The following is a 52003-nucleotide window of genomic DNA, read 5'->3' as shown; positions in this document are numbered from 1 at the left end:
AACTTCTTCTGTATTATCTAGTTTTGAGGGAATGATACCTCAAGTAAATAGTCTGGCAATAATGGCGAGAAGGTCACACCCGTTCCCATACCGAACACGGAAGTTAAGCTTCTCAGCGCCGATGGTAGTTGGGGCCTTGCCCCTGTGAGAGTAGGACGTTGCCAGGCAAAGTAAAGGACAACCTGATGTGGGTTGTCCTTTTTTATTGGATAGGCTGTGTTAAAAAACAATGTTGATTTTTGAACAATGTTGATTGGAGCGGAAGGTGCGAAGACTCCTGCGGGAATACGGGGCAGGGGAGACCCCGCAGGAGCGAAGTGACGAGGAGGCTCCCCGTACCGCCCGCGAACCGCTCGCACCTGGAGCGGAAATCAACAACCAAGTTTAACAGAACCATTGGATAAAAAAGAATGAGCCAGCAAAACAAAAGCCAGGCCTACAAAGTCTACTTTTTAAGTATAGATGGAAAACTTCAAAAAAGTACGAAGTATACGTAAAGAAATCACTTATAGACATACACCCAATTTCAAAAAGGGGCATAAAATAAGAAAGAACGCCTGGAAAAGACTATTCAAAAAATTGTATACAATTATTAATTAAGGGAAGAATAGGTGTATGGAGGTGGACAAATTGAGTTTAGCACATAAATATCATGAAGAGACATGCGTAATTTGCAATCAATTAAAACCGAAAGGCATACATCTATATACATCATTTATCTGCATGGATTGCGAAAAAGACTTAATTAATACAGAAACCAATGACCCAAAATATAAATACTTTTTAAAACAGCTAAAAAAGATTACCACACCGGAAATCTTTTCGTAAACAAGTCCTTTCAAGAGGACTTTATTTTTTTGGGGAAAATTCAACATTTAACTATGATAATTGCCCAGCGGCATCGCCTGTGCCCAAAAAACGGTTGCTATGTTTTCACTTTTTTCTAAGAAATTAGGAAAGGAATGTAGTTTTTTGTTAAAATAAATGAGACTCTTTGAAGGATGTAACGTAAATGGAAAATCAACAAAAAATGCCGCTTTATCAAGCATTAGTAGAACATATTAATAAAAAGCCCATTTCTTTTCACGTACCGGGGCACAAATATGGAATGATTGCAAAAGATTATTACAAGGAAATTCTCAAACTCGATGCAACAGAGTTATCCGGATTGGATGATTTGCACTCACCGGTGGGGGCCATTTTAAAGGCTGAGCAGCTCCTTCAGGATTTATATCAAACTAAGAACAGTTTTTTCCTTGTGAATGGTTCGACAGTAGGGAATTTGGCAATGATTATGGCAGCCTGCCATGAAAATGATTTTGTACTTGTTCAACGGAATTGTCATAAATCAATATTAAATGGGTTACGATTAGCGAAAGTACAACCGATTTTTTTAGAACCGGAGATAAATGATGAGTGGAAAGTTGCTGCTGGAGTTCCTATAGAAACAATAAGGGAAGCAATTGATTTATATCCCAGTGCCAGCGCGTTAATTTTAACCCATCCAAATTATTACGGAATGGCGTACGATTTAGAAAGTATAATAAACTATGCCCATATACATAATATTCCGGTACTAGTGGATGAGGCGCATGGACCTCATTTTATTATTGGCAGCCCTTTTCCGCCTTCAGCTGTCCAAGTTGGGGCAGACATCGTGGTTCAATCCGCACATAAAACACTTCCTGCGATGACGATGGGATCGTTTTTGCATATGAATAGCCATCGGGTTGATGTAAATAAGGTCAAGGACTACCTCCAACTTTTTCAATCAAGCAGTCCGTCTTATCCGATTATGGCTTCATTAGATGCTGCAAGGAACTTCTTAGCTGCCTATAAGGAAGAAGATGCATCTTATTTAATTAAAGAAATAAATAGATTTAAGGAACGGCTCTCTGCTATTCAGGGTATAAAAGTATTAAGCTATCCCAATCATTTAGGTGACCCGTTGAAAGTAACCATTCAATCAATTAGTCATCTAAGTGGGTTTGAGCTTCAAAGCAAATTGGAAGAGCAGGGGATTTTTACGGAACTGGCTGATTCCTATAATGTACTGATGATTCTCCCTTTACTGAAGGAAAATCAAATCTACCCTTTGGAGGAAACATTAGAAAGAATTCAACAAGTGTTAAAGGGGATTACAAACAATGAGGGAAAAGTAGAACCCCCGATATTTGAACAAAAAATATCTGGACTGGCTATTCCCTATGAAAAAATGGAAGATTTAGAGGAGAAAAAATTACCTCTCTTAGAAGCTGTTGGCCAAGTGTCTGCAGAAACAATTATTCCCTATCCTCCAGGTATTCCTCTACTGTTGAAGGGAGAACGGATTGGTAAGGAACAGATAAGCAATTTAAAAAAATTAGTCGAGCATGGAGCACGATTTCAGGGCGGCAGCCTTTTAGAAAATGGTCAAATTAAAGTGTATGACATCTTAAGATAGGTTTTGGAGGTTTTTTTCATGAAGAAGGGTATTTTTATTACATTTGAAGGGCCGGATGGTGCGGGAAAGACAACCATCATAAATATGGTTGCACAACAATTTGAGGATGCCATGCTGACAAGGGAACCAGGCGGAATTGATATAGCGGAACAAATTAGAAATGTCATATTAAATAAAGAAAATACAGCGATGGACCCGCGGACAGAAGCTTTGTTGTATGCAGCAGCACGAAGACAGCATCTGATTGAAAAGGTCAAGCCTGCGTTAGAGGAGGGAAAAGTTGTTTTTTGTGACCGGTTTGTTGATAGCTCTTTAGCCTATCAAGGGTATGCACGCGGGCTGGGGATTGATGAGGTACTGAATATTAACCAGTTTGCCATTGAGAATATGATGCCTGATTTAACGATTTACTTCGACATCGAACCGGAAGTAGGATTAAAACGAATTAATAAAAATAAAGGACGGGAAATCAATCGTTTGGATTTAGAAGACCTTGAATTCCATCAAAAGGTTAGGGATGGTTACTATATCATTTTGGAACGCTTCTCGGACAGGATGGTAAAAATAGATGCGTCAGAGACGCTGGAAGAGGTATTTGAAAAAACCATTCACATCATAAAGGATAAATTAGAAGAGATGAAGCCTAGAGGTTAAGGCTTTTTTTAAACTTAAACTTTGGGAATTATCCAGCTCCAGCGCCTAGCCCCTCGAGGGAAAAAATGAACTGCTTTTTTCCTAGGTTGCTTTCCTGCTCCTGCGGCAAAGCGAATTCGAGGAAGTACTGTTCACCTCGTCGCATGCCTGCAATGATGCAAATTCAATGGTGTAGGCATGCCGATGAAGTCAAAGAACGACTTCACCGTCCGGACCTAAAGCCTTGTCGGGGCTGAACACTAAGGAAAGCTTCTCAGAATAATCATCGCAGGAACAAGCTGTGCTTGTTCCGAAGGCGTTTCCGCTTTTCTATTATGTCATGACACTTAATACCTGTTATAATTATAGAAAAGAAAGTCGGAATCAATAGTTGAAAGGGTGAAAAAAATGAAACTAATTATTGCAGTTGTTCAAGACCAAGATAGTAATCGTTTATCAAAAGCTTTGGTAGAGAATAATTTCCGTGCGACTAAGCTTGCGAGTACAGGTGGATTTTTAAAATCAGGTAATACCACATTCATGATTGGTACAGAAGATATTCGTGTCGATCGAGCTCTTCAAATTATTAAGGACAACTGCAGGGCACGTGATCAGTTAGTAGCCCCGGTTTCGCCAATGGGAGGAAATGCTGACTCCTATGTTCCCTATCCTGTTGAGGTAGAAGTGGGAGGAGCAACTGTCTTCGTCCTTCCAATCGAGCAGTTCATCCATTTTTAAAAATAGGGCTATGTTAAAGGCCATGTAACGATATTAATTGGAGCGGAAGGCGCGAGACTCCTGAGGGAGTACGGAACTGGGGAGACCCCGCAGGCGCTGAAGCGCCTAGGAGGCTCCCCGGACCGCTCGCGGAAAGCGAAGTGCCTGGAGCGCAAATTAACATGCACATTTAACACAGCAAAAAGCAGAAGTGAGTGATTAAATTGGTAAAAACATGGGATCAGCTGGAAGAGGTACAGCCAACTGTCTTAAAAATGATTAAAAACAGTATACAGAAACACCGAGTTGCCCATGCATATTTACTAGAAGGCATTAGAGGGACAGGCAAAAGTGAGATAGCGCTTTTATATACAAAGGCTCTTTTTTGTGAATCCCTCATCGATGGGTATAAACCATGTGAGACCTGTAAGAATTGTAAACGGATTAATCATGGAAACCACCCTGATGTGCATATCGTGGAACCCGATGGACAGTCAATAAAAGTGGAGCAAATAAGAAACTTGCAAGTAGAGTTTTCAAAAAAAGGGGTTGAATCTCTTAAAAAAGTCTACCTGCTTATTCATGCTGATAAAATGAGCATCAGTGCCTCAAACGGCTTGTTAAAGTTTCTTGAAGAACCAAGTGCCCAAACGACCGCCTTCCTGTTAACCGAGCAGCCACAGAAAATCCTGCCTACCATTCTATCCAGGTGTCAGGTATTAACCTTTCAGCCTTTATCTCCACAGGCAATGGTGAAACAATTGATTGAAAATGGGATTGACCCAATGAAGGCACCACTCCTTGCCCAATTGACGAATAGTCTTGAAGAGGCAATAACACTTAATAGTGATGATTGGTTTGCACAAGCCCAAAAAATCGTGGTAAAATTATATGAAGTGTTGAAGAAAAATCCCCTGGAGGCAATGATTATGCTCCAAGGGGATTGGTTTCCTCACTTTAAAGAGAAAGAACAGATTAATCGTGGTTTAGATCTATTACTTCTTATTTTTAAAGATTTACTATATATTCAGCTAGACAAGCAGGAGCAAATTGTTTTTATCGAAGAGAGTGCACGGCTAAAACAATTTGCCCTGCAGGCATCTAGACGGCGCTTAACCGATCAAATGTCAGCTATTCTTGAAGCAAAGAAGAAGCTTGCGGCTAATATGAATCCTCAGCTAATGATGGAACAGCTTGTGTTAAAATTGCAGGAGGGATCTTCGTTTGTATGATGTTGTAGGAGTACGCTTTAAAAAAGCGGGGAAAATCTATTATTTTGATCCTGGAGAGCTAGAGGTTCAGAAGGATGACTTTGTGATCGTCGAAACAGTTCGAGGTGTCGAATATGGCAAAGCGGTTATTGCCAAAAAAACAGTAGAGGAGCACGATGTCGTTCTTCCGCTTAAAAAGGTAGTAAGAACTGCTGATCAAAAGGATCGAATGATTGTTGAGGAAAATAAACAGGCAGCACAGGAAGCATACGAAACATGTAATGAAAAAGTGAATGAACATCAGCTGGATATGAAGTTGGTGGATGTTGAATATACATTTGACCGCAATAAAATCATCTTTTATTTTACTGCCGATGGAAGAGTTGATTTCAGGGAGCTTGTAAAGGATTTAGCAGCAATTTTTCGCACAAGGATTGAACTCAGACAAATTGGTGTCCGGGATGAAGCGAAAATGCTCGGTGGAATTGGGCCTTGTGGAAGGATGCTATGCTGCTCTACCTTCCTAGGTGATTTTGATCCGGTATCGATTAAAATGGCAAAGGATCAAAACCTATCCTTAAATCCTACGAAAATATCCGGCCTTTGCGGCAGGCTAATGTGCTGTTTAAAATATGAAAATGATGAATATGAGTCAGCCAAGGAGCAGCTGCCGGATATCGGTGAAATGATTGTTACTCCCCATGGAGAAGGAAAAGTGGTAGGATTAAATATCTTAGAACGGGTCCTTCAGGTGGAGCTAAAGGGACACGAACGGGTTCTCGAGTATACTTTGGATGAAATCATTAAAGAAGGTGCCTTTTCGATACAATCCACAGATTAAGAGGTGTACGCCGTGGATAAAAAAGAGATATTTGATTCAGTAAGTAATATGGAAACACAAATTGGCCAGCTTTACCAACAGCTTGGAGAATTAAAGCAGCATCTGGCTGAGATAATAGAAGAAAATCATTATTTAAAGCTGGAAAATGAGCATCTAAGGCGCCGTTTAGATGTGACCACGGAAAAGGGAAAGAAGGAAGTTACCAATAAGAAAGGGACAGCTCCAACCCAAACGAACGATAAGTCCTTTGATATTGGTGAAGGATATGATAACCTTGCACGTCTTTACCAGGAAGGGTTTCATATTTGCAATCTCCATTTTGGAAGCTTACGTAAAGAAGGGGATTGCTTGTTTTGCCTATCTTTTCTTAATAAAAAATAAGAATCGGCCTTCCTGCCATAAGGAAGGCTATTTTTATAAGTTAGGTGATTTGAATGGTTAATTTAAAGGATGATGAACGACTTGATTATTTATTAGCAGAGGATTTACGAATTATTCAAAGTCCGTCTGTTTTTGCCTTTTCCCTCGATGCTGTTCTGCTGGCAAGGTTTGTCTATGTCCCAATTCAAAAGGGAAATCTAGTGGATTTGTGCAGCGGGAATGGTGTAATCCCTTTGTTTTTAAGCGCTAGAACAAAAGGAAAAATTACCGGGGTGGAAATTCAAGAACGGTTATATGATATGGCAATCAGAAGTATTGAATATAATGACCTTCAGGACCGGTTAAAAATGATTCACGGCGACATCAAGGACATGCCGAAACAATTGGGTCATGGGAACTTTGATGTGGTTACCTGCAATCCACCTTATTTTGTAACACCAAAGGCGGGTGAAATCAATTTAAATGAGCACCTGGCCATTGCTCGCCATGAAATCCATTGTACATTGGAGGATGCCATTCGTGTTTCAAGTCAGCTTGTCCGGCAAGGAGGGAAGGTGGCCTTTGTCCATCGCCCAGGCAGATTAATGGACATCATTACGTTAATGAGGCAATACCGGTTAGAGCCAAAAAGGATTCAATTTGTCTATCCGAAGATAGGAAAAGAGGCGAATACTTTATTAATCGAGGCAATTAAAGATGGAAGTCCCGATCTTAAAATTTTACCTCCGATTATTGTCTATAATGAAGAAAATGAATATACTCCCGAAATAAGAGGGATTTTATATGGAGACAAATGATCACTTCTTTTATGTTTTGACTTGCGGGGATGGAAGCTTCTATGGGGGATATACAAATAACCTCAACCGCCGGCTAAAGCTCCATAAGGAAGGGAAAGGAGCAAAATATACCCGGGGGAGAGGGCCATTATCCTTAACATTCTTTAAAACTTATGATAATCAGAGTGATGCCCTAAAAGCGGAGTATCAATTTAAACAGTTAACAAGGAAAAAAAAAATAGAGTTTTTACTTAGGGAAACAGGTGGTTATGATGTGGCAGCAGAAGAGCTTTGAAAACGAAGAACAAAAGGGGATTCTTTATCTTGTGCCAACCCCTATCGGAAATCTGGAAGATATGAGCGTTCGTGCTATTAGAATGTTAAAAGAAGCGGACTTGATTGCAGCTGAGGACACACGAAATACAAAAAAACTGTGCAATTACTTTGAAATTACCACTCCTGTGGTCAGCTATCATGAACATAATAAGGAAGCAAGCGGAGAAAAATTGATTTTAAAGATTAAGGAAGGCTTGAAAATTGCTCTTGTCAGCGATGCAGGAATGCCAACCATCTCCGATCCCGGCTATGAACTTGTTACGGCTGTTATCGCAGAAAAGTTAACGGTGGTTCCTTTACCCGGTGCAAATGCGGCACTCACTTCCTTGATCGCTTCCGGGCTAATAACCCAGCCCTTCTATTTTTATGGTTTTTTAAATCGTAATAAGAAAGATAAAAAGAAGGAATTAGAAGACTTAAAACGTCAAGAAGCAACGATGATTTTCTATGAATCCCCTCATCGTCTAAAAGAAACATTAGCCATAATGCTGGAAATCCTCGGTGATAGAAAAATATCCTTATGCAGAGAATTAACGAAAAAATATGAGGAATTTATCAGAGGCAGTATTCAAGAAGCAGTGGAGTGGGCTAATCAGGATGAGGTGCGCGGAGAATTCTGTTTGATTGTTGAAGGCGGTGAGCGGGTGGAGGAAGAAACAAGTACTTGGTGGGAGCATTTAACGATTGAGGAACATGTAAACCACTATATAACACTTAAAGATATTCCTTCCAAGGAGGCCATTAAACAAACAGCAAAGGACCGTGGCTTAAACAAACGTGACGTATATCAAATGTATCATATTGATTAATAAAAAGCTCCAGGACATCATGTCTGGAGCTTTTGTCAATTATTTTACTGCCTCAAATGAATCTTGGATTTCTTTTAATAATTGTTCGGCACCTTCACGGCTAAGAATTAATTTACCGCCGGCAAGAGCCAGGTTATCATCAGAAACTTCCCCTGTTACTTGGCAAGTCATGTTTGGCTTATATTTTTTTAGGATAATACGATCATCATCCACATAGATCTCAAGAGCATCCTTTTCTGCAATACCAAGTGTACGTCTTAATTCGATTGGAATAACTACGCGTCCTAATTCATCAACTTTACGAACAATACCTGTAGATTTCATGTGTTTCTATTCTCCTCTCAATTTGTTTTTCTCTATTTATTTCTTCGTCATTATTCGACAATTTTTTTACAACTTTATAATACCAGCCATTCCCAAATTCGTCAATTATTTTATTTGCGAAAAAAAAGGGAAATTTTACATTTTACAATAAAGGTTGGTTTAACAAGGTTTTACTGAATGTTTATTCAGTTTTTCAGTTTTAATAATATAATTGTGATGTAAATTAAATATGTTTTATTATATTCGACAATTCGACAAAATTCTACATAAACCTACTTTTTATCCCTCATATTCTTCGCAGAATATTCGACTTTTATGGCGGTCATTTGGGATAATAGAATTAGTAAATTTCCATAGGTTGTAGGTTTGTTGCACAATAGAAAGTTTTTCGGTATATTTTGATGATATAAGAGGGTAAAAAAGGGCAATAATGGATAAGTAGAGTTTAAGTTTTGCCTATTTAAGGAGGGGTAAAAGATGGAGGAAAAATTAAAAACGTTTTATATTACAACACCGATTTATTATCCAAGCGGAAATTTACATATTGGACATGCATATACGACTGTTGCAGGGGATGCAATGGCACGTTATAAGCGGATGCGCGGCTATGATGTAATGTACTTAACGGGAACAGATGAACATGGTCAAAAGATTCAGCGTAAAGCTGAAGAAAAGGGAATCACACCTCAAGCCTATGTTGATGAAATTGTCTCAGGAATCCAAGAATTATGGAAAAAACTCGATATCTCTTATGATGATTTTATCCGGACAACGCAAGAAAGGCATAAGCAAATTGTCGAAAAAATCTTTGCAAGGCTGCTGGAGCAGGGAGATATTTATTTAGATCAATATGAAGGCTGGTATTGTACACCTTGTGAATCGTTTTTTACGGACCGCCAGCTTGTGGATGGAAACTGCCCGGACTGTGGCAGACCTGTTGAAAAAGTAAAAGAAGAATCTTACTTTTTTAGAATGAGTAAATATGTTGACAGGCTTTTGCGATACTATGAAGAAAATCCTGATTTCATCCAGCCAGAGTCTCGAAAAAATGAAATGATTAACAACTTTATCAAACCGGGCTTGGAGGATTTAGCCGTTTCCCGAACAACGTTTGATTGGGGGATTAAAGTACCGGGAGATCCGAAGCATGTCATTTATGTTTGGATAGATGCGCTATCAAACTATATTACAGCACTTGGTTATGGAACAGAACATGACAGTAAATATTTAAATTACTGGCCGGCAGATGTACATCTTGTCGGAAAGGAAATTGTCCGCTTCCATACCATTTACTGGCCAATTATGTTAATGGCGCTAGATGTTCCACTTCCGAAAAAAGTTTTTGCCCACGGCTGGCTGTTAATGAAAGACGGGAAAATGTCAAAATCAAAAGGGAATGTGGTCGATCCTGTTACCTTAATTGACCGTTATGGCCTTGATGCACTTCGTTATTATTTGCTAAGAGAAGTTCCGTTTGGTGCCGACGGCGTTTTCACACCTGAGGGATTTGTCGAAAGAATTAATTTTGACCTGGCGAATGATCTGGGAAATCTGTTGAACCGTACGGTTGCGATGATTGAAAAATACTTTGCAGGTGTCATTCCTGGGTATGCCGGCTCGGTTGGTGAATTTGATGCAGCGTTGCTCCAGGTAAATCAGGAGACGGTAGCCAAATATGAAGAGGCAATGGAGAAAATGGAGTTTTCAGTAGCCTTAACATCACTTTGGCAATTAGTAAGCCGGACGAATAAATATATTGATGAGACACAGCCATGGGCACTTGCGAAAGATGAAAGTCATAAAGATGAGCTTGCGAGTGTAATGGTGCACTTAGCTGAGTCATTACGCAGAATTGCGATTCTTCTTCAACCATTTTTAACCCGGACACCGAATGGGATTTTTAGTCAATTAGGAATTACCGATGAGGGTCTTAAAGCATGGGAGAGCCTTGATAAGTTTGGATTAATTCCAAGTGGAACAAAGGTTCAAAAGGATGCTCCGCTTTTCCCGCGTCTTGAAATTGCTGATGAGGTGGAATTTATTAAAGCAAAAATGCAAGGTGGCACTGCACCTGCGGCAGAGGAAAAGAAGGAAGAAAAGCCGGAAGAACTTACGGAAATCGCAATCGATGATTTTATGAAAATTGACTTGCGTGTGGCTGAGGTCATTCAAGCTGAGCCGGTTAAAAAGGCTGATAAGCTTTTAAAATTGCAGCTTGACCTGGGATATGAAAAGCGCCAAGTGGTTTCTGGAATCGCTCAATACTATAAACCAGAGGAATTAGTAGGAAGAAAGGTTATTTGTATTACCAACCTTAAGCCTGTGAAACTTCGCGGCGAACTATCTCAAGGAATGATTTTGGCAGGCTCCAAAGACGGACAATTATCACTTGCGACTGTTGATCAAACATTGCCGAATGGAGCGAAAGTGAAATAAAGTATAAGAAAAGTGGAAGCGCCTTGCTCAGCCTCAGGCATAGCACAAGAAAAGCCGGCCGAAAGGTTGTTCTTTAACCTTTTGGACGGATTGGCTTGTGACCTCGAGGGGCTAGGCGCTGGAGCTGGACAATTCTCGAAGTCAAAACTTATACTTTCCTATCTCTTAAAAAAGAGCCTGATTAAAGGCTCTTTTGCTTTAAGAACGTTTCACGTGAAACAATTTTCGAAGCATTTCTATTTTATTAACCTTTTTATGACAAGGAGTTTTATGATGTTATTCGACACACATGCACATTTAAATGATGAACAATATAACGAGGATTTGCAGGAGGTTATTTTACGAGCGCAGGAAGCAGGTGTATCCAATATGGTGGTTGTCGGTTTTGACCGCCCAACCATTGAAAAGGCAATGGTTTTAGCAGATACATATGATTTCATCTATGCGTGCGTAGGCTGGCATCCAGTTGATGCCATTGATATGACGGACCAAGATTTGCAATGGATTGAAGACTTGGCCGCACATCCAAAGGTTGTCGCCATAGGTGAAATGGGGTTGGACTATCATTGGGACAAGTCTCCAAAGGAAATTCAGAAAGAGGTATTTCGTAAACAAATTAGACTAGCAAAAAGAGTGAAGCTCCCTATTGTCATCCATAATCGCGAAGCAACGGCAGATATTGTTGGAATTTTAAAAGAAGAGGGAGCAGAAGAAGTCGGGGGCATCATGCACTGTTTTAGCGGAAGCCCTGAGGTAGCGAAGGAATGTGTAAAAATGAACTTCTATATCTCTCTTGGTGGTCCTGTTACGTTTAAAAATGCTAAAAAGCCAAAAGAAGTGGCGGCTGAAATTCCATTAGATAAACTTTTAATTGAAACGGATTGCCCTTATTTAGCGCCGCATCCTTACCGCGGAAAAAGGAATGAGCCAGGGTATGTCAAACTTGTTGCGGAGCAAATTGCTGAAATAAAGGGCTTACCATTAGAAGAAGTGGCGGGTGCGACCACGAATAATGCAAAAAAATTATTCGGCATAAACTGACAGAAAATACTGTCGCAGCAGGGAGAAACTTGTCCAAATTTTTTCTGAAAACAAAAAGTTCTACACGTCTCCTTTCAGGAATAGGATGACCATGTCGATAAGTTTTCCTTTGCATTCCATTCAACCAAATGCATAATTAGAAATACGTTCACAGGAATGCAAGGGTTGACAGCCGACAGCGTGGTTCTCAATATTTTCTCCAAGAAAGGGAGGCGTTTTTCATCGTATTCAAAAACATGAAAAACCTGATTTCCAGGTCTGTGAGCAAGAAGAAATGGCCGATTGTGTTAGCTAGTTTAGTAGTTTTTGCCGGTACTTTTGGTTTCGTTCTGTTTGAAGGGTCAAAGAAAACAGTGGCAATGACACTAAATGGGCAAGAAAGAATCGTAAAAACACATGCAGATACCGTCAGAGAAGTATTTGACGAGCTGGGGTTAGAGATTAGCTCTCAAGACTACTTGTTTCCGGCTAAAAACAGCAATTTGAAAGATAATCAGAAAATTGTCTGGAAACAAGCAAAACAGGTTACTATTGTGAAAGACAACGAGAAGAAAACGGTATGGACAACAGCCGATACGGTTGCTGGGCTTCTAAAAAATCGGAATATTACGTTAAAGGAACATGATCAAGTGCTGCCTAAGCCGCAGAAATCGATTAAAGACAGGATGAAAATTAATATTCAATCTGCTTTTCATCTTACATACGTGGATGGTGGAAAAAAGAAACAAGTATGGTCCGCTTCGACTACGGTCGCTGACTTTTTAAAACAACAAGCGATTAAACTAAATACATTAGACCGAGTTGAACCATCATTAACTGCGACGATCAAAAAGAATGATGAGATTCACGTTATTCGGGTAGAAAAAGTCACCGATGTAGTGGAAGAACCAGTTCATTTTGCCGTAATCACTAAGAAAGATGAGAGTCTTGCTAATGGCAAAGAAAAGACTGTCAGGGAAGGCCAGAAAGGACTTGTTTCAAGAGAATTTGAGGTTTTCTATGAAAATGGTAAAGAAGTTTCAAGAGAACTAATTCGTGAACAGAAGCTTAAAGAGAAGCAGGATAAGATTGTGGCTGTCGGAACAAAGGAGTTAGACTTACAAGTTTCCCGTGGTGAAAACGAGACCGGTCAAGAGTTCTATGTAAGTACCACGGCATATACTGCAGATTGTAATGGCTGTTCAGGAAGGACTGCAACCGGGATTAACCTGCGGGCAAATCCAAATGTAAAAGTGGTTGCTGTTGATCCGAGTATCATTCCGCTTGGAACAAAGGTGTTTGTGGAAGGCTACGGCTATGCTGTAGCGGCTGACACTGGTGGAGCTATTAAAGGATACAAAATAGATTTATTCTTCCCATCTAGAACGCAAGCGTACAGCTGGGGTGTGAGGAAGGTAAAAATTAAAGTCTTGAATTAATTTTTCAGGTGCAGAGGGTCAGTCCTCTGCATTTTGCTTTTTTCGCAAATTTATATATACTAACAACGAATGCTTGGAGTTTTTTTATATTAATTCTTTACTAAAATGTATGTTGGTTTTCAATTATATAGACGATGAACATTACAAAAATGTTTCAAGTTTTTTTCAATTTATTAGTTTTTTTGTTTCGTGGAGGAAAAAATGAAAATTAAAGAGATAATTGTGGTAGAGGGCAAGGATGATACGACCGCCATTAAAAGGGCTGTCGATGCGGATACAATTGAAACAAACGGCTCTGCAGTAAATCAAGCCACCATCGAAAAAGTAAGGCGTGCCCAGGAAACACGGGGCGTGATCATTTTTACCGACCCGGATTTTCCGGGTGAAAAAATTAGAAAAACAATTGCAGAGAAAGTTCCGGGGTGCAAACACGCTTTTTTACCAAAAGAAGTAGCAATTGCTAGGAATGGGAAAGGGGTCGGTGTAGAACATGCCCATCCGAAGGCAATTATGGAAGCTCTAAAGGACGCTCAAATGATGCATGAAACCATTGCTGAAGAAATTACCCAAGAGGATTTAGTTACAGCTGGCCTAATTGGCGGCGAAGGTTCCAAGGACCGCCGAATCAAGCTTGGTAAACTTCTAAAAATTGGCTACACAAATGGGAAACAGTTACATAAGCGCTTAATGATGTTTCAAATCAGTAAGCAGGAATTCGCACAAGCACTATCCGTCGTGCTTCAGGAGGAAAAAAATGAATAAAGATATTGCGACCCCTGTTCGAACAAGGGCCATACTGGAGAAATACGGCTTTTCTTTTAAGAAGAGCCTGGGGCAAAACTTCTTAATTGATACAAATATTTTAAAAAAAATCGTTGAGTTTGCAAATTTGACTGAGGATTCAGGTGCAATTGAAATTGGCCCTGGTATTGGTGCCTTAACGGAACAGCTTGCCCGTAGCAGCAATAAGGTGGTTGCCTTTGAAATTGACCAGCGTTTGCTGCCTATCTTGAAAGAAACCCTGGGTCCATACTCCAACGTAAAAGTTATTCACCAGGATGTATTAAAGGCAGATGTGGAAAAGGTAATTGAGGAAGAATTCCCATCCATGAATGATCTCATGGTGGTTGCCAATTTGCCGTATTATGTAACAACACCGATTATTATGAAAATCCTTGAGGAGCAGCTGCCGATTCGTGGAATTGTTGTTATGCTCCAAAAGGAGGTAGCAGACCGAATTTCAGCATCTCCTGGTACAAAAGATTATGGCTCGCTCTCAATAGCGGTTCAGTATTATACGGAAGCGGAAACAGTAATGATTGTACCAAAAACTGTGTTTGTGCCTCAGCCTAATGTAGATTCTGCTGTGATTCGACTGACGAGGCGGAGTTCACCTGCAGTTGCGGTGAAAGATGAGGGATTCTTTTTTCAAGTAACCAAAGCAAGCTTTGCCCAAAGGAGAAAAACAATATTGAATAATTTAACCAGCCAGCTGCCTGAAGGCAAGTTGAAAAAAGAACAAATTCTTGAAGCGTTGTCTAGCTGCGAGATTGAACCCTCCAGAAGAGGTGAAACGCTATCGTTGGAAGAATTCGGACGGCTAAGCGATGCATTATTACCATATTTCAAGTAGAAGGCCTCTAAGGGGGTCTTTTTTTGTTTAGGTGTTATCGGGAACAAAACCAGCGGGAAATAAGACCAAGTGTCCCCAATACCACCTATCCCCTACTAGGTTCCGGAAGCCACTACTCCATTCCGTCACAAAACTGCCGTTTTTTGCATAGCCTATCAAAGGAACTTTATTTGGAAGGCCTTATTTGCTGGTCTTATTGGAGTGACAGCAATGGATTTAAAATTAATGGATGTTGTCGGCAGACAATCACATAATTGCGATATTCTCTTCAGAATTATCGATATTCGGGAAAACAATGGCAAAAAGATTGCCATTCTCTATGGGGAGGATTTCCGCTTAATTGCTGATGCGCCCTATTACGATCTAATCCCCATAAACCAAACGGACAGAATGAGGATGACACAGGAATTTCGTACCCTTGAAGAACAATCTTACCGGCTTTTTACACAAGATGTTGAATTATTGAAACACAGGCAGGAATATACGGCAACAGATGGATATGCCAAATCATTTAATTACTTTCAAATTCCCGGTAAGGTTCTTCATTTAGATGGCGATCCAAACTATTTAAAGAAATGTATGGACTTATACGATAAAATCGGTATTCCGGTTACGGGGATTCATTGTAATGAAAAAGAAATGCCTGAAAAAATTGGCCAATTTATCGATTATTACCGTCCAGACATTCTTGTCATCACAGGACATGATGCCTATTCAAAAGCAAAAGGAAAAATGAATGATATCAATGCATACCGCCATTCTAAACATTTTGCCCAGACTGTACGGGAGGCACGCAGAAAAATACCGCATTTAGATCAACTTGTTATTTTTGCAGGCGCTTGCCAATCCCATTTTGAATCGCTAATACATGCGGGGGCCAATTTTGCCAGCTCGCCTTCAAGAATTAATATTCATGCACTTGACCCTGTGTATATCGTGGCAAAAATCAGCTTCACTCCCTTTATGGAACGAATTAATGTCTGGGATGTGCTAAGAAATACATTGACGGGTGAGAAGGGATTAGGCGGAATTGAAACAAGGGGAGTTTTACGGACTGGAATGCCGTATAATCCAGTTCCTGAAGAATAAGAAAAAGCCTTTTTAACTCAAAAGGCTTTTTTTTATGATTGATACATATTCCAGGCAGGATAAGGAAACTATAGAAATGTTGAAATTTAGAAGAAAAAGTAGAAGAAAAAATGTTGACAATCTTTTTATCGTCCTGATATAATTTTATATTTTGTTTGACTAAATTGCGTTTGCGTGGTATACTTTTACATAGTGAGGTGGACCGAATGCCAAAAACCTTAGCCGATATTAAAAAGGCTCTTGACTCAAATTTAGGGAAAAGATTATTACTTAAGGCAAACGGAGGACGCAGAAAAACCATTGAGCGCTCCGGTGTTTTAGCGGAAACATACCCTTCAGTATTTGTCATTGAGTTGGATCAAGATGAAAATGCTTTTGAACGTGTTTCATACAGCTATGCAGATGTATTAACTGAGACCGTTCAAATCACCTTCTATGAAGATGCATCAGGACATTTAGCTTTAAGCTAACATATAAGCAATGGTGAGCGGTAAACAAAGGTTTACTGCTTTTTGCTTTCTCCGAAAATTTATATGGATGATTATAGCTAACATGAAAGATCCGAATTTTATACATACTAAACATACCGTGCGTGAAGAAAGGGGTTGTTTAGATGGGCAGAAGAAGAGGCATCATGTCCGATCGATTTAAAGAAGAGCTTGCAAAAGAGCTGGGCTTTTATGATGTAGTTCAAAAAGAAGGCTGGGGTGGCATAAAGGCTCGTGATGCGGGAAATATGGTGAAACGTGCCATCGAGCTTGCCGAACAACAGCTGATAAACAAACGGTAACGAATTGCGAGTTAAAACCCAGAAATCGATATCTTTCTGAAGTCAGTTTAAACCGATAATTCACCACGGTCAGGCCAGGGACGGAAACTCCCTGGTCTTTTTCAGCCAAGCGATTGGAACGAAAATATTTTATTTAGCAGGATTATTTATCTATCACGTCTTACATTGTCCGTTTTGTGGTAAAATAGGACAAAATATGGAACTGTCAATATTTAAAGTAGGTGGACGTTGTGAAGCTTTTAGTAAAAGCACCGGCCAAAATAAATTTATCATTAGATGTTTTGTATAAACGTCCTGATGGATATCATGAAGTTGAAATGATTATGACAACGATTGATTTGGCCGATCGAGTTGAGCTAAGTTTATTAAATCAAGATACCATACATATTCTTTCCCATAACCGCTATGTTCCGGACGACCAGCGAAATTTAGCCTATCAGGCTGCACAGCTGTTAAAGGATCGTTTCCAAGTTAAAAAAGGGGTTGTGATCTCGATTGAAAAGACCATCCCGGTTGCTGCCGGTCTTGCCGGTGGCAGCAGTGATGCCGCTGCGACATTAAGGGGGTTAAATCAGTTATGGAATCTTGGATTAACATTGGATGAGCTGGCTGAACTCGGTTCTGAAATTGGATCAGATGTTTCCTTTTGTGTATATGGCGGAACAGCATTAGCGAAGGGCAGAGGTGAATTTATCACCAATTTGCCGGCTCCTCCCACATGCTGGGTGATTTTAGCAAAGCCTTTTATTGGTGTATCTACGGCTGAGGTTTATAGGCGTCTTGACTTAAATGGGATGAAACACCCGAACACTAGCGGCATGATTGAAGCAATCCAAAATAATGATTACGGGCAGGTATGTCAAAATGTGGGGAACGTTTTAGAAGATGTCACATTAAACCTTCATCCCGAAGTAGCCCTTATCAAGGATCAAATGAAACGCTTTGGTGCTGATGCTGTGTTAATGAGCGGCAGCGGTCCGACAGTATTTGGTTTGGTTCAGCATGATTCGAGAATGCATCGAATCTATAACGGCTTAAGGGGATTTTGTGACCAAGTTTTTGCGGTAAGGATGTTAGGAGAACGCCATACCCTTGAGCTATAAGAATTTATATCTTTGGACTGTAAGCCTTCTCGGAGCTGACCACTAAGGAAAGCTTCTTAGAATAACATCCCAGGAATAAGCTGTGCTTGTTCCGAAGGCGCTTGCGCTTTTCTTGATTAAATGCGTACATTAATGATATATTTTTATTAGAATTTTCGTCTTTTGGAGGTTATTATGAAGTTTCGTCGAAGTGAACGGTTGATTGATATGACGAATTATTTACTGGACCATCCTCGCCAGCTAGTACCTCTGACATTCTTCGCCGAACGATACGAATCCGCTAAATCTTCGATTAGTGAAGATTTGGCAATCGTTAAAGAAACATTTGAGCAACAAGGAATTGGAACGTTACAGACGGTACCGGGTGCAGCTGGAGGCGTTAAATTCTTAGTTCAGATTAGCGAAGAAAAAGCGAGGCCTTTTGTTAAAGAACTTTGCGATTTAATTGCCACCCCGGATCGGCTTTTACCAGGGGGCTATTTATATCTGACGGATATTTTAGGGGATCCTCAGATTGTGCAGAAGGCTGGAAGGATTATCGCATCCGCATATTCGGAAGCAAAAATTGATGTTGTTATGACTGTGGCAACAAAAGGGATTCCACTCGCGTATGCAGTAGCAAGCCAATTAAATGCCCCTGTGGTGATTGTCAGAAGGGACAGCAAAGTGACGGAAGGCCCAACTGTAAGCATTAATTATGTTTCCGGCTCGACCAAAAGAATCCAAACAATGGTCCTTTCCAAACGGAGCTTAACGGAAGGCTCCCGGGTCTTAATTGTCGATGATTTTATGAAGGCCGGCGGCACGGTAATAGGTATGATTAGTTTATTAGAGGAATTTAATGGAACAGTTGCGGGGATTGCTGTTTTAGTTGAGGCGGAAAAGATTGAAGAGCGCCTTGTAGACAATTATTTATCACTTGTACAATTATCGGATGTAGATTTAAAGGAAAAAAAGATAAATGTTAAAGAAGGTAATTTTTTTACATTGAATCAATAGGAGGAGTTACATATGGAAATCGTTCAAACCAATCTAGCACCTGCTGCAATTGGCCCTTATTCTCAAGGAATTGTTGTAAATAATTTGTTTTATAGCTCTGGTCAAATTCCATTAACAGCGGAAGGTACTTTAGTTGAAGGAGATATTAAGGTACAGACCCATCAAGTATTCAAAAATTTAAAAGCCGTGTTGGAAGCTGCCGGCGCTTCTTTAGAAACAGTTGTGAAGGCTACCGTATTTATTAAAAATATGGATGAATTTGCCCAGCTTAATGAAGTTTATGGGGAGTATTTCAATACCCATAAGCCTGCACGTTCTTGCGTCGAAGTTGCAAGACTACCAAAAGATGTATTGGTTGAAATTGAAGTAGTAGCGCTCGTTAAATAATCGAGCGCTTTTTTTATAAGGAAAAATAATCTTTTTTGTCTTAAAGTGTAAGAAAATTACCGTTTTTTACAAATGTTCACTTTTTTGCCCTAATTTTTCTAAAAAATTTTAAAATTTAAGAAGGAAAACCAAGATTTCTGTTGAATTTATTAATCTAGCTTTTTATCTAGAAGAAAAGGGTGTGAGCACATGGAAGTAACTGACGTAAGATTACGCCGCGTTAATACGGATGGAAGAATGAGAGCGATTGCATCAATCACATTGGACAATGAATTTGTCGTTCATGACATTCGTGTTATCGATGGAAACAACGGTTTATTTGTAGCTATGCCAAGTAAACGTACTCCAGACGGAGAATTTCGTGACATTGCGCATCCAATCAATTCGGGAACACGCGGAAAAATCCAAGAAGCTGTTTTGGCAGAGTACCACCGCCTAGGTGAATTGGAAGTAGAATTTGAAGAAGCCGGAGCTTCCTAAGGATTAAAACAACTAGGGCCTTTCTTCCATGAAGGCTCTTTTTATTTTTGACTTTGTTAAAGGGCACTGTTGATTTTTGCCCATGTTGATTGAAGAGTAAATCAACAGACAAGTTTAACAATCTTTTATTTTTAAATTCCCTATAAAAAATCCCTCTACCAATCCTTTCAATTTACTCCAAAAACAAAAAGATAACACTTTCAGAACATTCCTTGAAAAGGCAGGCAATATACGTTAATATTTTTAATGGATAAAAAGGTAAATTGGAGGCATGTTCATGTCTAATCGTTATGCTGTGATTTTAGCCGCCGGGCAAGGAACGCGGATGAAATCAAAGCTTTATAAAGTGCTGCACCCGGTGTGTGGAAAGCCAATGGTTCAGCATGTTGTGGATCAAATAACAAAACTGGATATAGAAGAAATCGTCACAATTATCGGGCACGGAGCCGAGATGGTGAAGGCCCAATTAGGCGAAAAAAGCCTATATGCACTTCAAGAAGAACAGCTTGGAACAGCACATGCTGTAAGGCAGGCTGAAGAAATGCTTGCTGGTAGAAAAGGAACAACAATTGTAGTCTGCGGCGATACTCCATTAATCCAGGCTGAAACAATGGAAGCCTTATTTAATCATCATCAAGAACTATCCGCAAAGGCGACCATTCTTACAGCGAGTATTGAAGACCCGACTGGTTATGGCCGAATTATTCGCAATGAAAGCGGATTGGTTGAAAAAATTGTTGAACATAAAGATGCCACAGAAGCTGAGCGAGCAATCAATGAAATCAATACAGGGACGTATTGTTTTGACAATGAAGCTCTTTTTGAAGCATTAACAAAGGTTTCAAATGATAATGTTCAAGGGGAATACTATTTACCGGATATTATTGAGATTCTAAAGAAACAAGGAGAAATTGTTACCGCCTTCCAAACGAGGGAATTTGAGGAAACGATTGGTGTGAACGATAGAGTTGCGCTTAGCACAGCAGAGCGAATCATGCGAAATCGGATCAATGAAGGTCATATGCGTGGTGGTGTAACGATCATAGACCCAAATAATACGTATATTGAAATAGATGTACAAATTGGCCAGGACACAGTCATTTATCCGGGAACTATTTTAAAGGGTAAAACGATTATTGGTTCTGACTGCCAAATAGGTCCAAATTCAGAAATTGACACTTGTGAAATCGGAAATGAAACCGTCATCCGCCAATCAGCCGCTTTTAAAAGTTCAATTGGCGCGCATGTGAATATTGGACCATTTGCCCATATCCGACCGGATTCTGCGATTGGCGATGAAGTGAAGATTGGCAACTTTGTTGAAATTAAAAAGGCTGTATTCGGAAAAGGCAGCAAAGCTTCTCATTTAAGTTATATCGGGGATGCAGAAGTGGGCAATAATGTAAATATTGGCTGCGGTTCAATCACCGTTAACTATGATGGCAAAAATAAATATTTAACCAAAATCGAAGATGATGTCTTTGTTGGTTGTAATTCAAATCTAGTTGCCCCAGTTACAGTTGGCAAGGGTGCTTATATTGCTGCAGGGTCCACTATTACAAAGGATGTACCTGGCGAGGCATTGTCGATTGCCCGTGCAAAGCAAGTCAATAAGGAGAACTACGTTCAAAAGCTTAACTTAAATAAATAAGCGAAGATAATGGAGGCCCATCATGTCAAATCAATATTTAGATCCAAATTTAAAGGTATTTAGTTTAAATTCTAATCTTCCTTTAGCAAGAGAAATTGCAAAGGTAATCGGTGTCGAACTTGGAAAATGTTCCGTAACCAGATTTAGTGACGGAGAAATTCAAATTAATATTGAAGAAAGTATCCGCGGCTGTGATGTGTACGTAATCCAGTCAACGAGCAATCCGATTAATGAGAATCTTATGGAACTCTTAATCATGATTGACGCTTTAAAAAGAGCATCCGCGAAAACAATTAATATTGTTATGCCTTACTATGGGTATGCCCGTCAAGACCGTAAAGCACGTGCCCGTGAGCCGATTACTGCCAAGCTGGTAGCGAATCTGCTTGAAACAGCCGGAGCAACCCGTGTGATCTGTCTTGATTTACATGCACCGCAAATTCAAGGATTCTTTGATATTCCAATTGACCATCTAATGGGTGTTCCAATTTTATCAGAATACTTTAAGAATAAAGAGTTAAACGGTGATATTGTCGTCGTTTCTCCAGACCATGGGGGAGTTACACGCGCAAGAAAAATGGCAGAGCGCCTAAAAGCTCCGATTGCTATAATTGATAAACGCCGTCCGCGGCCTAATGTTGCTGAGGTTATGAACATCGTTGGTAATATTGATGGAAAAGTGGCCATTCTGATCGATGATATTATAGATACAGCAGGAACGATTACCCTTGCTGCCAATGCATTAGTGGAAAACGGTGCACTAGAGGTTTATGCCAGCTGTACACACCCAGTTTTAAGCGGTCCGGCAATTGAAAGAATTCAAAATTCAAAAATTAAAGAATTAGTCGTTACCAATTCAATCGAGCTTCCGGAAGATAAGAAGATTGATAAAATCATACATCTTTCTGTAGCTCCGTTAATCGGTGAAGCCATTATCCGTGTACATGAAGAGCAATCTGTAAGTACATTATTCGATTGATAGGTGCAAGAAAGCACCCGAATTTTGCCGAATTAAAATGTTTAGACCTTCCTATTTTTGGGCAATTTTATATAGAGGTTTGAACTTAAATAGGAAGGTGACTTTTCATGAGTACTGTTTTACAAGCAAAAGAACGTAGTGAATTCCGCCATTCTGCTTTAAAGAAAATTCGGGATAATGGAAATATTCCAGCCGTTGTTTATGGAGCAAAGGTTGAAAGTAAGCCTGTTTATATTAGTTCTGCCGATTTAACGAAAACTATTCGTTCTGTAGGCAGAAATGGTGTATTTTCTCTTGATGTCAGCGGCGACCAGCATGATGTAGTTTTAAAGGATTATCAAGAAGATTGCATAAAAAAGGAAATCACACATGTTGATTTTTTAGCAGTTGATAAGACTTCTAAAATCAATTTATCAGTCAGACTTGTGCTTACGGGTGAAGCGGAGGGTGTGAAGGATGGAGGCGTTCTGCAGCAGCCTGTGCATGAATTGTCAATCACAGCTACTCCGGATAATATTCCTGAGCAGATAGAAGCAGATGTCACAAATCTAAAGGTTGGCGAAAATGTGACCATTGCAGATATCCTTTATCAAGGGAAATTTACAATTAATCATGATGCGGAAGAAGTGGTCGCATCGATCCTTCCTCCTAAACAGGAAGAAGAAATTAATGCAGGTGAACAGCAAGAAGGCGGTCATCCTGATAAAGAAGAAGGAAGAGAAACGGAACCAATTGGAAATTAAAATAGGATTAGACGTAACCTGAACGAAGGTTACGTCTTTTGCAGTTTTTAAAATTGGAGAGGAATGTATGTTTCGAAAATTTTTTAGAAGGTGGTCTGGACCGAAAGAGGTGGGAAAAGTGAAAATAATGGTAGGGTTAGGAAATCCGGGGAAACAATATGAACATACGAGGCACAATGTTGGCTTTGATGTGATTGAAGAGCTTTCGCGCAGGTTCAATATCCCATTGGATCAATCAAAGTTAAAAGGCTTATACGGAATTGGATTCTATAAAGGAGAAAAGATTCTATTATTAAAACCCCTTACATATATGAATTTATCCGGAGAATCAATTCGTGCCGTAATGGACTATTATGACATCGAGCTGGAGGACCTTTTAGTCATTTATGATGACCTTGATTTACCTGTTGGAAAAATTCGACTCCGTCAAAAGGGAAGTGCAGGCGGTCATAATGGCATTAAGTCTACGGCGGCACATATAGGCACCCAACAGTTTAACAGAATTCGAATCGGGATTGACCGGCCGCAAAATGGAATGAGTGTCCCTGATTATGTTTTAGGGAAATTTCACAAAGATGAGCAGCCACAGATCCAAGAGGTTGTACAAAAAAGTGCCGATGCATGTGAAGCATGGCTTGATAAACCATTTATACAAGTAATGAATGATTTTAATCAGTAAATGTTCATGAGATAGGCTATTCTTTCATAAAATAAGCGTACATCCCATAATGGGGGTTCTGCCGTTTTTTAATGAATAAATTCCCCTTTATTCGGTTAATACTAATATTGATTCATAGAATAGGGAGGGACAGGCGTGGCCATCCATTATCATTGCAGACATTGTGGTACAAAAATAGGTTCTATTGAACAATCATCTATACACAGTGATACACTTGGTCTTCATAAGTTAACTGAACAGGAAAGACAGGAAATGGTTGCGTACGATCCAGCTGGGGATATTCACATCACTTCGATTTGTGAAGACTGCCAGGAAGCTTTGGAACGGACCCCAGAGTACCATCAATACGATTTTCTTATTCATTAACTGGCTTTGGATGTACTCCAAAGCATTTTTCTGTTTTGCAAATTTAAATTTTTTATTATATATGAAATTTGTATACTGTCTAGCTCCAGCGCTTGTGGGGCGCTTCCGCTTTTCGGTTGGAGAGGAGGATTAGGTTGAACAGTTTAACATCATTATTTCTTCGGCAGGAAGATATCCATTCTGTTATTTCCGGAATGGAAGGGGGTCTAAAAGAACAGTTAATTGCCGGTTTATCGGGATCGTCGAGAACAGTCTTTGCTGCAGCAATTTATGAGCAAATGAAAAGACCAATCCTATTTGTTACGTATAATTTGCTACAAGCACAAAAGCTATACGATGACCTTGTCAATCTAGTAAATGAAAGGGATGTCTTTCTATTCCCGGCAAATGAACTGATCGCCGCTGAAATGAGTATTGCAAGTCCGGAATTAAAGGCTCAAAGAATTGAAGCTTTAAACCATTGGAGTAAAAATAGCCATGGTATCTTAATTGTCCCTATTTCCGGCTTAAGAAAAATTATTCCCCCGAAGGCTATGTGGAAAAACTATCAGCTTTCCTTAAAATTGGGGGAAGATTTAGATATAGAGAGAACGCTTTCGACTCTTGTTGAGATGGGGTATGCCAGAGAAGAAATGGTCTCTACTCCCGGTGAATTCAGTGTTCGTGGCGGGATTATTGATATTTATCCATTAACCGAGTCTAATCCAATTCGGATTGAACTTTTTGATACGGAAATTGATTCCATTCGATATTTCTCCCTTGAGGATCAACGTTCCAAGGAAAAGATTTCAGAAATTCTGATTGGTCCTGCAACAGAAATACTGCTTGATAATGAAAATTACAGCCGAATCGTTGAGAGATTGGAAGAAGGTTTGGCAAAGAGCTTAAAAAAATTTAAGAATGAAAATGCTAAAATCCAGCTTGCACAGAATATTGGTTATGAATTGGAAATGCTGAAAAATCGACAAAAGCCTGACCAAATCTATAAATACCTATCCCTTGCCTATGAAAATGCTGGTAGTTTACTAGACTATCTTCCATATAATGGGTTAGTGTTTATTGACGAAATTAGCAGGGTTCATGAAATGAATGAGTCGCTGATCAAAGAAGAAGCGGACTGGTATACATCCCTATTAGGCGAAGGACAGATTGTTCATGATTTGACGATTTCACATGATCTTCATGGGCTTTTACAAAAAAAGAATTTTCCAGTTCTTTATATGTCCTTATTTCTTCGTCATGTGGCAAATACGAGCCCGCAAAATATTATTAATGTTTCTTGTAAGCCGATGCAAAACTTCCATGGACAAATGCATTTGCTTAAAGCTGAAGTGGATCGTTGGAAAAAAGGCCACTACTCCGTACTAGTACTTGGGCCAGATACAGAACGGGTAAATAAACTAGAGCGAGTTTTAGAGGATTATGAGATTGAATCTTCTCTTTTAGCTGAAGGACAAGAGCCGCTACCGGGAAAAGTTCAAATTATGAAAGGAAATCTCCAAACCGGATTTGAACTTTCTATTCAAAAGATTGCCGTGATTACCGAGGAAGAATTATTTAATAAACGAGTGAAAAAATCTACCAGCCGGCAAAAGCTATCGAATGCCGAAAGAATTAAAAGCTATTCCGAGCTCCGGATTGGTGATTATGTTGTTCATGTCAATCATGGAATTGGAAAATATATTGGCATTGAAACACTTGTTATCAATGGAATTCATAAAGATTATCTACATATTCGTTATCAAGGGACAGATAAACTGTATGTTCCTGTAGAACAGATTGATTTAATTCAGAAATATGTAGGTTCAGAGGGAAAAGAGCCGAAAATCTATAAGCTCGGCGGCAGTGATTGGAAAAAGGTGAAAAAGAAAGTACAGTCATCTGTTCAAGATATTGCGGATGATTTAATTAAGCTGTATGCTGAACGCGAAGCAGCCGTTGGTTATGCCTTTTCTCCTGATGGAGACTTGCAAAGAGAATTCGAATCAGCCTTTGCCTATCAGGAAACAGAAGACCAGTTAAGGTCGATTCGCGAGATTAAAAAAGATATGGAAAAAACGCGTCCAATGGATCGGCTCCTTTGCGGGGATGTTGGTTATGGAAAAACAGAGGTGGCTATCCGTTCTGCTTTTAAAGCAATTTCGGACGGCAAACAGGTTGCCTTTCTTGTACCAACAACCATTCTGGCCCAGCAACATTTTCAGACATTAAGTGAAAGATTTCAGGACTTTCCTATTAATATTGGTTTGTTAAGCCGCTTCCGTTCTAAAAAGCAGCAAACGGAAACCACAAAAGGACTGAAGGCAGGAACGGTTGATATTGTCGTTGGGACACACCGTCTCTTGTCAAAGGATGTTGTCTATCGTGACTTAGGGCTATTAATTATTGATGAAGAACAAAGGTTTGGGGTTACCCATAAGGAAAAGATTAAGCGGTTAAAAACAAATGTCGATGTTTTAACGTTAACGGCAACGCCAATCCCAAGGACTCTTCATATGTCGATGCTTGGGGTTCGGGATCTGTCGGTAATCGAAACACCGCCTGAAAACCGTTTTCCAGTGCAAACCTATGTAATGGAGTACAACGGATCGCTTGTCAGGGAAGCGATTGAACGGGAGCTTGCTCGTGACGGACAAGTTTACTTTTTATACAACCGGGTAGAGGATATAGAACGAAAGGCAGAGGAAATCTCTATGCTTGTACCGGATGCCCGGGTAACGTTCGCCCATGGACAGATGACGGAAAATGAGTTAGAGTCCGTGATGTTAAGCTTTTTATCAGGTGAATTCGATGTGCTGGTCAGCACAACCATCATTGAAACGGGTGTGGATATCCCGAATGTCAATACATTAATCGTCTTTGATGGGGATCGAATGGGGCTATCTCAGCTTTATCAGCTGCGTGGCCGGGTTGGAAGATCGAATCGTGTTGCCTATGCGTATTTTACGTACCGAAAAGATAAAGTCCTTACAGAGGTTGCCGAAAAACGCCTACAGGCGATTAAGGAATTTACGGAGCTCGGCTCCGGATTTAAGATTGCGATGCGAGACTTATCCATCAGGGGGGCCGGTAATCTGTTAGGTGCACAGCAGCATGGATTTATTGATTCAGTCGGATTTGATTTGTACTCGCAAATGTTGAAAGAAGCGATTGAAGAGAAAAGAGGCGACCTTAGGGAAGCTGAAAGTAAGACGGTTGAAATTGATCTGGAAATTGATGCGTATATTCCGGATTCCTACATTAAAGATGGACACCAAAAGATTGAAATGTACAAACGCTTTAGAGGCATTCAGGCATTAGAGGATATTGAGGAGCTTCAAGAGGAAATGATGGACCGTTTTGGTGAATATCCAAATGAAGTAGCATATCTTTTCCAAATTGCCGAAATGAAGGTTTATGCCCTTTTTAATGGGGTTGAACAAATAAAACAAGTGAAACAAGAAGTGACAATTTTAGTGAATGAAAAAGTAAGCAGCATTATTGACGGTCATAAGCTGTTTAAAATCAGCAGTCAGTTTGGAAGAATGGTCACTCCTGGAATGGAGGGCAGTAAATTAAAAATGACGCTCAATGTAAAAGGGATTGAAATAGCCAAATGGCTTCAAGTTGCTTTTGAAATGATTAAGGGACTCGAATCATCGAAAAAAGGGGAAGAAAATCCAGTAACATAATCCAAATTCACACATTTGTTAAAAAATATTACGTTTGTGTATAGAACTTTCCAGATGAAAGATACTAAGTTCAAAGTTGGTGATGATTACTACAAAAGGAAGTTTATTATCACCAAGTTAGTTTAAATCATCAGATGAAAGTGAGGCAACATTGGATGAAAGCAACTGGAATAGTTCGTCGAATCGATGATTTGGGTCGTGTTGTCATACCGAAGGAAATTCGCAGAACATTAAGAATTCGTGAAGGGGATCCGTTAGAAATCTTTGTGGACCGAGACGGAGAAGTGATTTTAAAGAAATACTCACCAATTAGCGAATTAAGCGATTTTGCCAAAGAATATGCGGAAGCCCTTTTTGACAGCCTGGGAAATCCAGTATTAATTTGTGATAGAGATGCCTATATCGCTGTTGCTGGAGGTTCCAAAAAAGATTATTTAAACAAAAATATCAGTGATTTAGTAGAAAAAACTATGGAGGACCGTAATTCCGTCATTATCACTCAGCAGGATGAAGTGGCCCTGTCTGATGGAAGTGCTGAAACGATTTCATCATATACAATTGGGCCGATTATTGCAAATGGCGATCCAATTGGCGCAGTGATTATTTTCTCAAAAGAAGGAACACTAGGAGAAGTTGAACAAAAAGCTGTTGAAACAGCAGCTGGATTCTTAGCTAGACAAATGGAGCAATGATTATTTTATAATTAATAAAAGAGACAGCGTATGCTGTCTTTTTTCATGCACGAAAATGAGGCCCCTCCTGTGCTATAATACACTGGAGTTTATTTGTCTAGCTCCAGCGCCTAGCCCCTCGAGTCACTTCGGTCCTGCCAATGAAGTCAAAAAGCGACTTCATCGTCAGGCCCTCCAGTGCTTTTCGGGGCTGATCAAGGCGCTTGCGCATTTCTGTTTTGGAGGAAAAAGTATTGAAGCCCGTGAATCAATCAAAGGCTCTTTTTCGGGGGGCTTTCGTTTTAACAATTGCTGCATTGATTACCAAAATTTTGAGTGCCTTTTACCGTATCCCGTTTCAAAATATTGTCGGTGATGTGGGTTTTTACATATACCAGCAGGTGTATCCGTTTTATGGCATTGCAGTGGTTCTTGCGACTACCGGCTTTCCAGTAGTCATTTCAAAATTATATACAGAGCAAAAAGAATTAAGCAACTCTGGTAAACCGCGGCTATTGCTCCTTGGTTCATTCCTTTATTTGCAGATTTTCGGTTTCCTTTGTTTTTTAATCCTTTTTATAGGGGCCAATCCGATTGCCATGCTAATGAATGATCCAAAGTTATCCATCCTTTTAAGGGTGGTTTCGATTGTATTTTTAACCTTTCCGATTGTCGCGGTATTAAGAGGCTATTATCAGGGGATTGGAGAAATGGTTCCAACTGCCTTATCACAGGTGGGAGAACAACTTACCAGAGTCGTAACCATTATTTTGCTCGCCTATCTTTTTACGAAAAAAGGCTATTCCTTATACCTCGTCGGCGGGGGAGCTATGTTTGGGTCGATAACGGGCAGTATTGTTTCCGCCCTTATTTTGTTTACATTTCTAAAGTTTCGCAAAGAATGGAAACGAGTAAGTTTGAAACAAGGAATGACTCTAGGAGTAAGGAAGGAAACAAGATGGATTTTTAAGGAACTGCTGTTTCAAGGCTTGACCATTTGTATAAGTGGGATGCTGATGATCTTTATACAGATGGGTGATTCCTTAAACTTATATTCTCTACTTGTTTCAAATGGAACGGAAGAAGATTTGGCGAAAAGTCTAAAAGGAGTCTTTGACCGCGGGCAACCGTTAATCCAATTGGGAACTGTTGCAGCAACATCCATGTCTTTATCGCTTGTACCGCTGATTACCAGTGGAAGATTAAAGGAAAATCCCGGATTTTTACGCCATAAAATTCAGCTGGCAATGAGAATCAGTCTTGTCATTGGAATCGGAGCTTCTGCCGGACTTTGGGCTATTATTAAACAGACGAACACGATGCTTTTCGAAAATGGCTCTGGTTCATCGGTACTGGGAGTCCTTAGTTTTGTTATTTTATTTACTTCACTTATTTCGACTATGATTGCGATTATGCAGGGAATGGAGATTCTGCTTTTTCCCGCATTAACAGTCATTCTTTCGTTCCCGATAAAATACGGCTTAAATTTGCTTTTATGTCCGTTGTTTGGCATCATGGGCGCAGCAATTTCAACGATTATTACACTGGTCATTATAAATTACCTGCTCTATATAAAGTTTAAAAGGTTAATAAATGCTCCCGTATTTAGCATCGGATTTCTTCGAACCATCCTGATTGCGGCCATCATAATGATTGCTTTTTTAAAAACGTATTTATGGGTAACTAATTTCTTATTTCTTTCTTATTTTGAGGTAAGGGTTGAATCGGCATTTCAAGCTTTAAGCGGGGCTTTAGGGGGAGGAATATTATTTATGTACATTGTAATCCGCGGGAGAGTCTTTTCAGTAGAAGAACTCGCTTTATTCCCGCTTGGAAGTAAATTAATTCGGTTATTGCCTAAAAAAGATGAGGAGTTTTGATATGAAAAAAATTGAAATACTTGGTCTTGGTGCAGGGGATTTGGAACAGCTCCCGTTAGGTGTTTACAAGAAATTAATCCAATCCGAACATGTTTATTTACGGACAAAGGAGCATCCGGTTGTTACTGAATTAGAAAAAGAGGGCTTTCATTATACCTCATTTGATTCCGTCTATGAAAAACATGATCAGTTTGAAGAGGTATACCAGGAAATTACTGCAACCCTGTTAAAGATAGCAAAAACGGAGCCGGTTATTTACGCGGTTCCCGGACATCCGCTTGTGGCCGAACGGGCTGTGCAGCTTCTTTTAGAGCAAGGAACTGAAGAAGGGATTGAAATCATCATTGGCGGCGGGCAGAGTTTTATTGATGCATTATTTCAATCGTTAAAAATAGACCCAATTGACGGATTTCAATTACTAGATGGAACAGCGCTTAAGAGTAGTCAGCTCCAAATCAATCAGCACATCATCATTAGTCAGGTGTACGATCAATTTATTGCTTCGAATGTTAAATTAACGTTAATGGAACAGCTCCCTGATGAATATGAAGTGTATATGGTAACTGCTGCAGGAAGCAGTGAGGAGAAGATTGCAAAACTTCCATTATATGAGCTCGACCGTCATGTCGCAATCAATAATCTTACATCTGTCTACGTTCCGCCAGTAAATGAAGATGAAATCTTATTTAAAACCTTTGCAAAGCTGAGGGAAATTATTGCTGAGTTAAGGGGACCTAATGGCTGTCCATGGGATAAGGAGCAAACCCATGAGTCACTTAAGAAATACTTAATTGAAGAATCCTACGAGATGCTTGAAGCGATTGATGAAGAGGATTATGATCATTTAATTGAGGAAATGGGGGACGTCCTTCTGCAGATAATGCTGCACGCCCAAATTGGCGAGGATGAAGGTTATTTTTCCATTGACGATGTGATAGAAGGAATTTCGGCAAAGATGGTCCGAAGGCATCCCCATGTGTTTGGGAGCGTGAAGGCAGAAAACTCTGAGCAAGTACTTCAAAATTGGCAGGAAATTAAAAAGCAGGAAAAAGGCGGACAGCCGGAATCTTTGCTTTCAGGTGTTTCTAAATCCGTACCGAATTTAATCAGAGCCTATGAACTGCAAAAGAAAGCAGCAAAGGTGGGATTTGATTGGCAGGAAATTACCCCTGCTTTGGAGAAAGTGAAAGAAGAACTGCAAGAATTTGAGAATGAGTTAAATGGTAATGACAAAGAGCTCAAATTGGCCAAAAGGGAGTTTGGGGACTTATTGTTTGCTTTTGTCAATGTCGCGAGATTTTTAGAAATCCATCCCGAGGAGGCACTATTTGAAACAAATCAAAAGTTCATCCGCCGCTTTCAATACATTGAAGAAAAAGTAAAGGAAAGCGGGAAATCATTTGAGAAATTTAGCCTTGATGAGCTAGACCGGTTTTGGGATGAAGCCAAAGCCAAAGGATTATAAGAAAAGCTTTAGCGCCTAGGCGCTAAAGCTGGACAATTCTCAAAGGCAAGTGATAGTTATCTTAAATTATAAGTTTGGGGGAGTTATTGATGCGCTTAGATAAATTTTTAAAGGTTTCAAGATTAATCAAAAGACGGACATTAGCAAAAGAAGTATCCGATCAGGGCAGAATTGAGATTAACGGTAAAGAGGCAAAAGCCAGTACAACCGTTAAGGTCGGGGATGAATTAACCATCCGCTTAGGTCAAAGAAAAGTAACGGCCAGGATTGACCGCATCCAGGAAACATCTCGTAAAGAAGAAGCAGCCGAGATGTATACCGTACTAAAAGAAGAGAAAATTGGCTCATCAGAATTCGAGTAGGTGCTTGTTCTATTTCTTTTATCCCTCACATAACATGTACAAAAAGGTTTGTACAACTGACTGTGAGGGATGAAGATGAGCCAATATTATGATGTGAATACAACAAAGAACAGCGTTCCAGAACATGATGTGATTATGCGGGGAAGAAAACTTTTAGACATTACAGGCGTGAAACAGGTGGAAAGCTTTGATAATGAAGAATTTTTATTAGAAACAGTCATGGGCTTTTTGGCCATTAAAGGGCAAAATCTGCAAATGAAAAATCTCGATGTTGAAAAGGGCATTGTTTCAATTAAAGGCAAAATTTTCGACTTAGTCTATTTGGATGAACACCATGGGGAGAAAGCTAAAGGATTCTTTAGCAAGTTATTCCGATGACACTTTCCACGCAATTTTTGACCATGCTCTCCATGGTTGGGATGGGCTCATTATTTGGAGTGATGTTTGATACTTATCAGCGGTTTTTGAACCGACCGAGAAGAAATCGCTTCATAGTTTTTGTAAACGACATCTTATTTTGGATTATTCAAGCATTGTTGATTTTTTATATTTTGTTCCTAGTGAATAATGGAGAAATCCGTTTTTATATCTTTATCGCCCTGCTTTGCGGCTTTGCAGCCTATCAAGGTCTTTTTAAGGGAGCTTACCTTCGACTGCTGGAATTACTGATTACCACTGTTATTGCGATCTACCGCTTTTTAAAACATTCATTTTTAGTGGTTGTCTATAAGCCGATTGTGGGACTTATAAAACTGGTCATTTTCATGGTTATATTCCTTGGCAGGGGCCTTTATACCCTTGTCAAATTTGTTTTAAAAGTTGTATTGTTAGTTTTAAAAATTGTCTTCATGCCGATTCAAAAAATAATTATATTAATTTGGAGACTTTTGCCGAAAGGTCTTAAAAAATCCGTCGAGAAGTTATATAATAGAACGGCAGGAAAATTTAAGGAAATAAAGAATTATATTGTTAAGTGGATGGATAAATGGAAAAAGCATAAACAGTAAGGAGGTTATGAAATGAGCGCGGGCCGCAAAAGAAATGTAGCAAAGATCCAATCAACATACGTGGAGCAGCAAGAAAATGCAGAAATTGCATCATCTAGAAAAAGGAAATTATTAATCCGCCGTCTTTCGTTGTCTTTAGCTTTTGCGATTTTCGTTTCTTATTTCATGATTTCCAGTATTCTGTCACAGGCTTCAATGATCGATGCAAAAAAGGCACAAAAGAAACAGCTTGATCACAAGCTTGCAGAATTAAAAAAGCAACAGGATCTTCTTAAAGAAGATATTGTGAAATTGAATGATGATGATTACATTGCCAAGTTAGCGAGAAAAGAATACTTTTTCTCAAAGAAAAATGAAATTATCTTTAATATCCCGGAAGATAAAAAGGAAAAATCAACCGGTAACTAGTCTTATTGACACTGTTTTTTTACTTTCTGTATAATATAAGGTAAGATTGATTTTTTATTTTTTTAAGGAGGAACATTTTTTTTATGTCAATAGAAGTAGGCAGCAAGTTACAAGGAAAGGTAACAGGGATTACAAATTTCGGAGCGTTTGTGGAGCTGCCGGAGGGATCAACAGGGCTTGTACACATTAGTGAGGTTGCAGACAACTATGTAAAAGATATTAATGATCATCTTAAGGTTGGCGACCAAGTTGAAGTTAAAGTTATTAATGTGGAAAAGGATGGAAAAATCGGTCTATCCATTAAAAAGGCAAAAGATCGACCAGAAGCACCTCAAAGATCCCATTCAAATTCGCATTCACAACGTCCTCGTCAAGGCAGAGCAAGCGATCGCAATAATTCTAGACCGGAATCCTTTGAATCAAAAGTGGCAAAGTTTTTAAAAGATAGCGAAGATCGTTTATCTTCCTTAAAACGAAACACGGAGTCAAAGCGTGGGGGAAGAGGAGCTAGACGAGGTTAACTTGCTGCTTGTTTATTGGAGGATTAAGGCAGGCTCTTTTTAAAATATAGATTTAAAGACAAGTCTCAGTGGCTTGTCTTTTTATTTTGTAAAAATTCCGACAATTAACAGACTATTTGGATAAATTTAGTGAATGACGTCGAACGAATTTTAGAATCTCGTACAATTTTTTGACAAACTTTTAACTCTATCAACTTTATAATAGTTTGCAACAGAATGAATAGGGGAGTGTGAGTTATGGATAAGCCAAACGCAAGTTTAATAGAGCCGATCGGAGAAGTCAACCTGCATTCATCCAAATGGGAGTGGGACAAGGGAGTGAAAAAACTCCAACAATATTTGGAGACCTTTTTTATTAAAAAGGGATACATTTTGTTATTAGTAGGATTTTTGCTGGGACGTGCCTTAATCTTGTCTAAGCTTACTCCATTTTGTCTCCCCTTTTTTGCATCCGTTTATTTAATAAAAAGGGACCGCGCGCCGCTGGCATTAGTTGGATTAATTGCAGGTGCTGCGACTATATCGATTGAAAATGCCGGATTTACCTTTGCGGTCGTCCTACTATTTCTAATTATTTTCCGAATAAGTGAGAAGTGGGTAAACAATGCAATAAAATCCCTGCCATTTTTTGTTGGAATCATCTTGGGGGTTGGAAAATTAATTGAATCCTTTCTATTAACAAGACAATTGACACTCTATGACGGAATGATGGCAGGCGTTCAGGCCAGCTTATCCTTTATATTAACGCTTATTTTTTTACAAAGCATTCCTCTCTTAACTGTGACCAAGCGCAGGCAATTATTAAAGACTGAAGAAATTGTCGGGGTAATTATTATGCTGGCTTCTATCATGACCGGAACGATTGGCTGGCAAGTATATGATCTATCTGTTGAACATATTATGTCGAGATATCTAGTTTTAGTCTTTTCTTTTATTGCTGGTGCTACGGTTGGTTCAACTGTCGGTGTAGTAACCGGATTAATTTTTAGCCTGGCCAGTGTTTCTAGCTTTACGCATATGAGCTTACTGGCATTCTCTGGTGTTTTAGGAGGGTTATTAAAAGAAGGGAAAAAAATAGGTGTGTCAATCGGGTTGTTTATTGCTACTCTATTAATCGGTATGTATGGTGAAGGAGGCGGTTCCTTATCTCAAACCTTAATGGAATCAGGAGCAGCTATTCTTTTATTCCTCCTGACACCGCAGTTCTTTACCTCCAGATTAGCAAAATATATTCCGGGAACATCTGAATACACGGCGGAACAGCAAAAATATATGAGAAAAATGCGGGATGTAACGGCACAACGCGTCTCTCAATTTTCCGGTGTCTTTTCTGCACTTTCCAATAGTTTCTCACAAATGGATATAGAGCCAAGCGAAGAAGAAAATATGAGAGAAATGGATTACTTTATGAGTAATGTAACGGAAAAAACATGTCAAACCTGCTTTAAAAAAGAACAATGCTGGGCGAAGAACTTTAATGCAACCTATCAATATATGGAAGAAATAATTCATGAGATGGATCAAAATGAAGGGGTCATTCCACCAAAGCTTTCGAGAGAATGGGATAAGTATTGTACCAGGTCTAAAAGAATGTATGATGTCATTCAAACAGAGCTTACATTTTTCCAGGCGAATCAAAAATTAAAAAAACAAGTAAGAGAAAGCAGGAGATTAGTAGCAGACCAGCTTCAAGGTGTTTCCGAAGTAATGGAGAATTTTGCGAACGAAATCCAACGTGAACGAGAAAATCACTATAAGCAGGAAGAACAAATCATGGAGGCGCTTCAGGAGTTCGGTATTCAAATTGAACAAGTTGAAATCTACAGCCTTGAACAAGGAAATGTCGATATTGAAATGACGATTCCCTTTTTCCATGGCCACGGAGAATGCGAAAAGTTAATCGCACCAATGTTATCGGATATCCTTGGTGAAACCATTGTCGTCCAAAAAGAAGATTCCACAGAGTACATGAATGGGTATTGTCATGCAAACTTCCGCTCTTCAAAGAAATTTATCGTGCATACAGGGGTAGCCCATGCAGCGAAGGATGGAGGCTTTATATCGGGCGACAGTTATTCAGAAATTGAACTAGGAATGGGCAAGTATGCGATTGCCATTAGTGATGGAATGGGAAATGGTGAACGAGCCCATTATGAAAGTAACGAGACGATTCAGCTTTTGCAAAAAATCCTTCAAACAGGCATTGAAGAACAGGTTGCGATTAAATCAATCAATTCCATTTTATCCCTACGGACAACAGATGAAATTTTTTCAACATTAGACCTTGCCATGATTGATTTGCAAAATGCAGCAGCAAAATTTTTAAAGATTGGCTCGATACCAAGCTTTATTAAGCGGGGGAATAAAATTATCAAGATTCAAGCAAGCAACCTGCCGATTGGGATGCTGGAGGAATTTGAGGTGGATGTTGTCAGCGAGCAGCTGAAGGCAGGCGATTTGTTAATTATGATGAGTGATGGCGTTTTTGAAGGTCCAAGGCATGTCGAAAATTATGAACTTTGGATGAAGAGAAAAATACAGGAGCTGCAAACAGACGATCCACAGGAGGTAGCGGATTTAATCATGGAAGAAGTGATTCGCTCAAGTTCCGGATATATCGACGATGATATGACCGTAACCGTAGCGAAAATAAAACATAATACGCCTAAATGGGCCAGTATTCCCGTTCCGAAAATGAAAAAAAGAGCCTAGACTATTTAATTTGTACCACTTAGTCTGTGATTATGTATATTTCATCTCCTTCCCGTCGAAAATGGTAACAATTCATGATGTGGAGGAGGAATGGGTATGTACTCAGGAAAAATCCGGCAAATTCTATTGATAACAGATGGGTGCTCCAATCATGGTGAAGATCCTATTGCCATGGCAGCACTTGCACAAGAACAAGGTATTACGGTGAATGTAATCGGTGTTATGGACCATGACGTAATTGACGAAAAGGGTATGACGGAAATTGAGGGTATTGCTTTGTCCGGCGGGGGAGTCAGCCAGATTGTATATGCAGAACGGCTTGCCCATACGGTCCAAATGGTAACAAGGAAAGCGATGACTCAAACTCTTCAAGGAGTCGTGAATAAAGAGCTAAAGCAAATCCTGGGAAATTCGCAAACGATTGAAGATCTTCCCCCTGAAAAGCGTGGCGAGGTAATGGAAGTTGTCGACGAATTGGGTGAGACTGTCGAATTGGAAGTGTTGATTCTTGTCGATACAAGTGCAAGTATGAAGCACAAGCTTCCGACCGTTAAAGAAGCAATTCTTGACCTTTCCATCAGCTTAAACGCAAGAACGGGAGATAATTTTTATTCCGTATACGTATTTCCCGGGAAAAAGAATAATGTCGAAATGTTGCTGGACTGGACACCTAAACTACAATCTTTGACAAGTATCTTTTCGCAGCTGTCAACAGGAGGTATTACGCCAACAGGGCCGGCTTTAAGGACGGCTTTATCGGCATTTAATCAAAAACAATCATTAAGGAGTCTGCTTTCTCGTGATGATGAATCATACTTTGAAGAGTCTATGTAAGATTAGCCCCGGCACAGTCATAACAGGAAAATGGCATTCAAATCAATATACCATTTTGAAGGAACTGGGATATGGAGCAAACGGAGTGGTTTATCTCGCGAATTATCATAACACTCAAGTGGCTTTGAAAATGAGTGATAATGGAATGTCGATTACCTCTGAGGTAAATGTTTTAAAATCCTTTGCAAAGGTCCAAGGGTCTGCCCTCGGGCCTTCTTTGCTTGATGTCGACGATTGGAAGACAAATCGCGGACAGGTCTCTTTCTATGTAATGGAATATATAAAGGGTCCGGACTTATTATCGTTTATTGAGCAGAAAGGAAAATCATGGATTGTGGTTTTGATGTTACAGCTTTTAAGTGATTTAGAAAAGCTGCATCAAAATGGATGGGTTTTCGGAGATTTAAAGCCTGAAAACTTAATTGTAACCGGACCACCGCCAAAAATCAGATGTATTGATGTAGGTGGCACAACCATTGCTGGAAGAGCTATTAAAGAGTTTACGGAGTTTTATGACCGGGGTTATTGGGGTCTTGGTTCAAGAGTGGCTGAACCTTCTTACGATCTTTTTTCACTAGCGATGATCATGATAAATACTGCTTACCCGAAGCGCTTTACGAAATCAACAGGAGGTCTTGCACAATTAACAGAGGCAATCCGGCAGAAGCCTGAGCTCCGCTCATTGGAAAAAGTAATCGAAAATGCCTTAAAAGGGCAATATACAAAAGCAAGGCAAATGAGACAAGACCTATTAGATCTGTTAACGGACGAATCACCCCATAAGCAGCGTTTAAAATCGAAAGCAGCCGTCAAAAATATTTCAACTCCGGCACCTGACCTAAATAAAAATAAGCCAAAAACAAGGCAGCAATATCGCAAGAAAAAGAAAAAAACCGGTTGGATTGAAACCGGGGTTATTGCAGCAGTGTTTATTATTTTTTATGTTGTGATTATTTTAAAACTTTTTTGAAACTATTATCCGTTTCTTTCGTAAATAATATGTAACAATTTAAGCAAAAAACCATAGCATCCGAAGTCATTGTTTTTGATAGATGAATTAAAAAAAGTGGTAAGCTAATAAGAAAAGCGGAAGTGCCTTGTTCAGCCCCGACAAAGCTTTAGGTCCTGACGGTGAAGTTGTTCTTTGACTTCATCAGCATGACTTCAGCGCTGAATTATCCACTTTGCGGGCATGCGACGAGGTGAACAGGACATCCTCGAATTCGCTTTGCCGCGGGAGCAGGAAAGCAACCTTGAGGGGCTAGGCACTGGAGCTAGACAATTATCTAAGTTAAACAAGAGGAAGAATGTAATATGCTTGAGTCGAAGGTAATGGACTTTTTAGACCGCCACTTTTTTTCATTAAATAATAAAAAAATAGTCGTTGGTGTATCAGGGGGGCCTGATTCACTTGCATTACTACGTTTCCTTTGGGGACATAAGGATAAAAGAAACCTTTCGATTGTTGCGGCCCATGTCGACCATATGTTTCGCGGTCAGGAGTCCCTTGATGATGCAATGTTTGTCAAGGATTATTGCGAGCAGCATCATATCTCATTTGAAATGTCCCGTATCAATATTCCAATGATTATGGAAAGAACAGGGAAGAGTTCACAAGTGGCGGCCAGAGAGGAAAGATATAAGTTTTTTCAAACCATCATGGAAAAATATGACTATCCCTATTTAGCTCTCGCTCACCATGGTGATGATCAAATTGAAACAATGCTCATGAGAATGACAAGGGGAAGTACAGGAAAAGCAAGGGCAGGAATCCCCTTTAAGCGCTATTTTTATAAAGGAATGATTTTTCGCCCCTTTTTAACTTTGACAAAGGAGGAAATTGAAGATTACTGCAGGAAAAATGAACTTACACCGCGAATAGATCCAAGTAACAAAAAAGATATTTACAGCAGGAATCGATTTCGGAAAGAAGTTTTGCCATTTTTAAAAAGGGAAAACCCAAATGTTCATGAACATTTTCAACGATTTAGTGAAGATTTACAAAGTGACGAAGAGTTTCTTCAGGAATTAACTGTCCAAAACATGAATAAAGTAATGACAATAAGGGAAAAGTCCAATATCGTCATCGATATAAAACGGTTTCTTGACATGCCTTTACCTTTACAAAGAAGAGGTATTCAACTAATATTAAACTATCTTTACAAAGAAAAACCTTCATCCCTTTCGGCTGTACATATTGAACAGATTTTTTCAATGATTCACCATTCAGGACCATCTGGAAAATTGGATTTTCCAAATGAGTTAATGGTTATACGGTCATATCAAAACATGTCTTTCCAATTTAAAGCTGCAAGTGCACAAGAATATTATTTTGAAGTGCATGGGGATTCGAGGATTGAATTACCGAATGGGGGGAGTATCAAGGTTAATCTTAATCATAAGGAGCCTTTAATTTATAACTCTTACTCAGCCGTCTTTAATGCAGCAGAGATAAAGTGGCCGCTTGTTATTCGTACAAGGGAAATTGGAGATCGAATGTCTTTGAAAGGAATGTCAGGGACAAAGAAATTAAAGGATATATTTATTGATTATAAAGTTCCCCTTCAAGAGAGGGATACTTGGCCAGTGATTACAGACGGGAACAAATCCATTATCTGGCTTCCTGGTTTAAAAAAATCAGCAATGGAAGGCATCGATTCTTCTGCTACACAATATTTACTACTCACATATACAATGTAACAATGTAATGATCTTCTAGGGGGCACATGGATAATGAAACAAGATATTGAAAAGGTGTTAATTTCAGAAGAAGAAATTCAGGAAAAAATCAGGAAATTAGGAGCCGAGCTTACCGCAGAATATCAAGACCGTTTCCCGCTTGCCATCGGTGTTTTAAAAGGTGCTTTGCCTTTTATGGCAGACTTGTTAAAACATATGGATTGCTATCTTGAAATGGATTTCATGGATGTATCCAGTTATGGTAACTCAACGGTTTCTTCAGGAGAAGTGAAAATTATAAAGGACTTGGATACATCTGTTGAAGGAAGAGACATCTTAATTATCGAAGATATTATCGACAGTGGCTTGACATTAAGCTATTTAGTGGATCTTTTCCGTTACCGAAAAGCAAAATCGATTAAGATTGTTACATTGCTTGATAAGCCTACTGGAAGAAAAAGTGATATTCAGGCAGACTATGTAGGTTTTATCGTACCAGATGCCTTTGTGGTTGGGTATGGATTGGACTATGCCGAGAAATACCGAAACCTACCATATATTGGGGTTTTAAAACCGGAAGTATATCAGAATACCCTTTAAGCAAAACCTAAGTAAAGACATTCTTCAAAGTCCAGAAAGAAGTGTAATTCCTTGAATTGGAATGATTTTCTATGATACTATTTAATATAGTTTGTTTACCCGTGGGAGGAGGTAAGGGATGAATCGGATCTTCCGTAATACCATCTTTTATTTATTAATATTTTTAGTCATCATTGGTGTTGTCAGCTTCTTTAATGGAAGTAACGAGCCAACTGATCATATTTCCTATAATCAGTTTGTTTCCAAATTAGAGAAGGGTGAGGTTAAATCATTTTCAATGCAGCCTGAACGTGGGGTTTTCGAGGTTCGGGGACAATTTGAAAACGCAAAGGATAAAAACTTCTTAACCTATATACCAAACAGTGAAAAAATTCTAGATCGAATTGATAAAGCATCAAAAACAAATGTGGATGTGTTGCCAGCCAAGGAAACTAGTGGGTGGGTTACATTCTTCACTTCCATTATTCCATTTGTGATTATTTTTATCTTATTTTTCTTCTTATTGAACCAAGCTCAAGGCGGCGGCAGCCGAGTGATGAATTTCGGCAAGAGTAAAGCCAAACTTTATAACGATGATAAGAAAAAGGTTCGTTTTAGAGATGTTGCAGGTGCAGACGAAGAAAAGCAAGAATTAGTTGAAGTAGTTGAGTTTTTAAAGGACCCTCGAAGATTTGCTGAACTGGGTGCCCGTATTCCAAAAGGGGTACTGCTTGTCGGGCCTCCGGGGACAGGTAAAACACTTCTTGCCAGGGCAACAGCTGGTGAAGCTGGCGTTCCTTTCTTTTCAATAAGTGGTTCTGACTTTGTTGAAATGTTTGTTGGTGTCGGGGCGTCCCGTGTTCGTGATTTGTTTGAAAATGCGAAGAAAAATGCTCCATGTATCATTTTTATTGACGAGATTGATGCAGTAGGTCGTCAGCGTGGTGCCGGTTTAGGTGGTGGCCATGACGAGCGCGAGCAAACCTTGAACCAGTTACTTGTAGAGATGGACGGATTTGGCGCAAATGAAGGAATTATCATCATTGCTGCTACAAACCGTGCAGATATTCTGGATCCTGCATTATTACGACCTGGTCGTTTTGACCGTCAAATTACCGTTGATCGTCCGGATGTTATTGGACGTGAAGCAGTATTAAAAGTACATGCGCGTAATAAACCATTAGATGATTCTGTTAACTTGAAAAATATAGCTATGCGTACACCAGGCTTTTCAGGTGCAGACTTAGAGAATTTATTAAATGAGGCAGCTTTAGTTGCCGCCCGTTCAAATAAGAAGAAAATCGATATGGAAGATATCGATGAAGCAACTGATCGAGTCATTGCCGGCCCTGCAAAGAAAAGTCGTGTAATTTCAGAAAAAGAACGAAAAATTGTTGCCTTCCATGAAGGTGGCCATACAGTCATTGGATTAGTATTAGATGAAGCTGATATGGTCCACAAGGTCACAATCGTTCCACGTGGGCAAGCGGGTGGATATGCTGTCATGCTTCCTCGTGAAGACCGCTACTTTATGACGAAACCAGAGTTACTTGATAAAATTACTGGTTTGTTGGGTGGGCGTGTAGCTGAAGAGATTGTATTTGGTGAAGTGAGTACAGGGGCACATAATGACTTCCAACGTGCTACAGGAATCGCACGAAGAATGGTTACTGAGTTTGGAATGAGTGATAAGCTTGGTCCATTACAATTTGGTCAAGCGCAAGGCCAGGTTTTCTTAGGTCGTGACCTGCATAATGAACAAAATTATTCTGATGCCATTGCCTACGAAATTGACCTTGAAATTCAACGGATTATTAAAGAGTGTTATGAAAAGGCAAGAACGATTCTAACTGAAAATCGGGATAAGTTGGATCTGATTGCTAATACTCTCCTTGAGGTAGAAACTCTAGTTGCTGAACAAATCAAATATTTGGTTGAGCACGGGAAGATGCCTGATAACTCTGTAGCCCTTGAAAGTGTTCACATTGGTCCGAAAAAAGTGGATGATGTAAAAGTTAACATCAACACGAAAAAGGATGAACAAGTTGACTTAACAAAAACAGACGATAATCCCGAAACTGAACAAAAGTAAATGATAAAAGAGTGCTTCAATTGAAGCACTCTTTTTTTGCCTAAGGAAAGTAATTTTCCTTTAGGGCATAGGTGCGGCTATGCATCATAAACCATCATTAAGAGAGCTCCAATCGGTGAGTTTTTTTACATGATATACCACAATTATGTTATTATGTTTTCAGTATGATAAATGATAAATCTGTAAAGTGAGTGATAGATTTGATTTTTGTCTTTGATGTGGGGAATACAAATATTGTATTGGGAGTTTATAAAGGCGATGAACTAAAACATCATTGGCGGATTGAAACAAACCGCAACCGAACAGAGGATGAATTTGGGATGATCATTAAATCCTTGTTTGAACATTCAAATTTAAGTTTTTCTGAAATTGACGGAATTATTATTTCTTCTGTTGTGCCCCCGATCATGTTTGCATTAGAAAGAATGTGTCAGAAGTATTTTCATATCAAACCGCTTGTGGTGGGGCCTGGAATCAAAACAGGACTTAATATTAAATATGAAAACCCAAGAGAAGTCGGGGCAGACCGGATTGTCAATGCTGTGGCAGCGATTCATGAATATGGAAGTCCGCTGATTATCGTCGATTTTGGAACCGCAACTACATATTGTTATGTTAATGAAGACCGTCAATATATGGGAGGGGCGATTGCACCTGGAGTAGGAATTTCAACTGAGGCTCTTTACTCAAAGGCTGCAAAGCTTCCAAGAATTGAGATTGCCCGTCCGGAAGGTGTAATCGGGAAAAACACGGTTGCTGCCATGCAGGCGGGGATTGTTTATGGGTATGTTGGGCAAGTTGAGGGAATTGTAAGAAGGATGATGGAGCAAAGTGAGAAAAAACCTACGGTCATTGCTACCGGAGGTTTATCTAATTTAATTGCTCAAGAATCAAAGATTATTGATGTTGTCGATCCGTTTTTAACGTTAAAAGGCCTGCAGTTAATCTATAAACGAAATTTGGATGCAAATCACCATAACAATTAGAAAGGAAACTTGTAAATGAACGATTATCTTGTAAAAGCACTTGCTTATGATGGTCATGTTCGTGCCTATGCTGTCCGTACAACAGAAACGGTAAGTGAAGCACAGCGCCGCCATGATACATGGAGAACCGCTTCAGCAGCAATAGGACGTTCCCTTACGGCAGGAGTCATGATGGGAGCAATGCTGAAAGGGGAAGAAAAACTAACGATTAAAATTGAAGGGGACGGTCCGCTTGGCCCTATCCTAGTAGATAGTAATGCCATTGGGGAAGTCCGTGGTTATGTCACAAACCCGCATGTTGACTTTGAGGCGAATGCCCAAGGAAAGCTTGATGTCCGCCGTGCGGTCGGCACTACGGGTTCATTGACTGTTATAAAGGATATTGGACTGCGTGACTTCTTTTCTGGGAAGGTTCCACTTGTATCCGGAGAATTAGGGGAAGATTTTACTTATTATTTTGCTACATCCGAGCAAGTTCCCTCATCAGTCGGTGTGGGTGTTCTTGTGAATCCTGATGATTCCATCTTAGCTGCCGGGGGTTTTATCCTTCAATTAATGCCAGGGATTGAAGATAAAGTCATTTCGAAAATTGAGGAGCGGTTAAAAATAATCCCTCCTATTTCTAAATTAATTGAAAAAGGGCTTACTCCAGAGGAAATATTGGGAGAACTTTTTGGCGAGGAGTCGGTAAAGATTCTTGAAACGATGCCGATAAAATTCCAATGTACGTGTTCAAAAGAGCGTTTTGCGAATGCAATTCTCGGATTAGGTGCTGTTGAAATTACGGCTATGATTGAAGAGGATGGACAAGCTGAAGCACATTGTCATTTTTGCAATGAAAAATATCTTTTTACAAAAGAAGAATTGGAACTGTTGAAAGAGAAAGCGGAATAAGCGGGGCATTGGGGGAAAAGTAGTTGAATACGAAGCAGCTCCGGCTTGTGGTAGCCGCCCTGATTTTGGTTAATTTCGTAACCATCACCATCTTTCTCGTAAAAGAGAAAAAGGCAAACGGTGCCGGCTTAAAGAAAGAGATTGTGGCTACAATAGGGACAAGGGAGATTTCAAGGAAGGAATGGCTAAGTGAATTAGAAGCAAGGTATGGCAAAGAAGTTTTAAAAGATATGATTGATCAAAAGGTCATAAAGGAAATGGCGGAAAAATACAAAATAAAGGTTTCCAAGCAGGATGTTGAAAGAGAATTTAGAATGATTCAAACGACTTATCATTCAGCTAGCGAAAAAAGGCAGGAGAATGAGAAAAAGTGGAAAGAACAAATTCGAAATAGTCTCTTGCTTGAGGAAATTTTGACAAAGGATGTAGCTGATTCCGAACAAGAAATGAGAAATTATTATAATCAAAATAAAGATTTATTTGATATCCCAACTGCCTTTCATTTGTCACAGATTATTGTAAAAACAAAAACGGAAGCAGAAAAGTCCTTAAAAGAGCTATCCCAGGGCTCAAGCTTTTCAGCGATGGCAATGGAACGGTCTATCGATGATTTTTCAGCCAATGATGGCGGCGACATTGGTTATATTTCAAAGGATGATGACCGATATCCTTTCGAATATGTCCAAACAGCTAAAAATTTAAAAGTTGGGGAATGGAGCATGCCGATAAAAGTCGATCAAGGTTATGCAATCCTAAAATTAGAAGGAATTATAAAAGGTGAAACGTACTCTTTTCAAGATGTAAAAGAGGAAATCCGCAGGCAAATGGCCCTTCAGCAAATGAAGGTACCAGCATCGGCAAGGACTTTTTGGGATGAAGCAAAAGTAAGTTGGTTTTATGGAAAAGAAAAAAATGATTAGGCACAGATAAATATTTCTGTGTTCTTTTTTTATGAAATTTTAAGAATTTATTGAACAAAACTAATTGACAAAATGAGGTTAAAACTGGTACATTGTATATAAATCCAATAAAAATACTCGGAATAAAGATTTGGGGGTAAACAATAATGGTTCGTGTTGCAAATTCAGTTGCCGAATTAGTCGGTCAAACACCAATTGTAAAATTAAATAAATTAGTAGATGAAAACAGTGCTGAAGTTTATTTGAAATTAGAATATTTTAATCCTGGAAGCAGTGTTAAAGATCGTATTGGTTTAGCAATGATTGAAGCCGCAGAAGAACAAGGTCTTATTGCGCCTGGTAAAGATACCATTATCGAACCAACAAGTGGTAATACAGGTATCGGTCTTGCGATGATTGCTGCTGCAAAAGGCTACAAAGCAATTTTTGTTATGCCTGAGACAATGAGCTTGGAAAGAAGAAATCTTCTTCGTGCCTATGGTGCAGAACTAGTATTAACACCTGGACCGGAAGGAATGAAAGGAGCCATTGCTAAATCGGAGGCACTTGCAGCAGAGAACGGATATTTTATGCCGCAGCAATTCAAAAACCAAGCAAACCCAGAAGTTCACAGAAGAACGACTGGACCGGAAATTGTCGCGCAAATGGAGCAATTGGATGGCTTTGTTTCCGGAATTGGTACTGGTGGAACCATTACTGGTGCAGGAAGTGTCCTTCGTGAACATTATCCAAATCTAAAAATTTTCGCAGTTGAACCAAAAGACTCGGCTGTTTTATCAGGTGGAAAACCGGGCCTTCACAAGCTTCAAGGACTTGGAGCCGGATTTGTACCAGAAACATTAAATACAGATATTTACGATGAAGTGATTCAAATTACCACAGAAGAGGCATTTGAATATGCCCGCCGTGCGGCTAGAGAAGAAGGAATTTTAGGTGGTATCTCATCTGGTGCGGCAATCGCTGCAGCGGTTAAAGCTGCTAAACAACTTGGAAAAGGTAAAAAGGTATTGGCGATCATTCCGGATAACGGTGAGCGCTACTTAAGTACACCACTTTACCAGCTGGATTAATATCTTAAATTAGATAAGGTGATGGCTGCATTTGGCCACACCTTATTTTTTTGCAATGATATTAAAATTTCGTGTATGATAAATACAGTTTATTAAACCAAAGAAACGACAATTATCATGGAGGATATCGGAATGAGTAAAACGGGGATACAAAAAATTGTATGTGGAAAATATACACTGGACCTTAATCAAAAAACCATGATCATGGGTGTTTTAAATATCACACCCGATTCATTTTCTGATGGCGGTAAATTTAATGATATGAACATGGCATTAGAGCATGCGCATGAGATGGTTTCAAATGGGGCAGATATCATTGATATTGGCGGTGAATCTACTCGTCCTGGTTATGAGGTCATTTCTGAAGAGGAAGAAATTGAAAGAGTGGTTCCCATTATTAATGCACTATCTAAGCAGGTTCCTGTTCCGATCTCCATTGATACTTATAAAGCAAAGGTAGCTGAGGAAGCCCTTAAAGCAGGCGCTCATATCATTAATGATATTTGGGGAGCCAAGGCTGATGACAAAATGGCTGGTGTTGCTGCGGAATTTGATGTGCCTATCATTCTGCAACATAATCGTAATGAACGAAATTATAATATTTTTATTAGGGATGTTATAAACGATCTTTTTGAAAGCATTTCAATCGTAAAAAAAGCAGGGGTTCGTGATGAGAACATTATTTTAGATCCAGGTATCGGTTTTGCAAAGGATTATCAGGAAAATATTGAAATGATGCGGGATCTTGATACGTTAACATCAATCGGATACCCGGTCCTATTGGGGACCTCACGAAAAAGGATGATTGGGGAAGCTTTGGATTTGCCAGTTAATGAGAGATTGGAAGGCACTGGAGCAACCGTTTGCTACGGGATTCAGAAAGGATGTCATATTGTTCGGGTACATGATGTAAAAGAAATGAGCAGGATGGCAAAAATGATAGATGTACTTATGGGAAAGGGAGAGATCCTTGGATAAAATTTATTTAAATCAAATGGAGTTTTACGGATATCATGGAGTGTTTCCTGAGGAAAATCGTCTTGGCCAGCGTTTCATTGTCGATTTAATCATATCATTGGATTTAAAAAGGGCAGGGGAAACAGATGAATTGGAGTACTCGGTTCATTATGGCGAGGTATTTCAGCTTTGCCAAAAAATCGTTGAAGGGGAACCATATAAGTTACTAGAAACTGTTGCGGAAAACATCGCTGCAAGTGTGTTAAAGGAGTTTACACTGGTCAAGGATGTTACTGTAAAATTGATAAAACCTGACCCGCCAATTCCAGGCCATTACAAGTCTGTTGCAGTAGAAATTACAAGGAGAAGATAATGGTGGAGAATACAGCATTTATTTCCCTTGGCTCAAACATGGGGAACCGATATGATTATTTAGGACAAGCTATTAAGCTGCTATCAAAAAATCCAAAAATAGAGTTAGTAATTTGTTCCTCTGTTTATGAAACAGATCCGGTTGGTTATGAGGATCAGGATTTATTTTTGAATATGGTAATCGAGATAAAGACTGAGTTCAATGCCTATGAACTATTAGAAATCTGTTTAAAAACAGAGCAGCAACTTGGAAGGAAAAGGGAAATAAAATGGGGACCGCGGACAATAGACCTTGACATTCTCTTGTATAATCATGAAAATATTGAAACAGAGAGCCTCAATGTCCCTCATCCCCGAATGCATGAGCGGGCATTTGTCATTGTGCCGCTATTGGAAATTCGGCCAAAAATGATCATTCCAGGGATGGAAAAACCACTTCAAGCATCATTAGATGAATTACCTGATAAAGAAGGAGTCCGGATATGGAAGCGGAAAAATGGGGAAGACGTATTCGAGCCTATCGGAAGCTAAAAGGGTTTACGCAGGAGAGCTTTTCGAAGGAATTAGGAGTTTCAGTTTCAATTTTAGGTGAGATTGAGAGAGGAAATCGCCTGCCGCCAAGCGATTTGCTGAAAAAAATAACTCAGTCATTAAAAATAAGTATTGAAGAATTAGAGCCACCAAAAGAAGATTAGGAAAGGAGGTATGTTTGAATGTTGAAAATTGGTGATATTGAAATGAAGAACCAAGTCGTTTTAGCGCCAATGGCCGGTGTATGTAACTCTGCCTTTCGTTTAACGGTAAAAGAGTTTGGGGCTGGTTTAGTGTGTGCCGAAATGGTAAGTGATAAAGGGATTAATTTCAGAAATGAAAAAACGATGAATATGCTTTACATCGATGAGCGGGAGAAGCCATTAAGCCTGCAAATCTTCGGTGGAGAAAAAGAATCACTTGTAGAAGCAGCTCAATTTGTTGATAAAAATACGAATGCAGACATTATTGATATTAATATGGGATGTCCAGTCCCTAAAATCACAAAATGTGATGCAGGGGCAAAATGGCTTTTAGATCCTAATAAAATCTATGAAATGGTATCAGCGGTTGTTGATGCAGTCGAGAAGCCAGTTACCGTAAAAATGCGGATGGGCTGGGATGAGGACCATATTTATGCGGTTCGAAATGCCCAGGCAGTCGAACGTGCTGGTGGAAAGGCTGTTTCCCTGCACGGCCGTACCAGGGTTCAAATGTATGAAGGTAAAGCAAACTGGGACATTATTCGTGAGGTAAAACAATCCATTAATATTCCTCTTATCGGAAACGGGGATGTTCAGACCCCTCAGGATGCAAAAAGGATGCTTGAGGAAACTGGCGTTGATGGAGTGATGATTGGAAGGGCTGCACTGGGCAATCCTTGGATGATCTATAGGACCGTTCAGTATCTGGAAACAGGTAAATTGCTTGGCGATCCGTCTGTTCGAGAAAAAATTGATGTTTGTATTCTCCACCTGGACCGCTTAATTGCACTCAAGAATGAGAATATTGCTGTACGTGAAATGCGAAAGCATGCTGCTTGGTATTTAAAAGGAATCCGCGGTAACGGTATAGCTCGTAACGCTATTAATGAGTGTAATAGCCGCGAAGAATTAGTAACTCTATTAAATGGTTTAGTTGCAGAAGCTGAAGAAAAAGAGTTGACAGTAGGATAAAAGCTTGAGTTTCCAATTTCGCTTATCTATAATGACTATGTAGCTGCCAGTGAATTGCTGGCAGTTTTATTTTATTTTTAAACTTTTTTAATGTCTGAATTCCCAAGTTTGTGTAAAATAATAAAGTATGTATTAAAATGCGGATTTAATATGCTATTTACATAAAAAGATATATATTGGAGTTGATATGCATGAGTCAGGAAGAATTAAATGACCAACTGATTGTCAGACGTGAAAAAATGAGTTCCATGCGTGAAAAGGGTCTTGACCCGTTTGGAAAACGATTTGATCGTACACATATGGCAATGGAAATGATTAAACAGTACGGTGAATTAGAAAAAGAAGAGCTTGAAGCTAAAAATGTAGCCGTTACGCTTGCGGGAAGAATTATGACCAAACGCGGTAAAGGGAAGGCTGGGTTTGCTCATATTCAAGATGTAACCGGTCAAATTCAAGTATACGTAAGACAGGATGCTGTCGGAGAAGAAAAGTACGAGATTTTTAATTCGGCCGATTTAGGCGATATTATTGGAGTTTCAGGAACACTATTTAAAACAAAAGTGGGCGAGTTGTCTGTTAAGGTTCAAGAGTTTGAGTTTTTAACGAAAGCGTTACGTCCGCTGCCTGATAAGTTCCATGGTCTTAAAGATGTGGAGCAGCGCTACCGTCAGCGCTATTTAGATTTAATTATGAGCGAGGAAAGTAAAGAAACCTTTATCACCCGGAGCCGCATCATTCGGGAAATGCGCCGTTATTTAGATGATCATGGCTATTTAGAGGTTGAAACACCAATGATGCATTCCATTGCAGGAGGAGCCTCTGCCCGTCCGTTTATCACTCATCACAATGCACTCGATATGCAATTATATATGCGTATTGCAATAGAGCTGCATTTAAAGAGGTTGATTGTCGGTGGATTGGAAAAAGTTTATGAAATCGGTCGAGTGTTCCGTAATGAAGGGGTTTCAACCCGCCATAATCCGGAATTCACGATGATTGAGCTTTATGAAGCGTATGCGGATTATAAAGATATCATGAGCCTTACTGAAAATTTAATTGCTCATATCGCCCAAGAAGTCCTAGGGACAACGACTGTACAATATGGTGAATATGAAGTTGACCTTAAACCGGAATGGAAAAGACTACACATGGTCGACGCAATTAAGGAATATACTGGTGTAGATTTCTGGAAAGAGATGAGTGTAGATGAGGCCCGCGCCCTTGCTAAAGAACATGGAGTGGAAATCACTGAACATATGTTGTATGGCCATATTGTCAATGAATTCTTTGAACAAAAAGTAGAGGAAAAACTGATTCAGCCAACCTTTATTTATGGACATCCTGTTGAAATTTCGCCGCTTGCAAAGAAAAACGATGAGGATCAAAGGTTTACAGACCGTTTTGAGTTATTTATTGTGGCGCGTGAGCATGCGAATGCCTTTACAGAATTAAATGATCCAATTGATCAACGTGAACGTTTTGAAGCTCAATTGAAGGAAAGAGAACAAGGAAATGATGAGGCGCACGAAATGGATGAGGATTTTGTTGAAGCGCTTGAATATGGTATGCCTCCAACAGGCGGGTTAGGAATCGGAATTGACCGCCTAGTGATGCTTTTAACCAATTCGCCGTCAATCCGTGACGTGCTATTATTCCCATTAATGCGTCACCGTTAATATTATTTGAAAAATGCCGGGCTTTTCCCGGCATTTTTATTTTGCTTTGATGAACACGTTATTAGTGGATGCAAATAGCTAAATTAATAATTGAAGAATGCGAATATTTTTATTTTAAAATAGTTAAATATAATCATAAAAAAACTATTGCACCATACCTTTAATGGTGGTATATTAATATCTGTTGTTGCAAAACAACAATGAGTAACAAAAAAGAAATAAAAAAAGTTATTGACTTTAGGTTGATAACTTGGTAAGATGATTAAGTCGCCTTTA

53 protein-coding genes and 1 rRNA gene are annotated in these 52003 nt (G+C 39.5%); 53 read left to right on the top strand and 1 reads right to left on the bottom strand.

Annotated features, from left to right (window positions below; translation table 11 throughout):
- The first annotated feature begins 51 nt into the window (after positions 1–51).
- From rrf to rsmI, 11 genes are all read left to right on the top strand, one after another.
- Positions 52–167 (top strand): 5S ribosomal RNA (gene rrf, locus BIV60_RS03200).
- Positions 168–615: 448 nt separating this feature from the next.
- Positions 616–828: a sigma factor G inhibitor Gin gene (locus BIV60_RS03195; protein WP_071354271.1), complete on the top strand. Its 213-nt coding sequence runs from the start codon at positions 616–618 to the stop codon at positions 826–828.
- Between the two features lie 184 nt (positions 829–1012).
- Positions 1013–2443 carry an aminotransferase class I/II-fold pyridoxal phosphate-dependent enzyme gene (locus BIV60_RS03190; protein WP_071354270.1) on the top strand — a complete coding sequence of 477 codons (1431 nt, stop codon included), beginning with the start codon at positions 1013–1015 and terminating at the stop codon, positions 2441–2443.
- An 18-nt stretch (positions 2444–2461) separates the two neighbouring features.
- A complete protein-coding gene (gene tmk, locus BIV60_RS03185) occupies positions 2462–3097 on the top strand; it encodes a dTMP kinase (protein WP_071354269.1) in 636 nt (211 codons plus the stop codon).
- Positions 3098–3484: 387 nt separating this feature from the next.
- The gene (locus tag BIV60_RS03180; protein ID WP_071354268.1) at positions 3485–3814 is read left to right on the top strand and encodes a cyclic-di-AMP receptor; all 330 of its coding nucleotides are present in this window, start codon (positions 3485–3487) and stop codon (positions 3812–3814) included.
- Between the two features lie 203 nt (positions 3815–4017).
- Positions 4018–5025: a DNA polymerase III subunit delta' gene (gene holB, locus BIV60_RS03175; protein WP_071354267.1), complete on the top strand. Its 1008-nt coding sequence runs from the start codon at positions 4018–4020 to the stop codon at positions 5023–5025.
- On the top strand, positions 5018–5845 hold the full coding sequence (locus tag BIV60_RS03170; protein WP_071354266.1) for a PSP1 domain-containing protein: 828 nt from the start codon (positions 5018–5020) through the stop codon (positions 5843–5845). The genes holB and BIV60_RS03170 overlap by 8 nt, the downstream gene beginning before the upstream one ends.
- A 12-nt stretch (positions 5846–5857) precedes the next feature.
- Positions 5858–6226 carry a DNA replication initiation control protein YabA gene (gene yabA, locus BIV60_RS03165; RefSeq protein WP_071354265.1) on the top strand — a complete coding sequence of 123 codons (369 nt, stop codon included), beginning with the start codon at positions 5858–5860 and terminating at the stop codon, positions 6224–6226.
- Positions 6227–6279: 53 nt separating this feature from the next.
- On the top strand, positions 6280–7023 hold the full coding sequence (locus BIV60_RS03160; RefSeq protein ID WP_071354264.1) for a tRNA1(Val) (adenine(37)-N6)-methyltransferase: 744 nt from the start codon (positions 6280–6282) through the stop codon (positions 7021–7023).
- Entirely contained in the window at positions 7010–7297 is a 288-nt protein-coding gene (locus tag BIV60_RS03155) for a GIY-YIG nuclease family protein (RefSeq protein ID WP_071354263.1), read from the top strand. Before BIV60_RS03160 ends, BIV60_RS03155 begins: the two co-directional genes overlap by 14 nt.
- Complete coding sequence (gene rsmI, locus BIV60_RS03150) at positions 7275–8147, top strand: 16S rRNA (cytidine(1402)-2'-O)-methyltransferase (protein ID WP_071354262.1); 873 nt, start codon at positions 7275–7277, stop codon at positions 8145–8147. The genes BIV60_RS03155 and rsmI overlap by 23 nt, the downstream gene beginning before the upstream one ends.
- A gap of 39 nt (positions 8148–8186) precedes the next feature.
- Here the strand turns inward: rsmI and BIV60_RS03145 are convergent, their stop codons facing one another.
- Positions 8187–8471: a transition state genes transcriptional regulator AbrB gene (locus BIV60_RS03145; protein WP_071354261.1), complete on the bottom strand. Its 285-nt coding sequence runs from the start codon at positions 8469–8471 to the stop codon at positions 8187–8189.
- Between the two features lie 477 nt (positions 8472–8948).
- Here BIV60_RS03145 and metG point away from each other — a divergent pair, with 477 nt between their 5' ends.
- The 42 genes from metG to lysS all read left to right on the top strand — a co-directional run bounded on the left by metG (position 8949) and on the right by lysS (position 51727).
- Positions 8949–10907, top strand: a complete 1959-nt coding sequence (gene metG, locus BIV60_RS03140) for a methionine--tRNA ligase (protein WP_071354260.1) — start codon at positions 8949–8951, stop codon at positions 10905–10907.
- A 273-nt stretch (positions 10908–11180) separates the two neighbouring features.
- Positions 11181–11948 (top strand): TatD family hydrolase, encoded by a 768-nt coding sequence (locus BIV60_RS03135; RefSeq protein WP_071354275.1) that lies wholly within the window; start codon positions 11181–11183, stop codon positions 11946–11948.
- A 236-nt stretch (positions 11949–12184) separates the two neighbouring features.
- Complete coding sequence (locus BIV60_RS03130) at positions 12185–13366, top strand: G5 and 3D domain-containing protein (protein ID WP_071354259.1); 1182 nt, start codon at positions 12185–12187, stop codon at positions 13364–13366.
- 201 nt (positions 13367–13567) lie between these two features.
- Complete coding sequence (rnmV, locus tag BIV60_RS03125; protein ID WP_071354258.1) at positions 13568–14128, top strand: ribonuclease M5; 561 nt, start codon at positions 13568–13570, stop codon at positions 14126–14128.
- The gene (gene rsmA, locus BIV60_RS03120) at positions 14121–14999 is read left to right on the top strand and encodes a 16S rRNA (adenine(1518)-N(6)/adenine(1519)-N(6))-dimethyltransferase RsmA (protein WP_071354257.1); all 879 of its coding nucleotides are present in this window, start codon (positions 14121–14123) and stop codon (positions 14997–14999) included. The genes rnmV and rsmA overlap by 8 nt, the downstream gene beginning before the upstream one ends.
- A 210-nt stretch (positions 15000–15209) precedes the next feature.
- Positions 15210–16088, top strand: coding sequence for a sporulation peptidase YabG (gene yabG, locus BIV60_RS03115; RefSeq protein WP_071354256.1), 879 nt, complete (start codon positions 15210–15212; stop codon positions 16086–16088).
- Positions 16089–16294: 206 nt separating this feature from the next.
- Positions 16295–16558 (top strand): biofilm formation stimulator Veg, encoded by a 264-nt coding sequence (veg, locus tag BIV60_RS03110; RefSeq protein WP_071354255.1) that lies wholly within the window; start codon positions 16295–16297, stop codon positions 16556–16558.
- 143 nt (positions 16559–16701) lie between these two features.
- Complete coding sequence (locus BIV60_RS03105) at positions 16702–16878, top strand: small, acid-soluble spore protein, alpha/beta type (protein WP_071354254.1); 177 nt, start codon at positions 16702–16704, stop codon at positions 16876–16878.
- Between the two features lie 230 nt (positions 16879–17108).
- On the top strand, positions 17109–17981 hold the full coding sequence (gene ispE / locus BIV60_RS03100) for a 4-(cytidine 5'-diphospho)-2-C-methyl-D-erythritol kinase (RefSeq protein ID WP_071354253.1): 873 nt from the start codon (positions 17109–17111) through the stop codon (positions 17979–17981).
- Between the two features lie 174 nt (positions 17982–18155).
- Positions 18156–18980, top strand: coding sequence for a pur operon repressor (purR, locus tag BIV60_RS03095; RefSeq protein WP_071354252.1), 825 nt, complete (start codon positions 18156–18158; stop codon positions 18978–18980).
- 12 nt (positions 18981–18992) lie between these two features.
- On the top strand, positions 18993–19367 hold the full coding sequence (gene ridA / locus BIV60_RS03090; RefSeq protein WP_071354251.1) for a 2-iminobutanoate/2-iminopropanoate deaminase: 375 nt from the start codon (positions 18993–18995) through the stop codon (positions 19365–19367).
- Positions 19368–19556: 189 nt separating this feature from the next.
- Positions 19557–19847, top strand: a complete 291-nt coding sequence (gene spoVG / locus BIV60_RS03085) for a septation regulator SpoVG (protein ID WP_003347151.1) — start codon at positions 19557–19559, stop codon at positions 19845–19847.
- 277 nt (positions 19848–20124) lie between these two features.
- A complete protein-coding gene (gene glmU / locus BIV60_RS03080) occupies positions 20125–21498 on the top strand; it encodes a bifunctional UDP-N-acetylglucosamine diphosphorylase/glucosamine-1-phosphate N-acetyltransferase GlmU (RefSeq protein ID WP_071354250.1) in 1374 nt (457 codons plus the stop codon).
- A gap of 22 nt (positions 21499–21520) precedes the next feature.
- On the top strand, positions 21521–22477 hold the full coding sequence (locus BIV60_RS03075) for a ribose-phosphate diphosphokinase (protein ID WP_071354249.1): 957 nt from the start codon (positions 21521–21523) through the stop codon (positions 22475–22477).
- A 107-nt stretch (positions 22478–22584) separates the two neighbouring features.
- On the top strand, positions 22585–23220 hold the full coding sequence (locus BIV60_RS03070) for a 50S ribosomal protein L25/general stress protein Ctc (protein WP_071354248.1): 636 nt from the start codon (positions 22585–22587) through the stop codon (positions 23218–23220).
- A gap of 118 nt (positions 23221–23338) precedes the next feature.
- Positions 23339–23899: an aminoacyl-tRNA hydrolase gene (gene pth / locus BIV60_RS03065; RefSeq protein ID WP_071354274.1), complete on the top strand. Its 561-nt coding sequence runs from the start codon at positions 23339–23341 to the stop codon at positions 23897–23899.
- Between the two features lie 135 nt (positions 23900–24034).
- Complete coding sequence (gene fin / locus BIV60_RS03060; protein ID WP_071354247.1) at positions 24035–24265, top strand: anti-sigma-F factor Fin; 231 nt, start codon at positions 24035–24037, stop codon at positions 24263–24265.
- Between the two features lie 194 nt (positions 24266–24459).
- On the top strand, positions 24460–27936 hold the full coding sequence (mfd, locus tag BIV60_RS03055) for a transcription-repair coupling factor (protein WP_071354273.1): 3477 nt from the start codon (positions 24460–24462) through the stop codon (positions 27934–27936).
- 155 nt (positions 27937–28091) lie between these two features.
- Positions 28092–28628 carry a stage V sporulation protein T gene (gene spoVT / locus BIV60_RS03050; protein ID WP_071354246.1) on the top strand — a complete coding sequence of 179 codons (537 nt, stop codon included), beginning with the start codon at positions 28092–28094 and terminating at the stop codon, positions 28626–28628.
- Positions 28629–28870: 242 nt separating this feature from the next.
- Positions 28871–30487, top strand: coding sequence for a putative polysaccharide biosynthesis protein (locus BIV60_RS03045; protein ID WP_371261499.1), 1617 nt, complete (start codon positions 28871–28873; stop codon positions 30485–30487).
- Between the two features lies 1 nt (position 30488).
- Positions 30489–31952 (top strand): bifunctional methyltransferase/pyrophosphohydrolase YabN, encoded by a 1464-nt coding sequence (yabN, locus tag BIV60_RS03040; RefSeq protein WP_071354244.1) that lies wholly within the window; start codon positions 30489–30491, stop codon positions 31950–31952.
- Positions 31953–32041: 89 nt separating this feature from the next.
- Entirely contained in the window at positions 32042–32314 is a 273-nt protein-coding gene (locus BIV60_RS03035; RefSeq protein ID WP_071354243.1) for an RNA-binding S4 domain-containing protein, read from the top strand.
- Between the two features lie 75 nt (positions 32315–32389).
- Positions 32390–32692: a sporulation protein YabP gene (gene yabP / locus BIV60_RS03030; protein ID WP_071354242.1), complete on the top strand. Its 303-nt coding sequence runs from the start codon at positions 32390–32392 to the stop codon at positions 32690–32692.
- Positions 32689–33321 carry a spore cortex biosynthesis protein YabQ gene (gene yabQ / locus BIV60_RS03025; protein ID WP_071354241.1) on the top strand — a complete coding sequence of 211 codons (633 nt, stop codon included), beginning with the start codon at positions 32689–32691 and terminating at the stop codon, positions 33319–33321. The genes yabP and yabQ overlap by 4 nt, the downstream gene beginning before the upstream one ends.
- A 12-nt stretch (positions 33322–33333) precedes the next feature.
- On the top strand, positions 33334–33729 hold the full coding sequence (locus BIV60_RS03020) for an FtsB family cell division protein (RefSeq protein WP_071354240.1): 396 nt from the start codon (positions 33334–33336) through the stop codon (positions 33727–33729).
- A gap of 83 nt (positions 33730–33812) precedes the next feature.
- Complete coding sequence (locus tag BIV60_RS03015) at positions 33813–34250, top strand: S1 domain-containing RNA-binding protein (RefSeq protein ID WP_071354239.1); 438 nt, start codon at positions 33813–33815, stop codon at positions 34248–34250.
- Positions 34251–34487: 237 nt separating this feature from the next.
- Entirely contained in the window at positions 34488–36962 is a 2475-nt protein-coding gene (gene spoIIE, locus BIV60_RS03010) for a stage II sporulation protein E (RefSeq protein WP_071354238.1), read from the top strand.
- Between the two features lie 96 nt (positions 36963–37058).
- The gene (locus BIV60_RS03005; protein ID WP_071354237.1) at positions 37059–37796 is read left to right on the top strand and encodes a VWA domain-containing protein; all 738 of its coding nucleotides are present in this window, start codon (positions 37059–37061) and stop codon (positions 37794–37796) included.
- On the top strand, positions 37765–38766 hold the full coding sequence (locus tag BIV60_RS03000; protein ID WP_071354236.1) for a serine/threonine protein kinase: 1002 nt from the start codon (positions 37765–37767) through the stop codon (positions 38764–38766). Before BIV60_RS03005 ends, BIV60_RS03000 begins: the two co-directional genes overlap by 32 nt.
- 344 nt (positions 38767–39110) lie before the next feature.
- Complete coding sequence (gene tilS, locus BIV60_RS02995; RefSeq protein WP_071354235.1) at positions 39111–40496, top strand: tRNA lysidine(34) synthetase TilS; 1386 nt, start codon at positions 39111–39113, stop codon at positions 40494–40496.
- Between the two features lie 30 nt (positions 40497–40526).
- Positions 40527–41075 (top strand): hypoxanthine phosphoribosyltransferase, encoded by a 549-nt coding sequence (gene hpt, locus BIV60_RS30165; protein ID WP_256218290.1) that lies wholly within the window; start codon positions 40527–40529, stop codon positions 41073–41075.
- A gap of 118 nt (positions 41076–41193) precedes the next feature.
- Complete coding sequence (gene ftsH / locus BIV60_RS02985) at positions 41194–43146, top strand: ATP-dependent zinc metalloprotease FtsH (RefSeq protein WP_071354233.1); 1953 nt, start codon at positions 41194–41196, stop codon at positions 43144–43146.
- A gap of 200 nt (positions 43147–43346) precedes the next feature.
- Positions 43347–44132 (top strand): type III pantothenate kinase, encoded by a 786-nt coding sequence (locus BIV60_RS02980; RefSeq protein WP_071354232.1) that lies wholly within the window; start codon positions 43347–43349, stop codon positions 44130–44132.
- A 15-nt stretch (positions 44133–44147) separates the two neighbouring features.
- Positions 44148–45026: an Hsp33 family molecular chaperone HslO gene (gene hslO / locus BIV60_RS02975; protein WP_071354231.1), complete on the top strand. Its 879-nt coding sequence runs from the start codon at positions 44148–44150 to the stop codon at positions 45024–45026.
- Positions 45027–45049: 23 nt separating this feature from the next.
- A complete protein-coding gene (locus BIV60_RS02970) occupies positions 45050–45946 on the top strand; it encodes a peptidyl-prolyl cis-trans isomerase (protein WP_071354230.1) in 897 nt (298 codons plus the stop codon).
- A 146-nt stretch (positions 45947–46092) separates the two neighbouring features.
- On the top strand, positions 46093–47016 hold the full coding sequence (gene cysK / locus BIV60_RS02965) for a cysteine synthase A (RefSeq protein WP_071354229.1): 924 nt from the start codon (positions 46093–46095) through the stop codon (positions 47014–47016).
- 132 nt (positions 47017–47148) lie between these two features.
- A complete protein-coding gene (folP, locus tag BIV60_RS02960; protein ID WP_071354228.1) occupies positions 47149–47994 on the top strand; it encodes a dihydropteroate synthase in 846 nt (281 codons plus the stop codon).
- Positions 47987–48346, top strand: a complete 360-nt coding sequence (gene folB / locus BIV60_RS02955) for a dihydroneopterin aldolase (protein ID WP_071354227.1) — start codon at positions 47987–47989, stop codon at positions 48344–48346. Before folP ends, folB begins: the two co-directional genes overlap by 8 nt.
- A 2-nt stretch (positions 48347–48348) precedes the next feature.
- A complete protein-coding gene (gene folK / locus BIV60_RS02950) occupies positions 48349–48876 on the top strand; it encodes a 2-amino-4-hydroxy-6-hydroxymethyldihydropteridine diphosphokinase (RefSeq protein ID WP_071354272.1) in 528 nt (175 codons plus the stop codon).
- Positions 48828–49040, top strand: a complete 213-nt coding sequence (locus BIV60_RS02945; protein ID WP_071354226.1) for a helix-turn-helix domain-containing protein — start codon at positions 48828–48830, stop codon at positions 49038–49040. Before folK ends, BIV60_RS02945 begins: the two co-directional genes overlap by 49 nt.
- 18 nt (positions 49041–49058) lie before the next feature.
- Positions 49059–50051, top strand: coding sequence for a tRNA dihydrouridine synthase DusB (gene dusB, locus BIV60_RS02940; RefSeq protein ID WP_071354225.1), 993 nt, complete (start codon positions 49059–49061; stop codon positions 50049–50051).
- Between the two features lie 191 nt (positions 50052–50242).
- On the top strand, positions 50243–51727 hold the full coding sequence (gene lysS, locus BIV60_RS02935) for a lysine--tRNA ligase (RefSeq protein ID WP_071354224.1): 1485 nt from the start codon (positions 50243–50245) through the stop codon (positions 51725–51727).
- The last annotated feature ends 276 nt before the right edge of the window (positions 51728–52003 follow it).

This window comes from Bacillus sp. MUM 116 (genome assembly GCF_001866655.1).
Taxonomy (GTDB): domain Bacteria; phylum Bacillota; class Bacilli; order Bacillales; family Cytobacillaceae; genus Neobacillus.
Note: the sequence above shows the minus strand (reverse complement) of the source record. Positions and strands in the feature narration are given on the sequence as shown.

Coding starts and splice junctions, on each gene's coding strand:
- yabQ (WP_071354241.1), top strand. CDS start 32,689: ATGACACTTTCCACGCAATTTTTGACCATGCTCTCCATGGTTGGGATG.
- BIV60_RS03195 (WP_071354271.1), top strand. CDS start 616: ATGGAGGTGGACAAATTGAGTTTAGCACATAAATATCATGAAGAGACA.
- BIV60_RS03145 (WP_071354261.1), bottom strand. CDS start 8,471: ATGAAATCTACAGGTATTGTTCGTAAAGTTGATGAATTAGGACGCGTA.
- ridA (WP_071354251.1), top strand. CDS start 18,993: ATGGAAATCGTTCAAACCAATCTAGCACCTGCTGCAATTGGCCCTTAT.
- cysK (WP_071354229.1), top strand. CDS start 46,093: ATGGTTCGTGTTGCAAATTCAGTTGCCGAATTAGTCGGTCAAACACCA.
- ftsH (WP_071354233.1), top strand. CDS start 41,194: ATGAATCGGATCTTCCGTAATACCATCTTTTATTTATTAATATTTTTA.
- BIV60_RS03015 (WP_071354239.1), top strand. CDS start 33,813: ATGTCAATAGAAGTAGGCAGCAAGTTACAAGGAAAGGTAACAGGGATT.
- BIV60_RS03190 (WP_071354270.1), top strand. CDS start 1,013: ATGGAAAATCAACAAAAAATGCCGCTTTATCAAGCATTAGTAGAACAT.
- BIV60_RS03180 (WP_071354268.1), top strand. CDS start 3,485: ATGAAACTAATTATTGCAGTTGTTCAAGACCAAGATAGTAATCGTTTA.
- BIV60_RS03130 (WP_071354259.1), top strand. CDS start 12,185: ATGAAAAACCTGATTTCCAGGTCTGTGAGCAAGAAGAAATGGCCGATT.
- BIV60_RS03000 (WP_071354236.1), top strand. CDS start 37,765: ATGATGAATCATACTTTGAAGAGTCTATGTAAGATTAGCCCCGGCACA.
- tilS (WP_071354235.1), top strand. CDS start 39,111: ATGCTTGAGTCGAAGGTAATGGACTTTTTAGACCGCCACTTTTTTTCA.
- yabG (WP_071354256.1), top strand. CDS start 15,210: ATGGATTTAAAATTAATGGATGTTGTCGGCAGACAATCACATAATTGC.
- BIV60_RS03005 (WP_071354237.1), top strand. CDS start 37,059: ATGTACTCAGGAAAAATCCGGCAAATTCTATTGATAACAGATGGGTGC.
- veg (WP_071354255.1), top strand. CDS start 16,295: ATGCCAAAAACCTTAGCCGATATTAAAAAGGCTCTTGACTCAAATTTA.
- yabN (WP_071354244.1), top strand. CDS start 30,489: ATGAAAAAAATTGAAATACTTGGTCTTGGTGCAGGGGATTTGGAACAG.
- BIV60_RS02945 (WP_071354226.1), top strand. CDS start 48,828: ATGGAAGCGGAAAAATGGGGAAGACGTATTCGAGCCTATCGGAAGCTA.
- BIV60_RS03020 (WP_071354240.1), top strand. CDS start 33,334: ATGAGCGCGGGCCGCAAAAGAAATGTAGCAAAGATCCAATCAACATAC.
- metG (WP_071354260.1), top strand. CDS start 8,949: ATGGAGGAAAAATTAAAAACGTTTTATATTACAACACCGATTTATTAT.
- mfd (WP_071354273.1), top strand. CDS start 24,460: ATGGAAGGGGGTCTAAAAGAACAGTTAATTGCCGGTTTATCGGGATCG.
- spoVT (WP_071354246.1), top strand. CDS start 28,092: ATGAAAGCAACTGGAATAGTTCGTCGAATCGATGATTTGGGTCGTGTT.
- spoVG (WP_003347151.1), top strand. CDS start 19,557: ATGGAAGTAACTGACGTAAGATTACGCCGCGTTAATACGGATGGAAGA.
- BIV60_RS03075 (WP_071354249.1), top strand. CDS start 21,521: ATGTCAAATCAATATTTAGATCCAAATTTAAAGGTATTTAGTTTAAAT.
- hslO (WP_071354231.1), top strand. CDS start 44,148: ATGAACGATTATCTTGTAAAAGCACTTGCTTATGATGGTCATGTTCGT.
- rsmA (WP_071354257.1), top strand. CDS start 14,121: ATGAATAAAGATATTGCGACCCCTGTTCGAACAAGGGCCATACTGGAG.
- purR (WP_071354252.1), top strand. CDS start 18,156: ATGAAGTTTCGTCGAAGTGAACGGTTGATTGATATGACGAATTATTTA.
- tmk (WP_071354269.1), top strand. CDS start 2,462: ATGAAGAAGGGTATTTTTATTACATTTGAAGGGCCGGATGGTGCGGGA.
- rnmV (WP_071354258.1), top strand. CDS start 13,568: ATGAAAATTAAAGAGATAATTGTGGTAGAGGGCAAGGATGATACGACC.
- BIV60_RS03155 (WP_071354263.1), top strand. CDS start 7,010: ATGGAGACAAATGATCACTTCTTTTATGTTTTGACTTGCGGGGATGGA.
- BIV60_RS03160 (WP_071354264.1), top strand. CDS start 6,280: ATGGTTAATTTAAAGGATGATGAACGACTTGATTATTTATTAGCAGAG.
- BIV60_RS03070 (WP_071354248.1), top strand. CDS start 22,585: ATGAGTACTGTTTTACAAGCAAAAGAACGTAGTGAATTCCGCCATTCT.
- BIV60_RS03035 (WP_071354243.1), top strand. CDS start 32,042: ATGCGCTTAGATAAATTTTTAAAGGTTTCAAGATTAATCAAAAGACGG.
- yabP (WP_071354242.1), top strand. CDS start 32,390: ATGAGCCAATATTATGATGTGAATACAACAAAGAACAGCGTTCCAGAA.
- dusB (WP_071354225.1), top strand. CDS start 49,059: ATGTTGAAAATTGGTGATATTGAAATGAAGAACCAAGTCGTTTTAGCG.
- folP (WP_071354228.1), top strand. CDS start 47,149: ATGAGTAAAACGGGGATACAAAAAATTGTATGTGGAAAATATACACTG.
- rsmI (WP_071354262.1), top strand. CDS start 7,275: ATGTGGCAGCAGAAGAGCTTTGAAAACGAAGAACAAAAGGGGATTCTT.
- spoIIE (WP_071354238.1), top strand. CDS start 34,488: ATGGATAAGCCAAACGCAAGTTTAATAGAGCCGATCGGAGAAGTCAAC.
- lysS (WP_071354224.1), top strand. CDS start 50,243: ATGAGTCAGGAAGAATTAAATGACCAACTGATTGTCAGACGTGAAAAA.
- glmU (WP_071354250.1), top strand. CDS start 20,125: ATGTCTAATCGTTATGCTGTGATTTTAGCCGCCGGGCAAGGAACGCGG.
- BIV60_RS03135 (WP_071354275.1), top strand. CDS start 11,181: ATGTTATTCGACACACATGCACATTTAAATGATGAACAATATAACGAG.
- BIV60_RS03105 (WP_071354254.1), top strand. CDS start 16,702: ATGGGCAGAAGAAGAGGCATCATGTCCGATCGATTTAAAGAAGAGCTT.